The sequence below is a fragment of the Desulfovibrio gilichinskyi genome (genome assembly GCF_900177375.1).
In the GTDB taxonomy this organism is placed as follows: domain Bacteria; phylum Desulfobacterota; class Desulfovibrionia; order Desulfovibrionales; family Desulfovibrionaceae; genus Maridesulfovibrio; species Maridesulfovibrio gilichinskyi.
In genome coordinates this window covers 346,028-403,698 of sequence record NZ_FWZU01000003.1, presented here as the reverse complement: position 1 = coordinate 403,698, position 57,671 = coordinate 346,028, and the positions used below count along the sequence as shown (strand labels likewise).

At 42.3% G+C, this 57,671-nt stretch carries 45 protein-coding genes and 5 tRNA genes (2 of these 50 running past the window's edge); 20 read left to right on the top strand and 30 right to left on the bottom strand.

Annotated elements, in window-relative coordinates; genetic code table 11:
* A protein-coding gene (gene rnc, locus B9N78_RS10275) for a ribonuclease III (RefSeq protein ID WP_085101895.1) crosses the window boundary here: on the top strand, positions 1-90 show its 3' end. The gene continues 615 nt to the left of window position 1, outside the view; the window shows 90 of its 705 coding nt (coding positions 616-705); its start codon lies off the left edge, out of view; its stop codon occupies positions 88-90.
* A gap of 127 nt (positions 91-217) precedes the next feature.
* Here rnc and B9N78_RS10270 read toward each other — a convergent pair whose 3' ends face one another.
* The 8 genes from B9N78_RS10270 to B9N78_RS10235 form a co-directional block, all read right to left on the bottom strand.
* Positions 218-1,090 carry a flagellin N-terminal helical domain-containing protein gene (locus tag B9N78_RS10270; RefSeq protein WP_085101893.1) on the bottom strand — a complete coding sequence of 291 codons (873 nt, stop codon included), beginning with the start codon at positions 1,088-1,090 and terminating at the stop codon, positions 218-220.
* A 479-nt stretch (positions 1,091-1,569) separates the two neighbouring features.
* Entirely contained in the window at positions 1,570-3,210 is a 1,641-nt protein-coding gene (locus tag B9N78_RS10265; RefSeq protein ID WP_085101891.1) for a flagellar hook protein FlgE, read from the bottom strand.
* A 39-nt stretch (positions 3,211-3,249) separates the two neighbouring features.
* Complete coding sequence (locus tag B9N78_RS10260; RefSeq protein WP_085101889.1) at positions 3,250-4,002, bottom strand: flagellar hook assembly protein FlgD; 753 nt, start codon at positions 4,000-4,002, stop codon at positions 3,250-3,252.
* Positions 4,003-4,024: 22 nt separating this feature from the next.
* Complete coding sequence (locus B9N78_RS10255; protein ID WP_085101887.1) at positions 4,025-5,866, bottom strand: flagellar hook-length control protein FliK; 1,842 nt, start codon at positions 5,864-5,866, stop codon at positions 4,025-4,027.
* Between the two features lie 135 nt (positions 5,867-6,001).
* Positions 6,002-7,375 carry a glycosyltransferase family 9 protein gene (locus B9N78_RS10250; protein WP_245805520.1) on the bottom strand — a complete coding sequence of 458 codons (1,374 nt, stop codon included), beginning with the start codon at positions 7,373-7,375 and terminating at the stop codon, positions 6,002-6,004.
* A gap of 192 nt (positions 7,376-7,567) precedes the next feature.
* On the bottom strand, positions 7,568-10,762 hold the full coding sequence (locus B9N78_RS10245) for an efflux RND transporter permease subunit (RefSeq protein ID WP_085101883.1): 3,195 nt from the start codon (positions 10,760-10,762) through the stop codon (positions 7,568-7,570).
* 5 nt (positions 10,763-10,767) lie between these two features.
* Complete coding sequence (locus tag B9N78_RS10240) at positions 10,768-11,976, bottom strand: efflux RND transporter periplasmic adaptor subunit (protein WP_085101881.1); 1,209 nt, start codon at positions 11,974-11,976, stop codon at positions 10,768-10,770.
* Between the two features lie 12 nt (positions 11,977-11,988).
* Entirely contained in the window at positions 11,989-13,494 is a 1,506-nt protein-coding gene (locus B9N78_RS10235; protein WP_085101879.1) for an efflux transporter outer membrane subunit, read from the bottom strand.
* A gap of 148 nt (positions 13,495-13,642) precedes the next feature.
* Between B9N78_RS10235 and B9N78_RS10230 the strand changes: the two genes are divergently transcribed.
* From B9N78_RS10230 to B9N78_RS10210, 5 genes are all read left to right on the top strand, one after another.
* A complete protein-coding gene (locus tag B9N78_RS10230) occupies positions 13,643-14,353 on the top strand; it encodes a response regulator (protein ID WP_085101877.1) in 711 nt (236 codons plus the stop codon).
* On the top strand, positions 14,350-15,747 hold the full coding sequence (locus tag B9N78_RS10225) for a sensor histidine kinase (RefSeq protein ID WP_085101875.1): 1,398 nt from the start codon (positions 14,350-14,352) through the stop codon (positions 15,745-15,747). The genes B9N78_RS10230 and B9N78_RS10225 overlap by 4 nt, the downstream gene beginning before the upstream one ends.
* Before the next feature lie 119 nt (positions 15,748-15,866).
* Positions 15,867-16,685 carry a type 2 periplasmic-binding domain-containing protein gene (locus B9N78_RS10220; RefSeq protein ID WP_085101873.1) on the top strand — a complete coding sequence of 273 codons (819 nt, stop codon included), beginning with the start codon at positions 15,867-15,869 and terminating at the stop codon, positions 16,683-16,685.
* A 210-nt stretch (positions 16,686-16,895) separates the two neighbouring features.
* On the top strand, positions 16,896-18,185 hold the full coding sequence (locus B9N78_RS10215) for an AAA family ATPase (RefSeq protein WP_085101871.1): 1,290 nt from the start codon (positions 16,896-16,898) through the stop codon (positions 18,183-18,185).
* Complete coding sequence (locus tag B9N78_RS10210; protein ID WP_085101869.1) at positions 18,185-18,847, top strand: RloB family protein; 663 nt, start codon at positions 18,185-18,187, stop codon at positions 18,845-18,847. Before B9N78_RS10215 ends, B9N78_RS10210 begins: the two co-directional genes overlap by 1 nt.
* A 99-nt stretch (positions 18,848-18,946) precedes the next feature.
* On the opposite strand, the gene trpA is transcribed toward B9N78_RS10210, so the two are convergent.
* The 12 genes from trpA to B9N78_RS10150 all read right to left on the bottom strand — a co-directional run bounded on the left by trpA (position 18,947) and on the right by B9N78_RS10150 (position 30,496).
* Positions 18,947-19,714 (bottom strand): tryptophan synthase subunit alpha, encoded by a 768-nt coding sequence (gene trpA / locus B9N78_RS10205; protein WP_085101867.1) that lies wholly within the window; start codon positions 19,712-19,714, stop codon positions 18,947-18,949.
* A gap of 13 nt (positions 19,715-19,727) precedes the next feature.
* The gene (gene trpB, locus B9N78_RS10200) at positions 19,728-20,906 is read right to left on the bottom strand and encodes a tryptophan synthase subunit beta (RefSeq protein WP_085101865.1); all 1,179 of its coding nucleotides are present in this window, start codon (positions 20,904-20,906) and stop codon (positions 19,728-19,730) included.
* Positions 20,903-21,541 (bottom strand): phosphoribosylanthranilate isomerase, encoded by a 639-nt coding sequence (locus B9N78_RS10195; protein WP_085101863.1) that lies wholly within the window; start codon positions 21,539-21,541, stop codon positions 20,903-20,905. The genes trpB and B9N78_RS10195 overlap by 4 nt, the downstream gene beginning before the upstream one ends.
* Positions 21,538-22,329 carry an indole-3-glycerol-phosphate synthase gene (locus B9N78_RS10190; RefSeq protein ID WP_085101861.1) on the bottom strand — a complete coding sequence of 264 codons (792 nt, stop codon included), beginning with the start codon at positions 22,327-22,329 and terminating at the stop codon, positions 21,538-21,540. The genes B9N78_RS10195 and B9N78_RS10190 overlap by 4 nt, the downstream gene beginning before the upstream one ends.
* Before the next feature lie 3 nt (positions 22,330-22,332).
* A complete protein-coding gene (gene trpD, locus B9N78_RS10185) occupies positions 22,333-23,322 on the bottom strand; it encodes an anthranilate phosphoribosyltransferase (protein WP_085101859.1) in 990 nt (329 codons plus the stop codon).
* A gap of 36 nt (positions 23,323-23,358) precedes the next feature.
* Positions 23,359-23,931, bottom strand: a complete 573-nt coding sequence (locus B9N78_RS10180) for an anthranilate synthase component II (protein WP_085101857.1) — start codon at positions 23,929-23,931, stop codon at positions 23,359-23,361.
* Entirely contained in the window at positions 23,915-25,327 is a 1,413-nt protein-coding gene (locus B9N78_RS10175) for an anthranilate synthase component I family protein (RefSeq protein ID WP_085101855.1), read from the bottom strand. Before B9N78_RS10175 ends, B9N78_RS10180 begins: the two co-directional genes overlap by 17 nt.
* A gap of 114 nt (positions 25,328-25,441) precedes the next feature.
* Complete coding sequence (locus B9N78_RS10170) at positions 25,442-26,218, bottom strand: prephenate dehydrogenase (RefSeq protein WP_245805519.1); 777 nt, start codon at positions 26,216-26,218, stop codon at positions 25,442-25,444.
* Position 26,219: 1 nt separating this feature from the next.
* Positions 26,220-27,554 (bottom strand): 3-phosphoshikimate 1-carboxyvinyltransferase, encoded by a 1,335-nt coding sequence (aroA, locus tag B9N78_RS10165; protein WP_085101851.1) that lies wholly within the window; start codon positions 27,552-27,554, stop codon positions 26,220-26,222.
* Between the two features lie 35 nt (positions 27,555-27,589).
* The gene (gene pheA, locus B9N78_RS10160; protein ID WP_085101849.1) at positions 27,590-28,693 is read right to left on the bottom strand and encodes a prephenate dehydratase; all 1,104 of its coding nucleotides are present in this window, start codon (positions 28,691-28,693) and stop codon (positions 27,590-27,592) included.
* 4 nt (positions 28,694-28,697) lie between these two features.
* Positions 28,698-29,681 carry a 3-dehydroquinate synthase II family protein gene (locus B9N78_RS10155; protein WP_085101847.1) on the bottom strand — a complete coding sequence of 328 codons (984 nt, stop codon included), beginning with the start codon at positions 29,679-29,681 and terminating at the stop codon, positions 28,698-28,700.
* Positions 29,682-29,698: 17 nt separating this feature from the next.
* Complete coding sequence (locus B9N78_RS10150; RefSeq protein WP_085101845.1) at positions 29,699-30,496, bottom strand: 2-amino-3,7-dideoxy-D-threo-hept-6-ulosonate synthase; 798 nt, start codon at positions 30,494-30,496, stop codon at positions 29,699-29,701.
* A 594-nt stretch (positions 30,497-31,090) separates the two neighbouring features.
* Here B9N78_RS10150 and B9N78_RS10145 point away from each other — a divergent pair.
* The 6 genes from B9N78_RS10145 to aspA all read left to right on the top strand — a co-directional run bounded on the left by B9N78_RS10145 (position 31,091) and on the right by aspA (position 37,969).
* Complete coding sequence (locus B9N78_RS10145) at positions 31,091-32,404, top strand: ammonium transporter (protein WP_425429860.1); 1,314 nt, start codon at positions 31,091-31,093, stop codon at positions 32,402-32,404.
* 28 nt (positions 32,405-32,432) lie between these two features.
* Positions 32,433-32,762: a P-II family nitrogen regulator gene (locus B9N78_RS10140; RefSeq protein ID WP_085101841.1), complete on the top strand. Its 330-nt coding sequence runs from the start codon at positions 32,433-32,435 to the stop codon at positions 32,760-32,762.
* A 141-nt stretch (positions 32,763-32,903) separates the two neighbouring features.
* Positions 32,904-34,136, top strand: a complete 1,233-nt coding sequence (locus tag B9N78_RS10135; protein WP_085101839.1) for an EAL domain-containing protein — start codon at positions 32,904-32,906, stop codon at positions 34,134-34,136.
* 151 nt (positions 34,137-34,287) lie between these two features.
* Positions 34,288-35,313 (top strand): DUF481 domain-containing protein, encoded by a 1,026-nt coding sequence (locus tag B9N78_RS10130; protein WP_085101837.1) that lies wholly within the window; start codon positions 34,288-34,290, stop codon positions 35,311-35,313.
* A 115-nt stretch (positions 35,314-35,428) separates the two neighbouring features.
* Positions 35,429-36,325 carry an EamA family transporter RarD gene (gene rarD / locus B9N78_RS10125; protein ID WP_085101835.1) on the top strand — a complete coding sequence of 299 codons (897 nt, stop codon included), beginning with the start codon at positions 35,429-35,431 and terminating at the stop codon, positions 36,323-36,325.
* A 225-nt stretch (positions 36,326-36,550) separates the two neighbouring features.
* Complete coding sequence (gene aspA, locus B9N78_RS10120; RefSeq protein WP_085101833.1) at positions 36,551-37,969, top strand: aspartate ammonia-lyase; 1,419 nt, start codon at positions 36,551-36,553, stop codon at positions 37,967-37,969.
* Between the two features lie 60 nt (positions 37,970-38,029).
* On the opposite strand, the gene B9N78_RS10115 is transcribed toward aspA, so the two are convergent.
* The 5 genes from B9N78_RS10115 to B9N78_RS10095 form a co-directional block, all read right to left on the bottom strand.
* Positions 38,030-38,992 carry an NADase-type glycan-binding domain-containing protein gene (locus B9N78_RS10115; RefSeq protein WP_085101831.1) on the bottom strand — a complete coding sequence of 321 codons (963 nt, stop codon included), beginning with the start codon at positions 38,990-38,992 and terminating at the stop codon, positions 38,030-38,032.
* A gap of 150 nt (positions 38,993-39,142) precedes the next feature.
* Complete coding sequence (locus B9N78_RS10110; RefSeq protein WP_085101829.1) at positions 39,143-39,406, bottom strand: RNA recognition motif domain-containing protein; 264 nt, start codon at positions 39,404-39,406, stop codon at positions 39,143-39,145.
* 244 nt (positions 39,407-39,650) lie between these two features.
* Positions 39,651-40,955: a DEAD/DEAH box helicase gene (locus B9N78_RS10105; RefSeq protein WP_085101826.1), complete on the bottom strand. Its 1,305-nt coding sequence runs from the start codon at positions 40,953-40,955 to the stop codon at positions 39,651-39,653.
* 362 nt (positions 40,956-41,317) lie between these two features.
* Positions 41,318-42,736 (bottom strand): adenosylhomocysteinase, encoded by a 1,419-nt coding sequence (ahcY, locus tag B9N78_RS10100; protein WP_085102356.1) that lies wholly within the window; start codon positions 42,734-42,736, stop codon positions 41,318-41,320.
* A 35-nt stretch (positions 42,737-42,771) separates the two neighbouring features.
* A complete protein-coding gene (locus B9N78_RS10095; RefSeq protein ID WP_085101824.1) occupies positions 42,772-43,683 on the bottom strand; it encodes an ArsR/SmtB family transcription factor in 912 nt (303 codons plus the stop codon).
* Between the two features lie 248 nt (positions 43,684-43,931).
* Here B9N78_RS10095 and B9N78_RS10090 point away from each other — a divergent pair, with 248 nt between their 5' ends.
* The 7 genes from B9N78_RS10090 to B9N78_RS10060 all read left to right on the top strand — a co-directional run bounded on the left by B9N78_RS10090 (position 43,932) and on the right by B9N78_RS10060 (position 45,794).
* Positions 43,932-44,435 carry a DciA family protein gene (locus tag B9N78_RS10090; protein ID WP_085101822.1) on the top strand — a complete coding sequence of 168 codons (504 nt, stop codon included), beginning with the start codon at positions 43,932-43,934 and terminating at the stop codon, positions 44,433-44,435.
* Between the two features lie 36 nt (positions 44,436-44,471).
* Positions 44,472-44,819 (top strand): hypothetical protein, encoded by a 348-nt coding sequence (locus B9N78_RS10085; RefSeq protein WP_085101820.1) that lies wholly within the window; start codon positions 44,472-44,474, stop codon positions 44,817-44,819.
* Positions 44,820-44,891: 72 nt separating this feature from the next.
* Positions 44,892-44,966, top strand: a tRNA-Gln gene (locus tag B9N78_RS10080).
* 22 nt (positions 44,967-44,988) lie between these two features.
* Positions 44,989-45,066, top strand: a tRNA-Glu gene (locus B9N78_RS10075).
* 110 nt (positions 45,067-45,176) lie between these two features.
* Positions 45,177-45,254, top strand: a tRNA-Glu gene (locus B9N78_RS10070).
* A gap of 360 nt (positions 45,255-45,614) precedes the next feature.
* Positions 45,615-45,689, top strand: a tRNA-Gln gene (locus B9N78_RS10065).
* Positions 45,690-45,716: 27 nt separating this feature from the next.
* Positions 45,717-45,794: transfer RNA gene (locus B9N78_RS10060), tRNA-Glu, on the top strand.
* Positions 45,795-45,875: 81 nt separating this feature from the next.
* Here the strand turns inward: B9N78_RS10060 and B9N78_RS10055 are convergent.
* On the bottom strand, positions 45,876-46,289 hold the full coding sequence (locus B9N78_RS10055; RefSeq protein WP_085101818.1) for a hypothetical protein: 414 nt from the start codon (positions 46,287-46,289) through the stop codon (positions 45,876-45,878).
* 93 nt (positions 46,290-46,382) lie between these two features.
* On the opposite strand from B9N78_RS10055, the gene B9N78_RS10050 reads away from it, so the two are divergent.
* Positions 46,383-47,270, top strand: a complete 888-nt coding sequence (locus B9N78_RS10050) for a LysR family transcriptional regulator (protein WP_085101816.1) — start codon at positions 46,383-46,385, stop codon at positions 47,268-47,270.
* A 79-nt stretch (positions 47,271-47,349) separates the two neighbouring features.
* On the opposite strand, the gene B9N78_RS10045 is transcribed toward B9N78_RS10050, so the two are convergent.
* The 4 genes in view from B9N78_RS10045 to B9N78_RS10030 are tightly spaced (at most 55 nt apart) and all read right to left on the bottom strand, a layout consistent with a single transcriptional unit that may run on beyond the window.
* A complete protein-coding gene (locus tag B9N78_RS10045) occupies positions 47,350-51,117 on the bottom strand; it encodes a hypothetical protein (protein ID WP_085101814.1) in 3,768 nt (1,255 codons plus the stop codon).
* Positions 51,110-53,257, bottom strand: coding sequence for a hypothetical protein (locus tag B9N78_RS10040; RefSeq protein ID WP_137982521.1), 2,148 nt, complete (start codon positions 53,255-53,257; stop codon positions 51,110-51,112). Before B9N78_RS10040 ends, B9N78_RS10045 begins: the two co-directional genes overlap by 8 nt.
* Positions 53,258-53,312: 55 nt before the next feature.
* Positions 53,313-56,687: a tubulin-like doman-containing protein gene (locus tag B9N78_RS10035; protein ID WP_085101810.1), complete on the bottom strand. Its 3,375-nt coding sequence runs from the start codon at positions 56,685-56,687 to the stop codon at positions 53,313-53,315.
* Between the two features lie 23 nt (positions 56,688-56,710).
* Positions 56,711-57,671: the 3' portion of a hypothetical protein gene (locus tag B9N78_RS10030; protein WP_085101808.1), read on the bottom strand. 1,685 nt of this gene lie beyond the right edge of the window; only the last 961 of its 2,646 coding nucleotides appear in the window; its start codon lies beyond the right edge, outside the window; the stop codon is at positions 56,711-56,713.

The window sequence follows — 57,671 nt, the reverse complement described above, 5'->3', positions numbered from 1 at the left end:
GAAGCTGACGGGACAAGTCTGAAAAAAGCTGAACAGATAGCTGCTGCAACGGCAATTGTTTATTTAAATTCTAAGAAAAACGAAGATTGATCATTCCAGAATAAAGACAACTCTTTTTATAAAATTTTATTTTACTACCTGCCCCAAAAGGTTAAGGACCGGGAGGCGGTGATCAGCCACCTCCACAGTCCTTAATCGTCACCCAATATGTCATGCGTTATCCGCCAATGAGCTGCATTGCCATCTTCGGTAGCGAGTTGGCCTGTGACAACATTGCCACAGCTGACTGAGTGAGAATCTGGTTACGAACGAATTCAGTCATTTCGCTTGCAACGTCTACGTCAGAAATACGTGATTCTGAAGCCTGAATGTTTTCAGCCTGAATGGAAAGGTTGGTAATAGTGTTTTCCAACCTGTTCTGCATAGCACCGAGATTAGCACGAATCTTATCTTTGGATATGATCGCCTGATTCAACTTATCCAGAGCCTGCTGTGCCAAAGCCTGAGTTGAAATTGCTGTTTGTACTCCGAGAGCCGAGGCTGTAGCGGTGCCGACTGAAATGTAGTAATAGTCTTCGGAACTATCATTACCTGTTCCAAAGTGAACCTTCATAGGACCGGTTGAATGCAACCCGTTACCATTATGGGCTGAGGCTGCTCCGGAAAGGTTACCGTTTAACAGATGGATTCCGTTAAAGTCTGTAGCGTTGGCGATTCGGGTAATTTCCGAAGCCATTGCCTGAAATTCTGAGTCGATAATCAGACGCTGATCGGAGTTATAAGTACCGGTCGAGGCCTGGGTTGCAAGTTCTTTCATGCGGATGAGCTTTTCATCGATAACCTGTAATGCTCCGTCTGCAGTCTGAATCATGGAAATCGCGTCATTGGCGTTTCGCATACCCTGATTCAAAGATTTAACATCAGCACGCATAAGTTCGCGAATTGCTAACCCGGCAGCATCGTCTGCTGCGGTTCCTACTCTTAAGCCGGATGACAAGCGCCGGGTGGAGACGCCTAAGTTGCCGTACGCTGTATCTAAATTGCGTTGAGCGGTCATGGCCATAAGGTTGTGATTGATGATTAAGGACATATCTGAACCTCCGTGTTGTTCACAAAATTCCGTTTTGTTAACTTACCTTCAGCAACCATAATGCCAAAAACACTTTTATTAACAAATATAAACATTTATAACGATAGATAAAGTCTAGACTTTAAAACTTAAGCAATATCGGTCATTTTTTACCGACGGCTCTAAAGGTTACACGTCAATTTTTTCCCCTTCTGATAAAACCATTGTCGCTATACAACCATCTTAATTTATAAATCTTTTAACATTTCACTGAGTTAATTTCATTTAAGTGATAAAACGGTAGGTAAAGTAAAATCAGATTGAAGCAGTCATTATTTCGGCAGGCATAAAATAGAGAAATCCTTGCTCCCGATACGGCACGATCGGGAGCAAGGATTTCAGGTACCTGTGTAGTCAGGGGAGTCAATCCCGGCTACGGAGGTTGTAAGAAAGGAGCTTTCTTATATTTTCAGCATATTCTCAAAGTACATCAGTTTTTATTAACGTTTGAGCTGGATAAGTTCACCCATCATTGTATCAGTTGTTGTGATAACCTTGGAGTTTGCCTGGAAACCACGCTGAGTGGTAATCATATTTACAAACTCTACGGCAAGGTCAACGTTTGAAGCTTCCAGAGAGTTTGAAGCAATCGACCCCTTACCACCGGAATTAGGCAAACCTGTCAAGGCATCACCTGATTCTCTGGTTTGCGAGAAGAGGTTACCGCCTTCCCGCCTTAGCCCCCACTGGTTATTAAAGTCAGCAAGAGTCAAGACAAAAAGTTCCTGTATCTGTCCATTTGAATACCTACCTGTCAGAACACCGTCTCTACTTACTGATACACTCTGCAGGAATCCTGCTGTGTATCCATCCTGAGACATAAACAGGGTGGTTGAGCCGGTACTGTAACTAGTTGAGGACAGAGCACTTTTCTCGACTTTCCCAAAGTTAGGTACACGGGTAATATCGGTAATATCTGTTCCTATCTGCGAAGCATTTGTGATTGCAGCAGAGCCTGTATTCCATCCCTTGGTTACACCACTTCCCGATAGATCCTGATTTGTCAGCCCAAAATTCATTTCAATTGTCGTAGGCTGTACTGAATTAGTAAAACTGGCGTTGGAAGTTGACAAAAAGTTGGCTGTCAGGACAGGGAGACCATCCTGCGAGAAATTCGCAAGAGTCCAGTTGGATAGATTCTTAACGCCACCTGCGCCTACTCCGCTTTTAAGGGTAAAAGCTGAGATTCCGGTCATATCACCGGCTGCGTCAAAAGTCATGGTTCCGGTCATCAAAAGACCTGCGGCAGAAGTTGTAGAAAAATTGGAATTACTTAAAACTCGTCCATCTTCATTCGGCTGGCTGGTTACAATAAATTCCCAAACCTTCTTACCACCGGCATTACTAAGCGTAACCTGATCATAATAGACCGTGACATTATGAGACGAGCCGTTAGCATCATAAACCTTAATAGTTGACTGATAGCCGTAAAGCGAATCCCCGAGCGGCGGAGTTGCTGTCCCATTCCACGATTCAAAGAGTGAGAAATAAGGATTATTCTTACTGTCTGAATGGCTCTCCTCTCCGGAATCAAGGTTAGTGATCATATTGACACGGCTGGTAGCCTGCGGCGCAGATTGGAAATTCTCTAATCTGATATCTGTAGGAACACCCACAGTACGAACTTTGTTAGTGGTGGTCGTTGAATTTCCTGTAGCAATACCACCTGTGGAATGCTGAACCTGCCATCCTTGTAGAACGTAACCGTGAGGATCTGTCAGATACCCGTCTTTGTCAAAACGAAAGTTACCGGCTCTACTGTAATAAGTAGTTTCCTCTTCTTTCGGTTTAACTATGAAAAATCCCTTTCCACCGATTGCAAGGTCAGTTGATTCAGAAGTTGTCTCAAATGAGCCCTGTGCAAAGTCGGCATAAATTGCCCCTACCTGAACACCGCGACCGACCTGAGCAATACCTGTCGCAGTGGACATATCCTGACTGATAGCGTCTTCAAAATGCATCTTAGCACTTTTAAAACCGACCGTGTTGACGTTTGCAATGTTGTTACCGAGGACAGACATCTTGTCGCCGTGTGCCTGCAATCCTGTGATACCTGAGAATAATGATGCTGATAAACCCATGAGAAACCTCCTTTAAGTCCCGTTGACTCGTGGTTGCTTTTAACTTCCAGTTTTTGCTGAATCATCAGTTTTGCCTGAATCATCAGTTTTGCCAGAACTGTCCGCAACAACCGTGGGACTGACAACTTCACTAATATTAAGAAAGTTGATAAAACGACCGTCCTTAAGGTGCAGGAATTGTTGACCATTTTCTGAGACAATTCCTGTCACTTCTCCACTTACTTCTGTTTTAATCATTACCGGCTTGCCGTTGACATCTTCAGCAGCCATTGCGATGTTGTAAACACCGTCTTTAACGTCCTTGCCAGACCAATCTTTCCCATCCCACTCAAATTCGTAGGTGCCTTTGGCTTTTGAGCCGATCTTTTCTGTTCTGACAAGGTTCTTGTCGGCATCGTAAATATTGATAAATGCGCTTGCGACAGGTTCACCTAGTCCGTAAAAAATCTTACTGATTTTGCCTTCGGAGCGGCTAACGCTGTAACCTTCAGCCTTAACTTCTTTACCTATAAAGCTTACCGCGGAAACCATTTGTTCCTGAGAACTGTTAGTGAGCATACTTTCTAAAGAAGTATTTACTTTTGTAAGCTGCTCAAGGCTGGAAAATTGTGCGATTTGAGCCATGTACTCTTTATCATCCATAGGATTTGCAGGGTCTTGATTCTGCATCTGGGTCAAGAGAAGTTTTAAGAAATCATCGTTACCCAGTGAAGTTTTATGCTCCGTTTCGTTGCTTGCAGCCATATCGGCTTCAGCCCTGCCCAGTAAGTTACTGTACCCTACATATCCCATGACTCTTACCTCTTATTTTTCGTTAAGCGACTACGTGTAGACCGCTTTGGGAAATTGTTGCCGTATGCTCTATATTCTGCACATCCTGGGCCAAAGAGGTTCCGCCACTTCGTAAATCGTGCCAACGTTTCTTCATTCCAGCCATCATCTCCTGATAATGAGCAGTGTTATGATCCTGTGCGCCATTCCATGAAGATTGTGTCTGACTGTCAGCAAGCCCTGTTTGCACTTCAAGCTTATCGACCTTAAGTCCCTGTTGTTCCAGAGCATGCTTAACGGACTCAAGCTGGTCTGCAATCATTCTGGCAGTATCTGGATTATCTGCTCTGATAACAGCCTTAACGTCCTTATTATGGACCTGAATCATAACGTTAACAGTTCCGAGGTCGAGAGGATTAAGTTTAAGGGTAAGCTGTTTTGTGCCCTGCCCCAAATTCTTAAAAGCCCCCTGCTGGACCTGCTCAAGAACATTAGACCGGGCAGTTTGTTCCCACATTCCTGTGGCCTTGCCTGACTGGGCAGCATTTGCAGCATTCTTAAGCGTACCGAGCACTCCGCCACCGCCTAAAGCATCGCCGAGTATCGAAGATTCGCTTTTAGTTATAGAACTGTCTGTGAGCTTGCCGAAAAAGTTATTCCAGGTGCCAACATCTTTAGAATCAGAAAGAATATTTTCAAGCCAATGCTTGTTAGTGTACTTAGTATCACTTGCAGCAGAATTATTATGCTGTGGATTATTCTGAGGGTTGCCTTCAAAACCACCCTTGGCCTGATTATTCAACCCGTTATTGGATTTATTTTCAGAGCTGTGTGTAGTGTTGGCTGAATTTTTATCAGTCGAGTGGTCGGCAGAATTCTTATTGGTTATAGCAGAATCACCTGCTTCCCCCTGAGATGCAGCTGTATTGGATGCTGTCTTTTCACCGATTTCTTTCCCGACTCCAAGTGAATCGCTGATTACTTTAGCAGAAGCCATTCTAACGTTATCAGGACTTTGATCAGAAGCTTGATCCATAGCTTTCTGAAGTGAAGAGGCTACAGTTTTAACAAGATTAAGATCCTTTGCATCCTGTTTTGCACTTTGTTCAACAAGAGCATCCTTTAAAAGAGAGAAACCCTGCTTGATAACACCGGCAGTTGCCCCTTCCTTAGTAAAAAACTGAGCAACCTTAGAGCTGTTTTCGTCGGAAAGTTTGAACAGCAAACTTAAAGTCTTTGTTTCATCTTCCGAAAACTGGAGATCTTGCGAATCGGAAAGAGCTGTCAGCTTGTCCTGCATCTTCTTCAGAACATCCCCCATCTTTCCCTTAGAAATATCTGCAAGCATATTCTTGGATTCATCTGGATTAAAACCGAGCTTTGCAAAAATCGAATCCATATTCTGCTTTTGAACAGGAGTCAGTGTTACCCCTTTCTGAGACTGCATCATACTTGAAAGCTCGGTAACCAATACACCATAAGTGATACCGCCTTCACTCATGACCTTTTCTTCCAGATCAGCAATATCCTTCTTATCAACACCGTATTTTTTCAGCTCGTCCTTGATTTTATTCCAGTCTTCACGGCTTACCTGCAAATCTTGCGGTTCCTTTTTGACTGATTCAAGCGAAACATCACGTGCAGCTGATTCCAAATTTTCAGATGCGCTTCTGACGTCTTCACGACGGACCACTTCTTCAGGGGCAGAACGAATTTCAGCTATAGCTTGCTGTACAGGCTGGTAAACACTCTCCGCAGCTCCATCACTTGAATATAAGAAATTATCGAACATAGAAGAACGATATGAATTCTCAAGCAAGGGGGTTCTGTCTGTAGTTATACCTGTCGTCTGAGTACTTTGTTCAAGATATGGAAGTATTTTCATTTTCTAGCTCCTCGCGCTTCTTCTTTCATAAGGCGTGCCAAAATTGAAAATACATTATTTCAATATGTTATAAATGAGCATTTCGACAAAGAGCAGGTATTTTCTTCCATATAAGGAAAAATAGTTCAGGGAGAGTTACTTTTTACTGACTATGGCAGCCAGTTTTTCATAGAGGGATAAAACTTTAATCCATGAGGCACGGTCATAATCATTATTTTGCAGGAAAAGATGAATATAACCGGCGAATTGACGGAAGAGAAGAGGACATGAATTCCAGAAATTTTCAGAAAGAGGAGCACTTTTCGCAAGTCCTTTGCTGAACTCCTTACCAAATAGAGGTAAATACGAGCACATTTTACGAACAAGAAGAGGCTGGTTGTCACAGAGCTCAGCCCAAATTTTTTCTGCGCCGCTACAATCCCACAGCCCGAAGGACATGCCGAAAAATTCCTGCCAGAAACGGCCGAGAGTCTCTCCGGACTCTGTTGTACGCCCGCTTATATGAAGCAGATTATACAAGCCGCCGCCGCTTCTGGATGAAGAGTAAAGCCGCAACCCCGGCAATTTTGTCTTATACAAAGCCGCCCTGTCATTACGAATCATACTCTTTGCAACCGAGGCTATACGCGAAGGATTAAAAGGATCATGACAATGCAGCCTATCCCGCACGCAAGTCCAGCATCCAAGAGCACAACTCATAGTGGACCGCAACACATAATGATTATTCTGATACGGACCTGTTTCACAAGGGTTAACATTCCCCATGGAAAGATTAAGTACTTTTAACCCGGACCAAGCGGCAAGATGCATCGGACCTGTATCAGGCGTAATAAAAAGCTGTAGAGACTGCCCCACCGCAGCAAGTTCACCGAGGTTAAGCTTACCCGTCATATCAAGCACAGGACCGCCGAAGGTGCGTGCGACATCTGTTCCAAGCCCTTTATCGAGCGGACCGCCGAAAAGGACTGGTTTCAACCCCCGCCCAAGTATTTCAGAACAAAGCTTAGCCCAGAACTCTACACTTGGCCGCTTAGATTCCTCACTTGCTCCAAGAAACAACCCTATGCGTCCGCTGTCACTTTGCAGAGTTCGCGGGTCAGGCCATGAAGTTTTCGAAATCCGGCTTAACGGAATGCAGTCAAGCGCATTGAGGTCTGCCCAGTGAAATCTATTATGCCTATTATTCTGCACCACGCTTGCGCGGTAAAGCTGCCAGTCACCGAGAATACGAAAAGAGCCGTCCAAGCCGAGAACAGGCCCGAACTTCGCCTCCGCCCTAAGTTCCCCGGCAAGAGCGGCGGCCTGCTCACGAATACTCAGATTTATGATCAGCTCGTACTTTTCCTTACGAAGGAACTTTAATCCAGCCCAGGGAAAATAAGTAACCTTAGGACTTATAGACATGAGAGGACGGAAGAACTTCTCCTCCGCCACAACCCATATGGGATGGCCGGGGTAAGTTCGTTCAAGCCACAGAAAAAGAGGAAAAGAAAGAATTAAATCTCCCATCCGCTGCATCTGAAGTACAAGTATAGGGCGTTGTGACATGAGGGGAGCTTACAGTATTATTGCTTAAAATTCCACGGTCTAGGATTAGCTAACATTTTTTTATCCTGGCTATACTAATACATCACTCACCCGCATCAAAAAAACGTCCCGCTCAAATAATTTTGAGCGGGACGTTTAGTTAACTGAGCTGAATTAATCCGGCTTATGTTCACAATGCGTTACCGGAATATTTTCGATAATGTCCATATTTTCGCCGTGCGGAGCAAGTCCGAAAAGATTTCTTAATACACGCCGGATATCTTCAAATATCATATAAACTGACGGGACCAAGACCAGAGTAATGGCTGTGGCGAAAATTATTCCGAAACCTAATGATATCGCCATTGGAATGAGAAACCGTGCCTGCCTTGATGTTTCAAGAATCATCGGGGCAAGTCCGCCGAATGTGGTTAAAGTCGTCAGCATGATCGGCCGGAAGCGGGCCGTTCCGGCCTCAAGAACAGCATCATAAGCACAATGTCCTTTTTTACGCATCTCATTGGTATAGTCGATAAAGACAAGTGAATCGTTAACTACGACCCCGCTCAAGGCAACTATCCCGAAAAGACTCGTGAGGCTGAGACTGTAACCCAGCAAAATATGCCCGATAACAGCCCCGACAATGCCGAACGGAATACATATCATAATAATAAGCGGCTGAAAGTAACTCCTGAAAGGAATTGCCAGCAAAGCATAAATACCAAGCACAGCCATGAACAGTCCTGTAAACAGACTGTCCGTACTTTCCTGCATATCAGCCTGTTTTCCTTCAAACGAAAAATCCAGTCCAGGATAATCTGCCTTCAGTTGCGGAAGAACATCTTTTACTACAGAAGCTATAACCTGCGAAGTTTCCTTGCGAGGATTTACATCCGCAGTTACAGAGATAACCCTTCGTCCATCTCTGCGATTGATCGAAGTATATGCTCGTCCGTCTTTAATTCTCACGACTTCACGCAGCGGAACATCTGCTCCGCTCGGAGTTCTGATCAACATCTCTTCAAGACTATATTCCGAAACCCTTTCTGCTCTAGGGAAACGTACCATAACCTTTACTTCGTCTCTTCCGCGCTGCTGCCGCAGAACTTCAGCCCCGTAATAAGAGGCACGAACCTGAGAGGCAACGCTTTGAGAGGTCAGTCCAAGACTTCTCCCTGCTGGAAGCAGCTCAAAATCAAGCTGTCTTTTCCCCGGTGAATAACCATCATCAATATCTTTTACTTTGGGATAATGGCTTAACGCTTCTGCAAGGCTCTCAGCAGCTCTATCCAGAACATTTATATCAGTGTGGCTGAGTTCAATTTCAAGAGATCCGCCAGACCCCGGGCCTCCGCGGTCAGATTCAAATAATACGGATTCCGCCCCGACAATCGGTCCCAGTTGTTTGCGCCATTTTTTTACAAATAGATCCGTCGGGATCGGACGGGTATCTGCATCTGCCAGAAAGACCTGAACTTTAAGCACATGACTTCCACCTGTCCCGCTTCTGCCTGTGCCACCTATTTTGGCATAAATACCGCGAACGAGCTTGTCCCCGCCGTTCTCATCTTTAACAACTTCAGCGGCCTTAATAACTCTTTCCCGCACTTTCATTGTTATTTCTTTTGCTGTTCCATAAGGCAAATCAACAGTTAAGTAGGCAGAGTCAGATTCAATTTTAGGGAACATGGTAAAACCCAGTCTGCCGCTTTTGACATATGCAAAGGAAATCAAAAGACAGGCCAAACCAAGAGCAAAAGTCAAATATTTCCATGCGACAGCTCTATCAAGAAACGGGCGGTATACTTTTTCAATAAATACCAAAAGTCCGTTGGAAATTATCTTCTGTTTTTCCATTACAAAAGACATTATTTTGCCAGGTTTTCTCTCGCCGCCATGTGCAAGATGAGCAGGCAGGACAAAAAGACTTTCAATTAACGAAATAGCAAAAACGCTGCATACTACCAGCGGAATAATTTTAAAAATTTTCCCCATAATTCCGGGAATAAAAAACAACGGCATGAACGCAACGATGTTGGTGAGAACACTGAACGTTACAGGCATAGCAATACCTTTTGCCCCTTCAAAAGCTGCCTGCCGCCATGACATTCCATCTTGTCGCATGGTATAAACATTTTCACCGACAACAATGGCATCATCAACAACAATACCGAGAGAGATAATAAAGGCAAACATAGATATCATATTGATACTTGCATCTGCAGGACCGAGAATCAGCATTGAGCCTAGAAACGAAATAGGGATTCCCATGGAAACCCAGAAGGCGAGCCTTGGATCTAAAAACAAAGCCAGCACAACGAATACAAGAATCAATCCCATGAAACCATTTTTAAGAAGCAGATTCATACGTTGCTTGAAAACATCAGATGAATCAGAGCGCACATCAACATGCACACCGGCAGGCAGGCTGCGATTAAATCTTTCAAGAGTTGCATGAACGGCATCTGAAACAGTTATAGGAGTTTGCTTGCCTACCCTGAAAACATTTAGACGAACGGCAGGCAATCCGTTGTATGAGGTAATGTTGTCTTCATTCTGAAAATCTTCTTTTACATCTGCAATATCTTCCAGCCGGACCTGTGTTCCATCATTTCCAACTACAACCGGTATACGTGCAAATTCACGGGCATAATCCTTACGCTCTTTAAATCTTACAAGAATTTCGCCTGATGCAGTTTTAATACCTCCTCCGGGTAATTCAACAGAGGCATCATTAAGAGTTTTAGCAACATCTGTAAGAGTCAGATTATATTCACGCAGTTTATCCTGAGGAATTTCTATTGTAACCTGAAGGTCGCTTACTTCGGAAAGATCAACCTGAGTAATACCGGGATTGTTGATAAGCTCTTGTCGTAATTCCTCTGCAAGTTTGCGCAAAGTTAAAATATTGTCATTACCGTAAACCATCAGCGACAGTACCTGACGTTTATGAGTAACTTCCTTTACCTCCGGCTCTTCAGCTTCTTTCGGAAAAGAGGAAATGCGGTCAACTTCACTTTTTATATCTTGGGTTAACTGTTGAAGATTGTACCCTTCAACAGCTTCTATAACAACAGAGGCTCTTCCTTCAGATGCGGAGCTGGTAACTTCTTTAACCCCGTCTAGCCCTGAAACGGCCTCTTCTATAGCTAAAATGATGCCTTGCTCGACTTCCTCCGGGCTTGCTCCATTATAAGAAACGGAAACAGTTACGGTGTCTTCAGAAAATTCAGGAAAGACCTCCTGCTTTATGTGGAGCCCCATCAAAAGACCGCCGACAAGCAAAACAATCATTACCAAGTTTGCGGCAACAGAGTTTCCTGCCATCCATCCGATGGCTCCGGTATTTATTTTACTATTATCAGCCATTGCTGTTATTCCTTCCCTTTAACAGAAACATTTTCACGCAGATTCATTCCTTTCAAAGGAGTTGAAATATCAGTTGTGACTAATTTTTCACCGTCAGTGAGACCTGCTCCAAGATAAATAAAATTCTTATCGCGCCAGACAGCATCAACTTTCCTAATTTCAAGAGTCCCGGAGCTGCTCATTATCCACAGGGTATTATCGTCACGATACGCTGTACGGGGAATGGCAAAAACATTATTAAGGTGCCCACTGTCGATGGAAACATTTATATAGCTGCCAAGCAGCAATGGCTGGACACCTTCTTTACCTTTAAGATTCAAAGGATCTTCAACGGTGACAATGACGCGAGCCATTCGTCCCTGTGATTCTAGAGAAGGTAAGAGTCGAAGCAGATGCCCTTCTCTTTCAAATGAACTTTCTCCACTGCCGGAAATTACACGGGCTACAGACCCCTTAAAGCCGTTAGCGGCATTAGGAAAAACCAGCCTGTCCAACCTGTCAACCGGAACAGAAACCATCACCCAGAACTCCTCAGTTCCAACCAAAGTAGCAATTTCTTCCTGTTCGCCGAGGTTGGCACCAAGGTCTGCAACTTTACTTTCAATCATTGCGGAAAATGGAGCTCTTACAATTGTACGAGAAAGATTAACACGAGCCTGCTGCAGTTTTGCCTTGGCTGAGGAGTAATCAGCTTCAGCCTTCTCCAGATGTGGTTTTCTAAGAGCCAGAGTAGCTTCCTGCGCTGTTCCGCCTGAAGATTTTTTTAAAAGCTTCCACTCTCTGCCTGCCACTTTCTGGTGTCCCTGCTCAACCTTTAAGTTATAGTCAGCATCAACAACACTGGCTTCCTGCTGTTTAACTTCAAGCTCGTAATCAAGCGGATCAATCCGTAGTATTTCCTGCCCTTTTTCAAAATATCCACCGGGAATAAATTTATCGCTTACGGAAATAACCTTACCGGCAACTTGGGGTTCAAGGCTTATTTTACAAGCTGCCTGAACTGTTCCCATAACCGGGGTCCAAATGTTGTAATCTTTCGCTTTTACAACCATCACATTCACCAACGGAGCAGAAACGACAGGAGGCTTTTTTGTTGCAACAGGTTTAGTAGAAATCAAAAGACGCGCTCCGAATACGGCAATGACAATTATGAGAATAGGTACAATTCCTTTGAGACCTATGTTCTTGACATAATACATAATTTGCTTGGTCATATCTAAATTTCCTTATTTCGTAGAAACTGGTTTTATATCTGTAACAGTTTTGCCGGATACGTCAGAATTAATGCGGTTAGCAGATTTGCTCTCTTCGTCTGCCGGAAGTTCATCCGCTGAAGTAAGCGAATCTGTCCAACTTCCACCGAGAGCGCGATAAAGCTTAACTCTGTACAATAAAAGATCTGCCTCATCTCCGACAATATTTATTTCAAGATTTTGCACACTTACAAGAGCTGTAAGTACGGGTAGATAATCTTCAAGCCCCTGCAGATAACGCGAACCGGCTTCATCCAGATTTGTTTTTGCCGCCTCGAGCTGATTCTTACGAGCTGCAATATATTTCTGCTGCCATGTCTCTTGAATCAAAGCATCCTGAACTTCTTTGTAAGCGGTATAAACAGTGCTCTTATAGTTAAGAAGTTTTTCTTCGACCACAGCTCTGGTTCTATCAACTTCAGCAGATCTTAACCCGCCATCAAAAATTGGTCCGGCAATGGAAGCGGCAAGTCCGATCAACCATCCGCTATAAATATTAGCAATCTGAACACTGGTCAGGGCCGCATTTCCTGAAATATTAAAATTCGGAAGCCTGTCAGCCCTTGCAGCAGCAACAGCCCAGTCAGAAGATTTCAGAGCAAGTCCTGCCGCGCGGATATCAGGTCTGTTGGCAAGCAGATCAAAAGGTAAACCGACACCGGGTATAGGAGTAAGAACCGGATAATCAGCAGTTGCAACGTCAACTGTTCCGGCAGGGCGACCCAGAAGAAGAGCCAACTCATTAAGTAAAAGTCTTTCCTTTGATTCAACCGGCGGAATTAGAGCTTTAACACGGGCAACGGTCTCACGTTGCTGATAAACATCCAAGGCGGTTGCCAAAGAGTTTCTAAATCTTAGTTCAATAAGTTCCAAATAAACTTTGTTAGTTTCAAGCTGATTATAAAGAATCGCTTTTTTATGACGTTGCGTCTGAATTTCCAGCCAGCGGGATACAACTTCCGCGGCAACGCTCATTGCCGCAGTATTAACGGCTTCGCGGGAAGCCAGATAATCAAGATCACCGGACTTGGCGTTCGCTTCAATTTTTCCCCATACATCTATTTCGTATGCCGCTGCGAGCCCGAGCTTATGAGTATCTGTAGAGGTGGAGCCTTTTGTACCTTCAGTCCCGTCTGAACCGGTCTTCGTTCCGGTATACCCGGCAGAACCGTCAAGAGTGGGATATTTTGCGGCCCCTTCTTTTATAGCCGTAGCCCGTAGCTGACGAAGTTTCGCCCATGCTATCCGGACATTAAAATCATCTGTGAGAGCTTCTTCCACCAAGCTGTTAAGTTCCGCATTGCCGAGACTTTCCCACCACTTGCCGAGATTCTGAGGTTCAGCGGAGTAAAGCGTATAAGCAAGTGGTAAACCCATTGTCACGCCTTCTCGTGAGTCCGGCCTGAAAGGTGAGCATGCAGATAATCCGAAAACAGCAATCAAGCTGTATATAAACATTTTATACTGATATGAAGGCATAAATTTAAATCTCCGTTGCATTCCATTTTTCATTCTAATATATCAAGAGTGATAAAAGAGTATTACCGTGATGATAAAAATTGTTAATAATTGTAAAAAGAACAGTTTCGCCCTTCCATGGAATGAGCTGTAAGGGTACTCCCGTAATATGGTAAAACAACTGTCCATACTAATTATCGATGATGACTCTAAACTTAGAGACTTGCTCACCCAATATCTTGATGGATACGGCTTTAAAATTTTAACTCTTCCATCGGGCGAAAAAACAGTTGAAACGGTCAAAAGAGAATCACCGTCACTCGTAATTCTGGATATTATGATGCCCGGTAAAGACGGACTTGAAGTATTGCGAGAGCTGCGCCCGCATTCAAATGTCCCGGTAATTATGCTTACAGCAAAAGGTGAAGATACTGACCGTATTGTAGGTCTTGAACTTGGTGCTGATGATTACATACCCAAACCATTCAATCCCCGTGAACTGTTAGCCCGTATCAAAGCGGTACTTCGCCGTGCAAGAGATTCAGAACGAAACGGCGATACTAAAAACAACTCAGGAGTTATAAAAGTAGCCGGACTAACCCTGAGCATAGCCCATCAAAGACTTGAAATCGGAGAGGAACAGCTGGAACTGTCTTCAACAGAATTTAAACTGTTGCAGGCCTTGATGAGTAACCACGGAACTCCGCTTACCCGTGATGATCTGATGACTTTAGTCTGGGGAAAAGATTTTAATGCCTTTGACCGCAGCATTGATGTTCATATCAGCAAACTTAGAGCATTGCTTAAACCATACCCGGAACATGAATCACGCATAAGAACAGTATGGGGAACCGGATATATGTTCGTTGGTGAAAAATGAAAATAAGCAGGCTTTATCTTAAAATATTTCTAGCTTTTCTGCTGGTGCTCATGATTTCTGAGTTTACTGTCATATGGATACTCCACACCAGATGGGCTGACAGTCCCCACGTAAGGAGAACTGAAAGCCAATTAATGGCCATAAAAGACCTCACAGAAATGGAAATTTCGACAAAGAGTCTTTCACCTGAGCAGGAAAGAATAATTCTGACTCCAATACTTAAAACCCTCAGCAAATCTTTCAAAGCTGATATTTGGATTACCGGACCATATTCAGAAATTGTTGCATCATCAAAAGAAGAAATCCCTAACCTGACCCAACACTTGGCCGGCGAACCTGCAAAGACTCCGGCAGGCGTATACATATATAAAGAACGCCGTAAAGACACAAAATCCGTCTATGGAACTTACACTTCCGACATTCCTGAAGGATACCCTTTTACTTACCATTTATTTCATCCTTGGAGACAATTCGAAGAAGAAACATGGTTTCTGCGCGGGCAACTTTTTATCACAATACTGGCAGCAATTTTCCTTTTTCCGCTGGCCCTGCGCATAATCGGACCTATAAAAAAACTTACTATATCCGCGGCTAAACTTGGACAAGGAGATTTAACGCAGCGAGTAAAAGTTCGTGGTAAAGATGAAGTTGCAGATCTTGCCAAAACTTTCAATCACATGGCTGAAAGCCTTGAAAAAACAATTAAAAGTAACAGAGAACTTACTGCCAACGTATCTCATGAAATGAGAAGCCCGCTTGCACGGATGGGAATTTCATTGGAAATGCTAAGAGAAAGGATAAATGACGACAAAGCAGATCAATGCGAAGTGCTCATCAGCGGAATGCAGTCAGAAATCATCCATATGGACACACTTATCGGTAAAATCATAGAATTTTCAAAACTGGATATGCACACAGCTCCGCCGATGGATGAATCTGTTGACCTGAGTTTACTGATACAGGATCTGCTACGCCAATACCAGCCGACCGCCGATCATAAAAAATTTGAAATAATCAGCCACCTTGAAAGCGTTAGCATAAATGACTGCAACCAAAACTCTATCAAGATAATACTTGATAATATTATTGGAAACGCGTTTAAATATACTGAAAAAAATGGAATTATCAGAATAAATCTATGCGTTGAAAATAAGAATAACCGCTTAAATAAAGCAATAATAGAAATAACCAATACGCATGAACCGGTTCCGGAAGAAGAACTTGAAGAAATATTCAACCCGTTCCACAGATTAAAAGGTCACGACACCCCGGGATACGGTTTAGGTCTTGCTGCCGCCTTGAAAATTACCAACATGCACCAAGGGCACATTCAGGCAGAGAATTCTGAACATGGATTCACAATCAAAGTAACCCTGCCGACGACAAAAGCCTAAGGCTTTACTTTTACTCTAACAATATTGTAATGGTAAGCGTTCACTTTTTATAACTATAACTCCGTAATGATGTGAAAATATATTATTTCCTCCTTTGCCTGACCATATTACTATTCCCGATGCAAACAATAGCAAAGGAACGTATTTCCATTGCTGGGAATACAAGCACTGAATATAATTATCAAAAACTGATAGAATACAGAGGTGGAGATCCCCTTTCTATTTCTGATTACAGTTCACCGTACTCTTCCCGCCCGGCTATATCCCTTCTTCTCTTACGCCAGGCTCTGCATTTAGGCGGCATAGACGCTGATTTTGTATATATTTCCTGCCCTAATCCGGGACGAAGTCTGGCAGAAGTAAAAAAAGGCCATGCTATAGTTTATTCCTCAGACATGTGGGAGCAGGATTTTGATGACTCTGTATACAAAACATCTCCGATTATACGTCGGGGAGAATTTCAAAAAGGGATTTACGTAAAAAAAGGTTCGCCACTCTTAACATCCACAAATGTAGAAGATGATCTTAAAAACAAAATTCCTTTGGTGGAACACACATGGACTATAGATATAGCTTTATTAAAAAGTTTCGGATTCAAAGACATGCAAACTGCGCCGAAATATGATCTGCTATTTAAAATGATCAACAGAAACCGGGCAGATTTTACTATTTTAGAATTCCCGAGAACCAATGACCTGACGCTACAAGATAAAACCGGTGACTTGTACCCCATACCAAACGCTAAAATAGTATTACCCTACAGCAGACATTTCATGGTTTCTAAAATAAACCCGCAAGGGAAAAGAGTTTACGAAGCTCTGGAAAAAGGGCTTGAAATTCTAAGAAAAAACGGAACCATTGAACGAGCTCTTAGGCAGTCAGGCGTGATCAATGATAAGGTTAAAAACTGGAAGATTGCTTTTAAACAGGGAAAGTAATGACTGACACTTTAAAGCAATGTTCCTAGCACTTAAACTGGCGCAAACTTCCCTAAGCTAAATTTAATTACATCTTCATAAAATTCATCCAAACACGACATTTTTTACTTCATTAGAACTTTTCCTTCCATTTTCTGGAAAATTTCCATATGTTCATATACATCTTGAACATTAAATAATTATCAAAACAAACTCTGAGAGAGTGTTCACATGTTATTAGAATTCAGTGTCGCTAATTTTCGTTCTATCGGAGAAGAGCAGACTTTATATATGCAGCCGGCTATTAAGAGCAAAAAAGATGATAACTATAACATCTTGCAGACAGGTATTAAACGTGAGCCGGAAGCTTTGCCTTGTGTTGCAATTTTGGGAGCTAATGCTTCTGGGAAGAGTAATATTTTGAAGGCATTGTCTTCCTTGAAAGAAATTATTCAAACTTCTGCCCTTAGACAAAAAGATGACTTATTTGAAGACAACCGCTTCCGCTTAAATCCGATCTACACCAACAAGCCAACTTGTTTCAGGACAAAATTCACCGCTATAAATGGGCATATGTATCAATATTGGCTTGAACTTGTTCCAGAAAAAATTATCCGTGAAAAATTGACTGTAATTCCCAACACAAAAGGAGCAAGGGAAGTAATCCTTATTAACAGGAAACAAAACAAGATAGATCTTCACCGTTCAATCCACCCACAAAAAAAATTTCTAGATATGTGGAAAGCGGAGATTAATAACCAACAAACAGCTCTTGCATATTTAGATAACAAAGGTGAAATATCGACATTTAAGGATATTACTACATGGTTTAACAGGTTGCTAATATCTCACACTGCTAACTTCCCTAGTTTAATTACAGCTAATGTTGTTAACTCTAAAGTCATTGAAAAAGAGCAAATCATTTCTCTTCTAAAATCTGCTGATATTAATATCCATGACATTTCATTTAAAAAAAAGAATAATTCTAAGAAAAATACTCCCATCGAGGAATATGTTTTGAATTCTCCTGATAAATGGTTCAATTCACTGTTAACAACAAATTTTATACATCTAGACATTCACGGTAATAAAACCTCATTAGATTTGCAGAATGAGGAATCAAATGGAACCCAAACAATTTTCAATATATCAAGTTCAATCATTATGTCACTTAAAATGGGAACACAGCTGATTCTTGACGAATTTAACAGTGCCTTGCACCCCTACCTAGTCCGAAAGATAATCCAACTATTCACGAATAAAGAAACAAACCCCAATGGCGCACAATTAATTTTTGCAACCCACGACGTAACCGTCATGGACAAAACCCTACTCCGCCCAGACGAAATTTATTTTACTGAAAAGGATAAAGAAACCTTTGAAACAAGGCTTTTCAGCCTGTCTGAATTTAAGGGCGTTGGGTCAGTCGCTAAAAATGATCGCGGACAAAAACTTTATAAAGATTACCTTGATGGGCGATTCGGCGCAGTTCCAGAGGTCGACTGGGACGGTGGCTTATAATGGCACGTCCAAAGATCACACCAAAAAATCAGCGCCGCCAAAATATAAATATTTTATTAATTTGTGATGGAAAGACGGAAATAAACTACGCGAAATATGTTTTGAACAGCTGTGTTTCATCTAAATCGAACACCATAAAAATAGATGCAAGAAAACTAAATTCAATTGAAGCTGCGCAAAAACATATTCAAATATGTCCTACGAGTTTTGACGCTGTATTTTTTTTAACAGATCTTGAAAATACACAATTATCAGAAACCAAGATTAACAGTCTCATTACACTGCAAAATTCAGCCAAAAAACTTTCAAACAAAAAAACAAAATGGGCTGTATTCTTTAATTATCCCTCAATTGAATATTGGTATATTTTGCATTTTGCTGAAAGAGCAAAGTCATTCATGAATGCGACAGAAGCAGAAAATTTTCTAAAACAGAAATATAGTATCTATGAAAAGCCAATGCCCAGAAATAGGCAAGAAGCAGAAATATTCTGTGCTAATTTAGAATCAGCAATAAATAACTGCAATAATTTAGATACAACTGGGCACCTTTTACCTTACGCAAGCAGAATAACTTCGCATGTTCCTTTGACAAATCCCATGACTGAAATGCCAAAACTAATTGACATGATTAAAAAGACAAAACCTACCAACAAAAATTAAAAAACTCCCCCAAATAAAAATTTTTGAAGACGAGTCCAGAGAGGAAACTTTCCTAAAAAAGTTCCCCCTCTGTTAGTTACAGACTTATTTCAATCTTTCCTACTTCCAAACCTTCATAAATTCAGCACAACTTTTCCCATCATCAAGATGACGTATAAGAGCAGAACCGAACACTGCCGCGTCAACCAGCCCTTCAAGCTGCGTTAGCTGTGACGGATGTTTCAGCCCGAACCCAAGAGCGACAGGAATATTAAATATTTCTTTTGCGTGCTTAAGGCCGACCTTAATTTCTTCAGGCAATGAATCACGATCACCGGTTGTTCCAAGCACCGAAACAAAATAACAGAAACCGTTCCCACCATCTGCGTAAAGTTTCATACGTTCAGGGGATGTGTTAAGCCCTACCAGCGGGACTAGAGCTACTTCGTTTTTGACAAGTAAATCACGGAATTCAACACCTTCTTCGTAAGGCAAATCGGCAATAATCAAACCGTTTACACCCGCAGCGTTGGCATCCTTTGCAAACTTTTCAAGGCCGTATTGAAGTACCGGGTTGTAATATCCCATGAGCACGATTCCTGCATTTATCTGCGAGCGGACCTTTGCCAAACCTTCAAGAATCCACTTCAGATTAACTCCGGCATCAAGGCATTTAAGGGAAGCAGCTTCAACAACAGGACCGTCAGCAACAGGATCGGAAAAAGGCATTCCTATTTCGATTATGTCCGCGCCGTTGGCATCCAGTTCAAGAATTTCTTTCCAGAATTTTTCTTTGTCAGGATATCCACCGGGAAGAAAAGGAATAAGAGCTGTGCGCCCCTTTGCATTAGCTTCATTTATTTTATCGGCAAGTGTTGTAATACTCATTTTATTTGCTCCGCTATTTTCCGTGCTGCTTGAGGTAATCTTCAAAAATATCCATATCTTTATCGCCGCGACCGGAAAGGTTAACTATTACGTTTGCACCTTTAGGAATAGAATCTTTGTTCTCGATTGCCCATGCGACAGCGTGAGAACTTTCAAGAGCAGGAAGAATACCTTCATTATGGCAAAGCATCTTAAAAGCATTTATAGCCTGACTGTCGTTAGCCATTCCATACTGGACTCTTCCGGATGCATGAAGATGAACATGCTCAGGCCCTACTCCAGGGTAATCAAGTCCGGCGGAAATGGAATGGGATGGAAGTATCTGTCCGTCCTCTGACTGCAACAACAGAGAGTGCGCTCCATGCAGAACGCCGGGAGTTCCAAGGTTAATCGGAGCGGAATTAAAACATCCGGGTTCACCTGTTCCGGCAGCTTCTACTCCCACAATTTTAACGGATTTTTCATTCACAAATTCATGGAACATACCGATTGCATTAGAGCCTCCGCCTACGCAGGCAACTACCATGTACGGCATCTCACCTGTACGCTCTTTAAACTGCTGTTTTGCTTCGCGACCGATTACAGACTGGAATTCTCTTACGAGAAGCGGGAACGGATGCGGTCCGGCAGCTGTTCCGAAGCAATAATGAGTAGTGCGCTGATTTGCGATCCACATGCGAAGTGCTGCGTTTATTGCGTCTTTTAAAGTTCGTGTGCCGGATTCAACCGGAATGCACTTCGCTCCGAAAAGCTCCATGCGGCGAACATTGTGAGACTGACGTTTAACGTCAACTGCGCCCATATAAATTTCACACTCAAGATCAAGAAGTGCTGCGGCTGTCGCGGTTGCAACCCCATGCTGACCTGCTCCTGTTTCAGCTATCATCCGTGGTTTACCCATCATCTTTGTCAACAACGCCTGCCCTACTGTGTTGTTGATTTTATGAGCACCTGTATGAGCTAGATCTTCACGTTTCAGCCAGAGGTTGAAACCGAGATCACGTGAAAGATTAGCACAATGAGTAAGAGCTGTAGGACGACCGACAAAGTTTGTAAGCAAACTGGTAAATTCCTGTTGGAATTCAGCCGACTTTAAAATTTTGCCCATGTCCTCTTCAAGCTCAAGCAGCGGAGGCATAAGCAGCTCCGGTACAAACTGTCCGCCGAAATCTCCAAAGTATCCTCTTTTCATGACTGGTTCCTCTTATTTGCTAAGTGCACTGAAACAAAAGCTGCACTCAATTTATTTATATCTTTAATGCCGGGGCTGACTTCCACACCGGAATTCAAATCAACACCACTAGGCTTTGCACTGCTTATGGCTTCAAGCAGATTTTTTGCTGAAAGCCCCCCGGCTAAAAGCCACGGGTTCGGAATTTTAACTTCTGAAAAAACTGAAAAATCGAGCGGTTTGCCATGCCCGCCGCCGGAACTTCCGGCATCAAAAAGCATATAGCGGCAAAAAGGTGTATACCGATCAATATCATCCTGAAACTCCTTTACCGAATCATACCGCTGAGGCCAGAGCACTTTTATCACTCGCTCCCTGCCGACAGCTTTACAAAACTCTTCATTCTGTCCGCCGTGAAGCTGTGCGAAATTAAGTTTTCCATTCTTCATAGTTTCAAGCACTTCAGTTGCGCTCTGCTTTACAAACACACCAACTTTTTCAGCTGTGGAAAGCTCAACAGAACGGGCAAATTCCGCATCCACACACCGCGGGCTGGAAGGATGAAAAATGAACCCCAGAAAATCAGCGCCAAGCTCTTCGCAACTTGCCACATCTTCCTTTCTGGTCATGCCGCAAACTTTAATAAGCATATTCATCGCAAAGCTCCACACTTAGCTCCCGCGACTAACGAACTCAGTTTATCCTGCGGGCTTGGGCTCGACATTATGGATGTACCGACTAACACGCTGTCATAACCGAGTTCTGCCATTTTTACGCAATCATCCGGTTCATTAATGCCGCTGGCACAAATCCAGATTTCGCTGTCATCACGTTCCTTGATAAAATCTACCGACCTGCTCATGTCGATTCCCAGAGTATCAAGGTCGCGGTTGTTAATCTGAATTACTCGCGCTCCGGCTTTTTTAGCCCGCATAAGGTCAGCCATATCAAAAGCCTCAACAACGCCGTCAAGTCCGGCTTCATGAGTTTTATCAATCATTTCCTTCAGCAGCCCGTCGTCAGTAAACATGCGTACTATAATTAATAGTGCTGAAGCAGGAGTTGACGCGGTCTGCACAATCTGGAGCGGATCAACCAGAAAATCTTTGCGAAGCATCGGCAGTCCGCAAGATTTTATTTCGTCTAAATAAGCGATATTACCTTTAAAATACTGCTCTTCTGTTAAAACTGAAATTGCAGAAGCTCCGCCTCCGGCATACATATTTGCCACCTCGGCAGCAGTCAGTCCGAGATTGATATCACCTTTGGAAGGTGAAGCCCGTTTATATTCGGCAATAACTTTCATACCTGAACCATCACGCCTGATCGCGTCGGCAAATGAAGGGCGAACTCCGGCATAAGGATCGGGCAGAATCCCCTTCGATTCAGCATTACGTAGCATATCCACTTCGCTTTGTTTGGCTATACGAAACTTCTCAAGCATCTCCTAATACTCCTTGCTGACGCCGACTGCGACTTTTGATTTTGCTTTTGCAATACCGTCAGCAAGGCTGATTCCATCAAGCAGTGAAAGTGCGGCCCCGAGATTTAGTGCAACCATATCAAGCATAGGTTGAGGAGCTTTTCCGGTTAGAATCTTACGGATAGTTTCTCCTGCATTTTTACGGTCTGTAACTGCTACATCCGCAGGAGTTGAAAGAGTGAAGCCATAATCAGCAGGATCAATTTCAAGTTCAGTGAGTTTTCCGTTTTCTACAAGAACAGCTTTATTAATACCGAAAGGAGTCAGCTCATCAAAATTACCTGCTCCATGCACAACGTAAGCCCTGCCAACATCCGTCAAAGTCAGAACTTCCGCCATAAGGCGCATTATTTCAGGTCTGCCGACACCAAGGATCTGGTGCGTCGGACGGGCAGGATTTAAAAGCGGCCCCATGAGGTTGAAAAGAGTCGGAATACCGAGTTCTTTTCTGATCGGTGCGACTTTCCCGAAAGCAGGATGGTAATTAGGAGCAAAGAGGAAGACAAAATTGTCACGTCCTAGAACGTCAGGAACATCTTCGGCCACAGTCGTTATAGGAATTTCAAGCTCTTCAAGAATATCCGCGCTACCGCAGGAAGAAGATACCGCTCTATTCCCGTGTTTAACTACCTTATAGCCCATATCTGCCAGATACAGAGCCACGGCGGTTGAACAGTTAAAGCTGTTACTGCCGTCACCGCCTGTTCCGCATGTATCTATAAGCTGCCCGCTCAACCCTTTAACAAGTTTAGATTCTTTAAGTGCTGCTTTTACGCCTGAAGCTACTTCCGTTGCAGTCTCTCCTTTTACCCTAAGCCCCATGAGCAGAGCTCCGGCCTGTACTGGAGATATTTCCCCTGCAAAAAGGGAGGTAAAGACACAATCCGCCAGCTCTGTTGAAAGGTCTCTGCCGAAAGTAAGCTCTGTCAGAGCCGAGGTTACACAGTCCGCCATTTTACTAACCCTATCCCTTAGATTAATGATGGTTGATTAAATATTTCCCTCAAGGAAGTTCTTCAAAAGTTTCGGTCCGTCAGGAGTTAAAATAGACTCCGGATGAAACTGAACTCCAGCCCAAGGGCGATCTTTATAGCGAAGCCCCATGACTTCCTGCTGATCAGTCCATGCGGTCAGTTCCAGAAGATCAGGAGCTTCATCAACATTCACTACTAAAGAGTGGTAACGGCAGACTTCAAAAGGATTATCTAGTCCGCTGAACAGTCCATCATTATTGTGATAAATCATTGAAGTTTTACCATGCATAATGCGGCCCGCACGCACAACGGAAGCTCCTGCAAAATGGCCGATAGTCTGATGCCCTAAACAAACTCCCAGAACAGGAATTTCTTTAGGAAGTCTGGCCAGAAACTCAAGACTGAGTCCTGCGTTTTCAGGATTGCTCGGCCCCGGGGAAAGGCAGACCATTTTAAGCTTTCCGGATTCAGCAAGCTCCAGAATTTCCTCGCGATCATTTCTCAGTACAAGCGGATCAGCTCCGAGCTGCTGAAAAGCCTGAACCAGATTGAATGTGAACGAATCAAAATTATCAACAAGCAAAAACATCGCCGCCCTCCGATTGCAAAATTTCTCTTAAAACTCTTGCCTTATTGTTACATTCTTTCCATTCCATTTCAGGATCGGAATCGTAAACCAGTCCGGCTCCGGCCTGCCAATGACACTTACCGTCTCTGATCCACATTGAACGGATAGTGATTCCTGTATCAAGATTGATTGAATCCTTATCCAGACCTATAAAACCGATTGCTCCGCCGTAAGGACCGCGAGGCACTTCTTCAAGCTCAGAAATTATTTCCATTGCTCTAATTTTTGGAGCACCGGAAAGAGTTCCTGCCGGAAAAGTTGCCTGCAGAACATCAATTGCATCATACTCGTCACGCAGATCAGCTTCTACATATGAAGTCATGTGCATAACGTGGCTGAAATATTCAACCTGCATAAACTTCTCAACGGTGACAGAACCGGGCTTGGCAATACGTCCAAGATCATTACGTCCAAGGTCGACAAGCATTACGTGTTCAGCCCTTTCTTTAGGATCTGCAAGAAGCTCTGCAGTATATTTTCTGTCTTCAGCAGCATTTTTACCCCTTGGACGGGTTCCGGCGATGGGGCGTACTTCAAGCCTGCCCCGTTCACAGCGGGCCATCATTTCAGGTGATGAACCGAGCAGGATTTCTTCACGGCTGAATTTCATGTAAAACATAAAAGGAGATGGATTTGCCTGCCTGAGACGGCGATAAAGATCGAAAGAATTACCGCTGAAAGGAGCTGAGAAACGGGTGGAAAGAACCACCTGAATACACTCTCCTTCCGCAATCAATTCCCGCACTTTTTGAACATTTTCCATGTACTTTTCACGTCCGGGGACAGCTACAGGCTCACCTACGACAGTAGGCTCACATTTGCTGTTAAAGTCCTGCGGAGTGAATTCCGGCTTTGCTCCTTCATCAAGAGAAAGAAAACAGCAACGGTGTTTTAAGTGATCAAACAAAACAACCCGCCCAGGTAGAGCCAAGCGGACCTCGGCATCTTTCGCCGGGATTTTATCAGCCAGCTTCGGTTCAAGCATTCCCGCAAGACCATAGCCGAATGTTCCGTAAAGCCCTCTTGTCAAAGCAGGCAGTGGACCTACTTCCTCCTGAGGATTCAAATGCAGAGCTTTCATCACAGCCCTAAGACCTTCCAGAAAATCCATGCCTGAATACTGAGCAAGCCCCGCAAGACGAGAATCCGCACATTCTACAGATAATTTACCGCGAACTGGAGACAGAACAAGTCTGAAATCCCAGGCGATAAGACTGTATCGTCCAAGTCTTCCGTCAACTTCGGCACTTTCTAAAAGTATTCCCGGTGCATTTCCAACCAGCCCGAGGTAAAGACTGATCGGCGTTTGCACGTCAGCTGGCAACCATTTGCCGTACTGAGTCAATTCAATTTTCATATCTCCTGCTCCCTTTTAAATTTTTTAAATTATCACTTACAAAAAACGCTAAATATAAAAAAAGCCGCATCCTCTGGGGAGAATGCGGCTTTACTTTTTTAAATACAGTTCTCCCTAGGTATTGTTTTCACGCCACCACCAAGAAGCACGTTCGGAAAGAAGGTCCATATCACCGGATGCAGCAAGGCTGAGGAAAGAACGGAAAAGACGAATAGCTTCAAGGCTATACTGATTTGCATCAGAAATAGTTACAAAAAGGTCACTATCCTGTGTCACCATTTTACGCGCGGACTCAAGCCTGCGTCTAAATGACGGAGTCACAAATTTTTCAATGTTAGGCAGTTCTCTCGCACATGCTAAAAAAGCTATGGTGGAACTAAAATTTAAACTTTGAATCATTGCCATTGCCCGGTCATGTTCTTCTTCAGTTGATGCGAATGCGCCGAATCCTAACCGTTTATAAAAATCTTTAACAGACTCAAGCGCGCCTTTGTCTTCTTCCCTTCCTGCAACAAGAGCAACAGTCGGCTCAAAATCAACAGGAATAGTGGCACCGAATAAAGGGTGAGTTCCTACAACAGGACCGTCATAAGCTCTGACCATCTGCTGCAACGGACGCCCTTTTACAGATCCTACGTCTGATAAAACAGATCCTTTTTTCATGTGAGGAACAATTTTATCAAGCACCTCATCCATAACCGTTACCGGAATACATAAAAGAACGAGATCGCTCACGGGAAGGAGGCGTGCCATTTCTTTCTCATCAAGAGGCTGATCAAACCGATGGACAAGCAATCCTGCCCGCTCGGCTTTAAGGGCCAGAAACCCTCCCATCTGCCCTCTTGAACCGACTACGGCAATACTATGAATTTTGCTAAAGTCAGATTCCATGTTAGCAACCATTCCCCTTTTTAACTTTATCCCATTCCTTCCAGAACTCAGGGAACGACTTTGCAACACATTCCGGTTCCTTAGCAACAGCGTCAATTCCGGCTAAGCTGAAAATAGCTGTACTCATTGCCAGTCTATGATCGTCATATGTCGAAAAAATTATTTTTTCACCTTTTTTCAGCGGTGCAGGAAAAATTTTAATAAAATCATCCCCGATCTCGGCTTTGCCGCCTGCTCTTATTATTTCAGTAGCACTGGCATCGAGCCTATCACATTCTTTAATCCGCAAATGGGCTACATTAGTTATAGTTGTGGGACTGTCAGCAAAAGCGGCTGCAACTGCTACGGTCGGAACAAGATCCGGACACAGCCCCATATCGACTTCAACTCCATGTAACTTTGAAGGATAAACTGTCACTCCGAAAGAGTCGCTTTCTATCTTCGCGCCCATAGCTTTCAAAATATCAATAATTGCCCGGTCCCCCTGCAAGGAGTCAATCGCAAGCCCTTTAACCCTGACTGGTTTAGTTCCAACCGCTCCGGCAGCTAAAAAATAAGATCCGTTACTCCAGTCACCTTCAACTTCATAATTGTCTTTTTTGTAATCAGAAGGATTCACGCGAAATCGTATTTCACCGGGGACAACTTTAGAGACTTTTCTCCAGTTTGTCTTTTTCCACTCTCCGTTCTTAAGAGCTTCTACCGAAAATGAAATTTTAAAATCTTCCATAACCTTAAGAGTCAATGCAACATACGGCCATGAAACAGCTTTTTTACCTACAACTTTAATCACAGTTGTTTTATGTGCATACGGGGCAGCCAGCAGTAGGCCTGAAAGATACTGGCTGCTTTCTTCAAGAGATATTTCAATATTACCGCCGATAAAGCCGTTAGATTCAAGTGTTACAGGCGGATATCCGTTTTTATCGGCAAAAGTAACTTTTACGCCCTGCGACTCAAGAGCTTTGGTAAGTTCTCCGATAGGACGATCATGCATTCTGGGCGTTCCCTGAATGCGGAAAACTCCTTTTCCAGCTCCTGCAATTGCTGTGATAAGCCTGCATGTAGTTCCTGAATCTCTCATTTCAAGGACAGCCGGTTCTTTTACGCCGCCGTGCGGACCATCATGCATACCTGTAACGGTAGTAGAATTCTGCTCAACATCAAACTGTGCGCCCATGGTGGAAAGGCAGTCCATAGTCCTATTGATATCGTTACTGTCCAAAGGATCAAGCACCACAGTCTGTCCGTCTGAAAAAGCCCCCGCAATAAGAGCTCTATGAGACATGGACTTTGATGAAGGAGCCTTGATTTTTATTACATTATCGGAAGTCATCCGTTTATTCCTTTTTTTAAAAATAGTTGTAAGAACTAAAGTCTACTTCCGTTCTGTGATCCGCTTGGATAACTTCCCAGAATTTTAAAAGTAAGACAGCGTGACCTGAGTTCATCAATGATGCTTTCATATTCCTCAGTGCTGAGATCGCCCTGAAGATCTACAAAAAACATATACTTCCATTTTTCACCGAGAAAAGGACGGGATTCCAGTTTAGTCATATTAATATCTTTGCCGGAGAGAACATTAAGAACACCGACTAATGCTCCCGGCTGATCAGGAGTGGTGAAAAGAATAGTTGTTTTATCCCTTTTACCTTCGATTCCCGGTTTAGGGCCGATTATTAAAAATCTTGTCCAGTTATCCGGAAAATCTTCTACAGCTTCGGACACAACATGAAGTCCGAAAATATTAGCCAGTTTGATGTTGCCCAAAGCTGCGCAGGTATCATCACCCTCTGCGACCATTGAAGCCGCCTTTGCAGTGGAATCAACCGCTTCCAGCTTCACATCAGGAAGATTGCTTCGCAACCATCCGGCGCACTGTTCCAAAACTTTTATATGTGAATATACTGTATTAATCTGATCCAGGCCTGCCCCTTTGGTAATGAGCGCATGGCTGATACGGCTATACAATTCATCCTGAATATACACGGGGTATCGCATGAACAAATCAACATTCTGCCCGACTGTTCCTGCTAGAGAATTTTCAAGGGGAATTATACCTAAATCGGCTTCACCTTTGGAAACGGCTACAAAAATGTCTTCAAAATTATTTTTCGGGACAAGGTCAGCCTGACGTCCCATGTGCTCTAATCCTGCAAAGTATGAAAATGTCCCTTCAGGTCCCAGATAGACTACTCTTTCAGGACGCTGCAACCTGCGTGATGAAGAAATAATCTCGCGATAAATGCCCTCAAGATGTTCACTTGGAAGCGGACCGGGATTACGCTCTGTCAAACCTCTGAGAACTTCCTGCTCTCTAAAAGGTTTAAAAATCTGATCTGCGGAACCTGCTTTGAGCTTACCTACCGAAAGAGATGCGGCAGCTCGCTTATTGAGAAGCTCAAGTATCTCAACATCGAGTGTATCAATTTCTTCTCTTAAGTGATTCAAATTCTTTTTGCTGGATTCTGACATTCTATTATTCCTCAACAATCTCTTCAGTAATACGCATTCCGAAATGGCGTCCAGCATCATCAAGACGGCACATAATTTCATCGCCGGGCTTGATTGTGACTACGCTTACAGGCTCGCCTTCACCGCTTACAACTCTTATTGTTTCTGCATTCTGCAAAAACACTTTACCGACAACCGGTCCCTGCGGAGTCTCAACTTCAGCTGTTATGAGCAGCATCGGCCTTACTTCAACTTTGCACCTACCGACTGTTGCAATAGAAGTCTTTCCGGTCGCATCAACGATAAGGACTTCGGTTCCGGCAGTAAGTTCCTGCAAATAAGTTGTTCTGTCTCCTGGCATTTGTGCATAAGCATGCACAGCTCCGGCATTTACTCTGAACGGACGGGCCGCGACATAAGGGTTTGATTCTGTTTCACCGTGAACAAGAAAAGTAAAACCGCTTGAATTACCAACCAGCATACCCTGACCTTTTTTTAGCATGGAGATCGTATCTACGCAGACGCGATGGCCGAGACCCGCAGATTCAATTTTGGTAATCTTAGCTTTTTGTAATTCCATATGGCCCTGACTGAGTTTAAGTTCTGCAACAATTGTCTTAAGATCATGTGCCGCTTCCGGCAAAACAACAATTGTGTCAGCTCCGCGCTCAAGAACTCCTGCGGCAAGTCTGGCACGGTCCAAAGATTCAGCCTCAAGAGCCAGACTTTTAACCTGTGCAAGAATATTTTCTACAGGAATAATTTCCCACCCTTTTGTAAGGCAGACTTCACGTCCTTCCGTCGCAAGATTTATCGCAATATCTTCATCACTTTTCTGATCAATTGAAACAAGCGGCATATCTTCCGGTGTAATTACAGTAACTCTGCCGAGTTCCGTAATAGCTTTGACATGCTGAGCATCAGCAAGAACAGCGTCGACACCGGACTCAAGAGCTAATGTCAGAAGTTCTTTATCAAAAGGAATCGCTTTAAAAATTATCTTTTTCATCATTATTTCCAATTATGTTATTCGCCGAGAAATTCGAGAGCGGCTTCAACAGTTTCGTCCTGATGAACAACTTTACTGAGAGCTTTTACCAGTTTAACGCGATTCTTATGCTGAAAAACGTTACGCCCGACAGAAAGACCGGAACCGCCTGCGCTGATTGAATCTGAAACCATCTGGAGAAATGCCCTTGTTGTATCAAGCTTCGGCCCGCCTGCAATAACAACCGGAATACAACAACCATCAGTAACACGTCTAAAAGATTCAGGATCACCGGTGTAACAGACTTTAACTATATCTGCGCCAAGCTCTTCACCGGCACGGGCGCAATGAGCAACAACTTCAGGATCGTATTCATTTTTAATTTTAGGACCGCGGGCGTAAACCATAGCGAGAACAGGCATTCCCCAACTGGTAGCCTTGGCGGAAACTTCACCGAGATCGCGGAGCATCTGTGTTTCACTTTCATCTCCGAGATTGACATGAACACTTACGGCATCAGCACCGCGGCGCAGAGCGTCTTCAACAGAACCGACCAGAACTTTAGCATTGGGAGTGGGAGAAAGAGATGTACTTGCAGAAAGGTGAACAATAAGACCTACATCCTGTCCTTCACTGCGGTGTCCGCAACGGACAAGCCCTCTGTGACCTAGAACAGCATTGGCTCCGCCGGAGACCATATCATCCACAGCCTGACGCAGATTCTCAAGTCCTGCGATCGGTCCGACGCTGATACCATGATCCATAGGAACAATTATTGTTCTTTCGGTTTCTCTATTGAAAATTCTTTCAAGTCTGATTTTTTTCCCGATATCCATTTTAGTTCTCCGGTTGTTTAACCTTACTTCAGAACCGCTTTCCTTTGGCGACCTCAGTTAAAAAAAAAGGGCCGCCGGCGAGTTATCGCCTGCGGCCCTTTAGTAGAGGTAGTTTGCTAAGACTTTTTATTACTTACGAGCAAACCTCCACCCGACCACAAGCGTGGGTGCACCAAAAGTAAAAGTAATAAAAAAATGAATGGCTAGCGCCCAGGGTGTTGAAAGTTTGCATAGGAAACACGTAACCATTCTCACCAAAAAGAGTCAACAACTTTATTTATTTTTTTCCTATCATATATAATACTCGATTATTGTTAATTTCGAGCGTCTGGCAAAACGCATACAACAAAATAATTACTTTTTTGTTAATTAGTAGGACATAAAAGTACACAAAAAAGTATATTAATACAGATTTGTAATAGAAAAAAACACCCTCTTTTAAATAAACTCAATTATATTAATAAGTTGAATACTTGGCACGGTAGATGCTTAGATAGCTGCATCCTTAAAGCAATTTACACCCTGGAGGAGGACTTTATGATTTCCAAATTTCCATCAATAGGCCGGAAAATTTCGACCATTCTCGCTGTGCTGATGCTGGCCGCGCCAACCGCGGCTTTTGCTGGGGAAGAATATCTTACTCAGACCCACGCTAACATTTTATGGACCCTTGTTGCCGCCATACTCGTTATGTTTATGCAGGCAGGCTTTGCATGTGTTGAAGCAGGATTCACCAGAGCTAAAAGCGCCGGTAACATCCTAATGAAAAACTTTCTCGACTTTGCTGCAGGTTCAATTATCTTTTTCCTTTTCGGTTTCGGACTCATGTTCGGAATTGATGCTGCAGGTTTTATAGGAACCTCAGGATTCAGTCTGGCAGGAGTAGGTCTGACCAGCCCTGACGCACAGTGGACACTGACCTTCTGGTTCTTCCAGTCTGTTTTTGCCGCAACAGCAGCTACAATTGTTTCCGGTGGTATTGCCGAACGCACAAAATTCAGCAGCTACTTCTTTGTTACTATGATAGTAACAGGGATTATCTACCCTATTTCAGGTCACTGGGCATGGGGCAGCCTCTGGCTCGGAGACTCCGGCGCAGGATGGCTTGAAGGCCTCGGATTCATGGACTTTGCAGGCTCAACAGTTGTTCACTCCGTAGGTGGATGGGTTGCTCTTGCAGGAGCTATCGTAGTAGGACCACGCATTGGGAAATACACTGCTGACGGAAAAGCAAAAGCTATTCCGGGCCACAACATTCCATTAGCATCTCTTGGTGTATTCATTCTCTGGTTCGGTTGGTTCGGATTCAACCCCGGTTCAACAACAACCGCTGACGGTTCAATCGGCCTCATCGCAGTAGTAACAAGCCTCTCCGGTTGTGCAGGTCTGCTCGGTGCAATGATAACATCTTGGATCAAATACGGTAAACCTGATATTTCGATGACTTGTAACGGAGCACTTGCTGGTCTCGTAGGTATTACCGCAGGCTGTGCAACAGTTTCCCCTGCCGGTTCAATCATAATCGGCCTGATCGCAGGTGTTCTTGTAGTACTCTCAATCGAACTAATTGATAAAATATTAAGAATTGATGATCCAGTCGGTGCTGTTTCCGTACACGGTGTCTGCGGAGCATGGGGAACATTAGCTTGTGGATTGTTCACAGTTCCTGAACTTCACGACGGTGTAGGCGGATTATTCTACGGCGGAGGTTTCTCGATCCTGACTACTCAGATCATAGGTGTTGCAACAGTCTTCGTATGGGCATTCGGCGCAGGTCTTATTACCTTCCTGCTCGCTAAAGCATTCATCGGAATCAGAGTAACAAAAGAAGAAGAAATGAAAGGCCTTGATATATCCGAACACGGAATGGAGTCTTACAGCGGCTTCCAGGTCTTCTCTAACGAATAGTCACACAATAGAAAGAGGAATGAAACAAATGAAACTTATTATTGCATATATTCGTCCAGAGTGTCTGACTCCGATTAAACAGGCTCTCTATGCCAAAGGAATCTATACCATGTCCGTAACCAACATTCTTGGTTCAGGTAGACAGGCTGGATTCACTGAGACTTACCGCGGTGTTATTATGGAAGTAAATCTTCTTAAAAAAGTACGCATTGAACTTGGACTTGCCGAAGAAAAAGTTGAGAGTGCCATTGAAGCCATTAAAGCCGGTGCCCAGACAGGTAAAGAAGGCGACGGAGTTATCTTCGTTCAAGACCTTCCAAGAACTATCAGAATCAGAACCGGTGAAGAAACTCTTTAAAATTATGTAAACGCTGACCGGGCTTTCCAGCAATGGAAAGCCCGTTATAAACAGCCCCGATGACCACCCACATCGGGTCCACCCAACCGGTCGAATGGTCTTCCACTCCCTTTCGACCGGTTTTTAATTTTATTTTAAAAAATGCTTAATACACCAACACTATCAATTCATGAAATCATCGAGAGAAATTGCTTGGCAACGATGTTTCAGCCAATCATTTCCATGAGCAGAAAATCCGTGCTGGGGTATGAAGCTTTGACGCGAGGGATCAACCCTTATACTGAGCATGTAATCTCACCGTTAGATCTGTTTGCAATGTGTGAGGATGTCGCGACGCTTACAAAGCTCGATAGAGCCTGCAGATGGAATGCCTTCAAGACCTTCGCCCCCATTTCAAAAAAAAATCGTTCACTCATTCTTTCTGTAAATATTGATGCTGCTGTGCTTGCTAAAAACACTCAGTCTTTGGGCACTACCGGGGAAATGATTAAAAAATTCGATATCCCGGCAAGCAATGTAGTTATAGAAATAATTGAATCAAAAGCAGGCAGTGAAGATGTTCTCTACAAATTCACTGAAAATTGCCGCAAAATCGGCTTTCTTATTGCTCTTGATGATATCGGCACCGGGCATTCAAATCTTGACAGAATACCTGCACTCAAACCGGATATCATCAAAATTGACCGTTCGCTGATTAAAGATATCGATTCAAAATTTCACAATCTTGAAGTCACCAGATCTCTTATAAATCTTGCAGAAAGGACAGGAACTCTTCCGCTTGCGGAAGGGGTTGAGACTACCCAGGAAGCACTGACACTTATGCAAATGGGTATTGATGTTTTTCAGGGATATTACTTCGGTAAGCCGATGTGCGCTGAAAATGTGCAAAATGACCACACTGCTCCGATTAAAGCACTGTCCTCAAGATTTAAAATTCACACTATGGAAAGACTTGCCGTAAAAAAAAGGCTTGAAAATTCTTATAAAAAATTAGCAAAAGGACTGAAGACACTCATTTCGTTAGCCCCTGACGATAATCCAGATACAGTTTTATCTTCGTTTATTGATGAGAACAGCTCAATCGAATGTGCCTATATTTTAGACGAAAACGGGAAACAGCTTTCACAGACAGTTTGCAATCCATTCAGATTAAAGGAAAACCGCAGACTCATTTATCAGCCAGCCCCCAAAGGAGCGGACCACTCTCTTAAAGAGTACTATCTGACCATCAAATCCGGTGAGAAATGGCATACCACAACCCCGTATATTTCTCTTGCCTCCGGAAACACCTGTATAACAATTTCAACAAAGCTGAATTGCAGTGTTAACAGCCCGGTACTCTGCATTGATATCAGCACCAATTTAAACGAATAATTCAGTTTATATTCTAAAAACCATCTGTTACCTTTTTTTAAGCCAACATAAATTTGGTGAAAATAGCTATAAAAGTTGCTGCCTACCTCACGCTGGCCCCCTCAACAATTCCCCAGCAGGCAGATTGCCCTTGTATTTATTAGGAGAGCTGATGTTTTTTAGAATTAAAATTATTACATTTATTTTTTTTATGATCATTGCGTCAACACCATCAGCACGTGCTGATACAATTCACCTCTTAAACGGGGACAAGTTAACTGGAAAAATTGATGTGATGACTAACGGCAAACTTAAACTCACTACGACTTATGCCGGAGAAATTGTGATAGATTGGGGCCAAGTACTGGCTCTTGATTCTGATCATAAAATGAAAATCTATATTAAGCCTGATCAAAAAATAGAAACAGCTTCATCAACAAAAGCTGAATTATCTCGAACAATTGGACACAATAAAGATATAAAAACCAGTGAAGTAGCAGCTATTAATTCCATCCCCAAAGATTATACTTTTAAAGGTGGTATAAGAGCAGGCGTGAACAAAGCTTCAGGAAATACGCGTAAGGAAAGCATTGGAGCATCGTTTGATCTGGCATATACAACAGGGAACAATCGCTGGAAGACAAGAGGTAACCATTACTGGGCATCATCAAAGGGGCAACGATCAGACTACAATTGGCTTCTGTCTGCCGATTACAATCGTTTTTTAGATAAAAAAATATTTGTCACCGGTTCTGGACAAATACAACAAGATCAATTTCAAGATCTTAAACTGCGTTCACTGGTTGGCACAGGACTTGGGTATCAATTTTTTGATAGCAAGGAGCTTGCTCTGTCAGTTGAAGCAGGCCCCGCGTATGTATGGGAAGATTACTCCACCAATGACAGTAAAGACTATTTAGCCGGGAAATGGGGCATTAATTTCAACTGGTGGGTATTCACCGACCACCTTAATTTATTCCATAATCAAATGGGATTTATCAGTTTGGAGAATTCTAAACACTGGATCTGGCAGTCTCAGTCTGGAATAATGTTTCCAATTGTAAAACGCTTTTTCGGAGCATTTCAATATAACTATGACTGGACCAACGATCCAGTTCCGGGAAAAAAACAGGATGACTCTCGCCTAATGTTTAATCTCGGCTATTCTTTTGCTGATTTTCCTTCACTTTTTGATTAATGATAACCAAAGCGACATAGCACTGAAATGAAATACCTCTGAATCCAATTTATACATATATTTCATAAATTTACATTCCACCTTAACACTCCGCGATAATTACGGATTAAACACAATGATCAACAACACCCGTAAGGGGCTGATTTATGCAGCATCCGCATTTATTATGTGGGGGATGCTGCCTATCTACTGGAAAACTTTAACGGGAATTCCTCCCCTTGAAATTCTTTGCCACCGGATAGTCTGGTCTTTTTTATTTTTAACAGTTGTTATTTCCGCAAAAAAGAAATGGATGGAAGTAATTACAGCCGTGCGGGACAAAAAAGGTAAATACCTCCTTATTGCCAGCAGCTCTTTAATCGGAATCAATTGGTATGTTTTCATATGGTCTATCAACAACAACCATGTTGTTGAGGCCAGTCTGGGGTATTACATAAACCCTCTTGTGAATGTACTGCTCGGCTTCATATTCATGAATGACAAATTGAATAAAATGCAAGGAGCTGCAATCGCCTGTGCTTTTGCCGGAGTTATGTACTCAGTCATAGATCTTGGTAAATTCCCCTATATAGCAATCACCCTGGCCATAAGTTTCGGACTTTACGGTCTTGTCAGAAAAGTTATGAAGGTTGAATCACTGCCGGGATTATTTGTTGAAACGGCCGTACTGACTCCAATTGCCGGAGGCTATTTATTATGGCGGGTATTCCAAGGCACTATAGGCATAGGCAAATTCGGTATGGAGGCAGACATCCTCCTCTTGGGAGCCGGAGTGGTGACATCACTTCCGCTTATCTGCTTTGCTATCGGGGCAAGAAACTTAAAATTGATGACACTCGGAATGTTTCAATATATTTCTCCGACTTTAATGCTTTTGCTCGGAATATTTATGTATGATGAGCCCTTCAACCAGACTCGTCTGGTAACTTTTTGTTTTATCTGGATCGGAATTGCAATCTACATTTTTGACAGCGTATATAAACATAGAAAACAAACCAAAGGTATCTCTTAAAAAACAATCTACAATAAACTCTTACAATAATTTATCGAAGAATAGGCTGAAACTGTTGCTCTAAAAATTACAGACTGTTTGAAGTCTCAACTTTAACCTAACGTTGAAAAGTTATATTGCCCCTTGATCCTTTTATGCTAAAAAGAAAAAAGGGATTAATATGGAGTCACTGAACTTGATGATTTTTTGTATATATTTTTATTTACTATTTTCAGGAGAAAAAAAATGAACTCGCGTATAGAACATGACTGCATAGGCTCAATGGATGTTCCTGATGATGCCTTCTATGGAATACAGACATTAAGAGCCGCTGAAAACTTTAGAATAACCGGCATTCCTATTTCACATTACCCTCATATTGTTAACTCTCTTGCACACATTAAAAAAGCAGCAGCGATAACAAATAATGAACTCGGCAAACTGGACGATGACAAAACAAAAGCCATAGTCTTTGCATGTGATGAATTGCTCAACGGCAAATACCATGAGCAGTTCATCGTTGATATTATTCAAGGCGGAGCCGGAACTTCCACAAATATGAACGCCAATGAAGTTATTGCAAATATCGGCTTAGAATTTTTGGGATATAAAAGAGGAGAATACGATAACCTCCACCCGAATATTCATGTAAATATGGCACAGTCCACAAATGATGTTTACCCGACATGTCTACGCATTGCTCTGCTTGGTAAAATGGAACTCCTTATGGAATCCATGGAATATCTGAGGGCAAGTTTTGCTGCTAAAGGTGAAGAATTCTCCCATGTGTTAAAAATGGGCAGAACTCAGCTTCAAGACGCAGTGCCTATGACACTCGGTCAAGAATTTACCTCATATGCTGTAATGATCGGTGAGGACATTGAAAGAGTTCACGAAGCAATGAGCCTGATCTGCGAGATCAATATGGGCGGAACCGCTATCGGAACAGGTCTTAATGCACCGCCGAAATACGCCCAGAAAGTTACAGCTAAGCTTAAAGAACTTACCGGTTTTAAACTTGTGCTAGCCCACGATCTTATTGAGGCAACTCAGGATACCGGCGCATATGTACAGCTGTCCGGTGTTCTTAAACGTGTTGCTGTTAAAGTTTCCAAGATATGTAACGACCTACGCCTTCTTTCTTCCGGACCGCGTTGCGGATTAAATGAAATCAATCTTCCACGCATGGCTCCGGGGTCTTCCATCATGCCCGGTAAGGTTAACCCTATTATTCCTGAGGTTGTTAACCAGATTGCATTCACTGTAATCGGCGGCGACGTAACCATTACTATGGCGGCTGAAGCCGGACAATTAGAGCTTAATGTTATGGAACCTGTCATTACAGCCAGCCTGCTTAACTCGCTGACTATCATGAGACGCGGATTCAGAACTCTTGCAGACCGCTGTGTTTCAGGAATTACCGCCAATGAAGATATTTGCAGAGGATATGTTGAAAACAGCATAGGACTGGTTACTGCGCTTAATCCTTACATCGGCTATGAAAAATCTACCGAAGTTGCGAATGAAGCCCTTAATACCAATCGAGCAGTTTACGATATTGTTATTGAAAAAGGGTACATGTCAAAAGAAGAACTGGAGAAAGCTCTTTCGCCGGAAAGCATGATTTATGCTCATCCGCAAACTTTAGACCCGACAGAAATCTAAAATTATAAAAAAATCCTCCGCAGAAATTTCTGCGGAGGATTTTTTTATAGATAGAAAATTTTAATATTCAATCTTGCTCTTAACTTTCCACTCTCCGTATTCTTTTTTAAGAATATAAAGTGAGTTTTCAGTAACTTGATTATCCTTAAGATCAATGATTACGGAATAAGAACCTTTAACCCACAACTCAACTTCATCAGCAGTATGCGTTCTGATATTGAATCTGAGTCCGGAAGTTGAAACTATAGCTTTCTGATATTTTTCAAGCACGCCACGCTTTTCGAGCATTGATCGGAAACTTTCAAAGTACGAACTTTCACGAATAAACTCTTCCTCTACAAACATGCGAGGATATTCTTCGCTTATGGTTACAAACGCTGAATAAAACTTATCAAAGAAATTTTTCATTTCTCTAAGAAGTAATCTTTCCTGATTTAATTTTTCTATTTTTTCCGCTAAAATTTTTTCCTGCTCGGCTGTCAGCTTAGGCTCTTTTACAAGTTCTTTTCTACTTATAATTAAACTGGATTTCTCTTTTGCATTCGGAATGTGATATTTAATTTGTATTTCGGAAATCCCTGCCTGATCGCTTTTACCATCAGAGTAAACAGATTTGGCCTCAATCTCTAAGCTCTCGGTTATGCATTCAACAGCTTTAATAACCTGTCTTTTAGAAATATTTTTTAAGGTTGCAGACTGCCTGTGAACCCCTCCAAAAGAAACCTGTATATCCTTTACCTTGCTCACCTTAATATTTTTTAAATTCACTCCATTAATAAAAGCAATTGTATCTACCACAACTCCTTGCGGAAAAGAGAATTGCAATATTTGTGTGGCCTTTTTACCATCAGTGTTAAAAATCCACCCTGTAGCAGTATCATTATCCATGAGAATGCTGACATTAAATGCAGTTTCATCGATTTGGGCAGTAAAAGGTAAAGCTTTAATATTTACTGGGTTAGCACTGCATATTACAGGAAAAGCAAAAATAATCAGAAGGATAAAAAATAATTTGCGAAACATTATAAGCTCCAGATAATTACAGGCATTACTAATTTCAGGTCAGGTTTAAACACACCTAATATAAAACGGCAAGGTATTAAAAAAAGAAACGCCCGCTTCCCTTTCGGGGAGCGGGCGCAAAGAGCAGAAATACTGCCTATATACTGATGACTACCAGCGTGGGCGTTCTGCGCGAGGTTTAGCTTCGTTAACCTTAAGGTTACGACCATCGAAATCCTTGCCATCAAGGTTGTCGATAGCTTCAAGAGCACCGGCATCGTCCATTTCGACGAAACCGAAACCGCGTGGGCGGCCTGTTTCTCTATCTTCAATAAGTTTAACGGAAATGACTTCACCGAAAGCTTCAAATGCTGCACGGACGTCGTCTTCACTAGCTGACCAAGGCAAGTTGCCTACATAGATGTTCTTAGACATTCAATATTCTCCATAAAAAGTGATGATGCATGGCACCCATGTGCCATTTAATATATAAAAAGGACAGCGCTCAAGATGCTACGCTGCTCCTTGATATCTCTGTCTTTCCACCGATGCCTTCATAGAGGTCACCGATTCAATAGAGACGAGTTTGGACTAACCTAAAGAGGAAGTCAAGAGAAATTATTATAAAAGTAAACAAAAAACTCTAATAACTATTTCGATCCTAACATTGCATCTCTTATTAACGTTTTACACGACCTGAAGGCTTTCCGGAAGCCTTGCCGGCAAATTTACCTGCAGGTCTGCCTGAAGGTCTTCCTGATCTACCACGGCTCTCTTTTTTGTCAGCTCCGTAAGCACGTTTAGGAGCTGCCGGAGCACGCCCCGCTCTATCAAGACCCGGCTGGCTTTTACAAGGCTGATCGTAATCAAATTCAGCAATCTTGCGATGCTCAATTGATTTCCCGACAATCTTTTCAATTTCCCGCATCAGACGTTCATCTTCGTTTGTAACCAGACTTAAAGCCATTCCGGCGCGACCGGCGCGACCGGTACGACCGATACGGTGAGTATATGTTTCAGCAGTGTCAGGCACATCAAAGTTGATAACATGGGTAATGCGTTCACAATCGATTCCGCGGGCAGCGATATCGGTCGCGACCATTACTTTAAAAGTTCCGTCTTTAAATCCGTCAAGTGCTCGTTGACGCTGATTCTGACTCATGTTTCCCTGCAAAAATGTAGACTCATGCCCTCTGAAACTTAGCTTTCTGGCCAGATTTTTTGCGCGATGTTTAGTACGCGTAAAAATAAGGACGCTTTCATATTTAGTTACATCAAGAAGAGTTTCCAAAAGGGGTGCTTTAAGCCCCGGATGAACAGGATAAAATTCATGCCCTACACGTATTGCCGGAGCTGTATTGTCAACCTGAACAGTGGCAGGATTAACAAGGATTTTACCAGCAAGGTCACGAATATCGTGAGGCATGGTCGCTGAGAAAAGTAAATTCTGGCGATTTACAGGCAGACGGGCAAGAATCTTCTTAATATCCGGCATAAAGCCCATATCAAGCATACGGTCTGCTTCATCAAGAACCAGAACTTCTACTTTATCAAGTTTGAGCATGCCCTGATTAAGAAGATCAATAAGTCTGCCGGGGCATGCGACTATAACAGTAGCTTTGTTGGCTGCTTTAATCTGAGGATTAGCACCGACGCCACCGAAGACGGCAGCACTGCGAATGCCAGTCTGTTTGCCAAGAGAAATAAAATTCTCATGAATCTGCAGAGCAAGTTCTCGCGTTGGAGCAAGCACTAAAGCGCGGACAGGGCCTTGAGTAGGGGCGTTGCTGTCAAGCAGACGCTGTAGAATTGGTAAAGCAAAAGCAGCAGTTTTGCCGGTTCCGGTCTGGGCAAGTCCCATAACGTCCTTACCTTTAAGAACTTCCGGTATTGCACGAACCTGAATTGGGGTTGGCGTAGTATAGCCGCAAGTGTTGATTCCGGAGACTAAGCGCCGGTCAAATGAAAATGAATCAAAATTCACAAGTATTCCTGGTGTGAAAGGAGAATATATAACGACGGCGCGTGACGGCGGTCGTATTCCGATTATTTCGGAGGGTATTTATCTGAAGCTCTGGAACATGAATTTGATCTTAATCCGGTTCAATACGGAATAGATTTACCAATGAATGGCAAAGAGGATTTCTGTGAGTCCAGTCACGCTGAGGTGAGGTCTATTTACTCATTATATACTAAATGTAAAGGTTAATTTTGATAAAAAAATAATAGTCCATCCATTTTAATAGCCTTTTCGTCTTAAACAACAGGCTATTAAAACAGATGGACTATATAAATAATTATCTACTAAAAGCGGATTTCAAAGAAGTTTGAAATCCGCTTTTCTAATTAATAACGGTAGTGATTTGGCTTGAATGGACCTTCAACATCAACGCTGATATAATCAGCCTGTTCTTTTGAAAGCACTTCAAGCTCAACGCCGAGACGGGCAAGATGCAACCGTGCAACTTCTTCATCAAGTTTTTTGGAAAGAATCATGACGCATGGTTCGTAAGTATTTTGCGCAAGGTCAATCTGCGCAAGCACCTGGTTGGTGAAGCTGTTGCTCATTACAAAGCTTGGGTGACCCGTAGCACAACCGAGGTTGACCAGACGTCCTTCAGCCAGAACGATTATTGATTTACCGGATTCGAGAACCCATTTATCAACCTGAGGTTTAATTTCAATCTTCTGAATTTTAGGATTATCTTCAAGATAAGCCATTTCGATTTCGTTATCAAAATGACCGATGTTACAAACGATTGCTTCATCTTTCATCTGAGCGATGTGCTCACCTGTGATAACATGATAGTTACCTGTACAAGTTACGAAAATATCACCGCGTTCAACAGCTTTAGCCATTGTTGTTACTTCAAAGCCTTCCATTGCAGCCTGAAGAGCACAAATCGGGTCAATTTCAGTAACGATAACGCGAGCACCGAAGCCGCGCATGGACTGAGCGCACCCCTTACCAACATCACCGTAACCGACAACAACAACAATCTTACCGGCAATCATGATATCAGTTGCACGTTTGATTCCGTCAGCCAAAGATTCACGGCAGCCGTAAAGGTTGTCGAATTTTGATTTGGTAACAGAGTCGTTAACGTTGATTGCAGGGAAAAGAAGTTCTCCGGCAGTCTGCATCTGATACAAGCGGTGAACACCTGTGGTTGTTTCTTCAGAAACACCTCTGATCTTCTTAGCTATATTGGTCCATTTAGTTGGATTTTCAGCAACAGAAGCTTTCAAACGATCGATAACAAGCTGAAATTCTTTGTTGTCATACTTCTTTTCAAGCATGGAAGGATCTTTTTCAGCCTGAACACCTTTATGAACCATAAGTGTAGCATCGCCGCCGTCATCTACAATGAGGTCAGGGCCGGAACCGTCAGGCCAAGTCAAAGCCTGCTCAGTGCACCACCAGAATTCTTCAAGGCTTTCGCCTTTCCAAGCAAAAACTTTAGAAGTTCCGTTTGCTGCGATTGCTGCGGCTGCGTGGTCCTGAGTGGAAAAAATATTACAAGAAGCCCAGCGCAGATCAGCACCGAGTTCAGCAAGGGTTTCGATGAGCATTGCAGTCTGAATTGTCATGTGCAGGCTGCCCATGATTTTAAGACCTTTCAACGGTTTTTCTTTACCGTACTTTTCACGCAGAGCCATAAGGCCCGGCACTTCACGTTCGGAAAGCTGCATTTCTTTGTTGCCCCATTCGGCAAGAGACATGTCAGCGACTTTGTTATCCATTTTAGGATCTAGTTTAATCATTATATCCTCCAAGTTTTTTACGGGCTGTCCGCCCATTATTGTTTTTCTGCAACGTAAACCAGCACAGTAAGACCTGCCTGCACAGAGAAACGATGAGTTGTAACAGTGCCGAGTCCGGCCTCATCCATCCATCCGCGAAGCTCGGATTCTGTAAAGCCCAGTCTACGATCACCATATTCGGTGCGCATCTTTTCATTTGAATGCATTTCAAAATCTGCAACAACCAGTCTTCCGCCAAGAGTCAGAACCCTTGCGGCTTCTAAAACAGCTCTGTCAGGATTTGGTAAATGATGCAAAACCATTGAAATAACGGCAAAATCAGTTTCCAAATCACGAAGAGGCAAATGTGTAAGCTCACCTATGCGAAGACTCACATCAAGATTTTCGCCGATACGTCTGGATGCCAGCTCAAGCATTTTGCGTGAACTATCAACACCTATAACAGATTTACACTTTTTCAGCATATGACTGAGAAAAGCCCCGTTACCACATCCAAGATCAACACCGACCGAGCTGTCTTTCATAAAACCAAGCAGCTTAGCATTAAGATCGAAATCGCCGAAAACATTTCGCTGAAGATGTTCCCAGTCTTCAGCAATCTCATCAAAAAATCTGCGTGTTTCCATATTGCGTTCAGCCAAAACCTCAACAACACGACGCTTGTCAGCTAACACTTCTGCTTCATTCTCAATCAGCCAACTGATTGAATCAGAAAAACGCTGCCCGGTTCCGGACTGAGCAAGGCGATAAAAGTTCCAAAGCCCTTCTCTTCGTGATTCAAGCAGACCGCTTTCATGCAGAATCTTGAGATGACGAGAAACACGGGGTTGAGACATCCCTAAAACCTGGACGACCTCCCCTACATTCAGCTCGTTATCTCTAAGCATAGCCAGCAATCTAATTCTGCTTTCATCTGATAAAGCTTTGCTGAATTTTAATATTTCCATCCATAACCTCGTCACAAGACGACAAAAGATAACAACATAACAACATCTTTATATAACAATATTCACAAGAAGTATCTGCAGAATCCGGCGGAGTCAAGCATAATTAAAAAGAAATACTATACTCCGATAAACAGTATCTTATATAGTTATAAATTTGCTATACTCAGCTGCACGGAATATATTGCGCTCTGACCATTTAATGTATAGACAATCATTATTGTATCAACATAGATTTTAAGATTAGACTTATGATTAGAAAGACTAAATATTCAGGACCTCCAAAAAGATTATTTCACCCAAGGCAACGCAATATGCGCACCATGGGGGAAGCAATGGGACAGTTCGTTTCCGTTATTGACGGCGACAAAAAGCTCATGATTCCGAAGCTGTGGAAAGCATGGCCGGAGCTTATGGGAGAACTTGCTGAATTTGCGAAACCGCTTGGTCACCGCAAAACAACTTTAATCCTTGCAGCGGAGGATTCTGTCGCCGCGCAAGAGCTTTCTTACTTCGCCCCGGAAATTCTTCTCAGAATTAATTCCTTTTTTGGCGAAGAAGTCTTTGACAAAGTACTATTCGAGCTGTTAAACGGCAGGGTTCCATTGGACGGGTACGAATTAGCGCGAATCCCTGTCAAAATGCCTAAGATCAAGAAGCCCGGCAAAATTGGCGGGATGAAAGACAAATTTGATCCAGAATCGGCGGTCGGCAGATGTTATCTGAAGTACGTCCGTCTGTTTGAAAATTCATAAGATTTCATAGCCGGAGACGGCACTAAGGAGAATATCATGAGCGAAGAAAAAATTACACTTGAAAGCCTTGCACTTAAGAAACCACTTGACAAAATGACCACCAAAGAACTCCGCGAACTCTGCATCAACAAGATGCCTTTGATTGCCGGCGTTTCTGGAATGGACAAAGCGGCTATTATTGCCAATGTTAAAGAATTTCTCGGAATCGTTGAAGAAGAAGGTTCTGTATCCCCTTATAAAGATCAGATCATTACCATCAAAGGTCAGATCAAAACCATGCGTGAAGATAAAGTTAAAATTGAAGCACGCAAGGATCGCTCTTTGTTACGCCGCAAAATCAATAAGCTGAAAAAACGCACTCGCGCTATGGCAAGAGCCGTTTAAGTTTATTTTGAAAATATTTGAAGATTGTTATTGACAGCGAGAGCTAATCCAAATAAACACTCTTCTCGTTGCAGGGACATCGTTCAATTGGCAGGACAGCGGATTCTGGTTCCGTCAATCAAGGTTCGAGTCCTTGTGTCCCTGCCAGCAACACTATTTTGATTAATGCGTTCCCATCGTCTAGCCTGGCCTAGGACACCTGCCTTTCACGCAGGCGACAGGGGTTCAAATCCCCTTGGGAACGCCAATCAAAAAAAGTGATGACTCGTTAACGCCAATAGAGTCTCGCTGGCTGCAACTTAACCGGCTTCATAAACGCGATCAGGCTCGCAGAAGCAGGTACGATATTTTAGATGCGTCCCCATCGTCTAGCCTGGCCCAGGACACCTGCCTTTCACGCAGGCGACAGGGGTTCAAATCCCCTTGGGGACGCCACGAATTTGAAAAAGGACTGAATCGTAAGATTCAGTCCTTTCTTCGTTTGTAAAAGCAAAAATCTCACTTCTTTTCACAGACCCCATATACCTGCGGCACAACTTATCTTAAGCTATATTCACAGATGCACCCTTACCATTACGTGCCGACTTTAGCCCGGCAGAGACCATTTAAGGCTTCTAAGCTGCATACAGCAGAACCTTGACCCCATATTGGTATAAAATACCTTTAGAATCGAAATTTAAAGTACGACCAACCAGCTAATATTACTAAAATTAACAAGTTTATATATTCTTCCAAAAACAGTGTGATAAGTTGTTGACAGAATGAAACAATCCACATAGAAAAACTTCTCGTTGCAGGGACATCGTTCAATTGGCAGGACAGCGGATTCTGGTTCCGTCAATCAAGGTTCGAGTCCTTGTGTCCCTGCCACAACGTAAATTAGCATATTTTAGATGCGTTCCCATCGTCTAGCCTGGCCTAGGACACCTGCCTTTCACGCAGGCGACAGGGGTTCAAATCCCCTTGGGAACGCCACTAAAAAAGAAAGCTTCTTACATTATAATGTAAGAAGCTTTCTTTTTATCTTCTCTGCAAAATAACTATTCATACAATTAATCAATCCTCTACGAGCTTGATTCCATCTTCAGTTATAAATTTCACTGCGCCATCTCGGTCCACAATAATTGCCTGTGGAACATCATCTATTTTTCTCACCATTTGAACCTTACCGCCACTATCTATCCTGAAAAGCCTTTTTTTACTCTTTGAAACTAAATAAACAGAGTTATCATGCGAAGCTGCCAACCCTGAAATTATTCCAAATCCTTCTGCAAGCAGCTGTCGTTCACCATCCGGATAGACAATATAGACTTTACCTTCTGACTGTTCTGCTAAGTAATGGCATGTTCTTCCAGCAGCTACAAGCAATCCTGATTTTTCTTCACCTGCAAAGACTGAACATGATGTGCCGATAAGAATCACACTGAAAATTAAACACATAATAACAACACTCAAAAATTTAAAACTCATTTGATGCCTCCTTGTTGTTTAATCTTTTGTATGGCACGCTATGATACAAATCCAATACCATTTTAACTCTTATTAATACCTAAAAGACATCATATGAGAATGCGTCAATTACGTTATTTTGAAGCAGTGGCGGAAGAACTGCACTTCGGAAAAGCTGCTGAACGGCTACATATTCAGCAACCACCACTAAGCAGGCAAATTCAAAGTTTGGAAGAAGAGCTTGGTACACAGCTGTTTAAGCGCACAAACCGCAAGGTGGAGTTAACCGATGCTGGAAAGTATTTTTTAGATGAAGCCAAGGAAATGCTGCGAAATGATTCCCGGGCCAGAACTACCCTGCAAGCCATGGGCGATGGGACAGCCGGAAAACTTCATGTCAGCTTTGTCTATCTGACTCTATCCTCTGCCTTCCCTGATATTGTAGGAGACTTTATGAAAAAGTTTCCACAAGTAGAGATGGTTCTACATGATGAGACAAGCCTGCAACAAATTACTAACGTAATTGAAGGAAATCGCCATGTTGGCTTTATCACTTTAAATATAACCGAAATACAAAATTTATCACATATAGTTGTGCAACGAGCATCTTCATGTGCGGCAATTCCAGCCAGTCATGATCTTGCGAATAAAAAAATCCTGACTCTGCAGGATTTGGCGACTATTCCATATATTTGCAGCAGAGAAGCTTACTGCCAACTGCGTGTTAAAGAAGTACAAAAGCAGTTTAAAAAGGCTGGATTGGAACTGAAACTTGGAATGAAATATCAACGTAAACACACAGGCACTATTTTTGTAGCGGCAGGTATGGGATGGACTTTTGTTGACTGTGGATCAGAACACATCATGCCGAAGGGAGTTGTTCTAAAGCCTATTGAGGCTGAGTCGGATCCTATGGAAGTGGCAATGATATGGAGTCCGGACAGAGTGACACCACTGATTGAAAATTTTCTAGATTTTTATAAAGAGCATATACAAATATAAGTATACTAATATATTTCGCTAAATAATAGAAAGGGCCAAATCACAAGATTTGGCCCTTTCTGCAATAAAAACAGCACCGTTAAACCTTAGGAACTAAATTACTTATATATTTGAACGGATCGCCACCCGTACCTCTTATCGCTTGCTTTATCAGCCGATACCCTTCGCCATATTTATCAGTTGCTTCAGCAAGTCGTTTTACATAAGAAGCTCCCATACCTTTTTCAGTGAGGTAAGCAATCTCAACCCACGTTGCATGCCCTTCAAGTTCCGACAACGAAATATCACTTAATGAGTGATCAAGATCACCAAATTGCCAAACATGCGTCAGTTCATGCACAATCGTGGACACAGCTATATATTCCGGCATCATATTTTCAATATAAATTCTAATGATGCCGCTCTTTTCTTTAACAGCAACACCAAGATTTCGCGGAGCTGAACCTAAACACGGGTGTAATGTTCCTACAGATTTTGCCAAAGTCTCCGGACTGACAATGTGAACATGACACGAGTCAATTATACCATTCAAGTTGAACCTGCGGCACATCCAACTTGAAATCTCGACTATAAGCTGTTCGTAAGTTTCTTCATCTTTAACCCATTTAGATTGTTCGCACACACTGCAATACTTTCTGCCATTCTTTTCTCCCCACACAAGTTCATTCGAAACAGGACAACCACAGAAAGAGCATTTAAACTCACTATTTTCAGTTATAATCGGCCGTTGCGCAAAAGCCTCTCTACGCTTACGAATTGTTTGATGGCGAGTATCAATCAGCGATGAAATAATTTCACGTAACTCCTTAAGCCTAAACACTTCAGGTTCTGACTTCTGCCCATACCACAAGAAACAACTAGGTTTATCATCCAGCTTCTCATACCATAACAGATAATCTTCGATTAGCTCAAAAAGATATGATTTACCGGCTTCAATAGCTCTGCAAAGTCCCATGTCCACAATAGAATCTTCAAAAATTTCAATTCCTATCCCTAAATTACCACCGATTTTATTAATGTCTTCTACTTCTGGCAAAGCGGACACGCGAGTTGCCAACTGTAAATTCTCAGCAACAGGATCACCTGCAATTTCGGGCTGGCGGACTGGAATAACATGCAAATACTGATGCAGATCAGGAAACATACTCTGCAGCATCTCTTTAACCAAAATTGCAAATGTAAAAGATATTTTTGAATCTACATCAAGAGGCAGTGATTCAAGCGATGAAATTTCCCAACGCAAACGTCTGCCATGAATCATGGTGCGGGTTAATGGATCATTTATCGGGATATATTTATATTTATTCTCCCCGAGATTAACGCCATCACTAAATTCAAAATATCCTTCCGTTTTAATTGAATAAAAACAATCTTCAATAGTACTGTCCAGATAATAACTGCCAGCATTTTTACCGTCATTTTCGCGGGCAAGCACTTCGTTACACCCGTGGCATTCAATTTTAACCTTATGTCTGTAGCTTCTTTCGTCATCCGGCAGGACATATTCAACATTTACAAATTTACCGGCTATATTGATTGACGAGATTCTGTATGCCTCACCGTTATAACAATGCACCTGACCTGGCAGACAATTTTGCACAATCTGATGCCCGAAAGCTTTTTTAATAGTTTTCCCTGAGGGATCTTTAAATTTAAAAGTAAGCCTATGAGCCATAGCCCAGTCTTCTGACATTTGCCGAGAAATTTTATATTTTGCAACCGGAACAAAATCATTTGCATCATCATCAAAAACCATTTCATCCCTGATTGTAAAATATGAAGAAATATCAGACTTCTTATTATACGCATAATCAAACACTGCTCGAAGATTATCATCAACAGTAGCTCCAGACAGCTCATCCGCATAAAAAAAAGAATCCACAAACTGACGGATACTTTTTTCATCCATTTCTTCCACTAAGAGTCGTTCATACACAAGCAGAGCCACTCCTGTCTTGTCTCGGCTAAGTAAAGGAGCAAATTTTTGCAGAGGGTTCTCCAAATAAAAATCCAGATATTCAAGAAAATAATCACGCAGCAAATAACGCGGACTGAAGATGTTCGCCATCAAATGATCATTTGAACTCTCCAGAGTCTTACTGAGAGTTAAAGGCAGATTATACGAATCATCGCGGGAGATAATGATAGCGGCATCACTTATTTTCCCAAGCATGGGTCTAGTCCTGATTTCAACATTGCTGCTGTAAGCCCCTCTGTTTAAACTTCCCAGTTCAACATCATCCATCCGACTGACAAACTCGTTCCATGCAGTTTTATTAAACCCTTGCAGCTGAACTGAATATACGCCTGAAGACAGCATAAATGCGGCAAGGCTGTTTTCAGGCGCAACGTAAGCACTTATCCCGCCCAGAGCTGTAAGATAATTACTGGAGTCGTTCAGATCAAAAAATCTATAACAATATGATTCAGGTTTTTTACCCCTGAATGTATATTTTTCAGGATGTCCGCCAAGGTAAGCTCTTGCAACAACTTTTACTGAAGCGTCATAATCGTCTGTAAGGTAAATCATCTGCAGATCTTCTCCGCAAATATCACGAAGAATTCTAAGAATTGATGCGGCAGGCAGAATGTTTGAAAAAACACTTTCATCAATGTTAAGCACTATAATTTTACTAACCTGTTCAACCCATTCCCTTACAGTTTCAGAATCTAAACGTTTTAATAGGAGCTCATGCGGACTGGTAATGAGAACATCTTCCTGACCAGTAAAGTTTTCAAATCCGACCATTGCAATTGCATTCTTGGAATAAATGGAACCATCTTCAAGCCAACGGCTCAGCCATGCCTCTTCTTCCTTCCGTTGTCTGGAGCCCTGCAAGGAACTGGTAAAAACAACAATCCTATTAAGTCGTTGTATATCATACTGGATACCTGAAAAAAGGATCGGCGAAATTTCATCATACATTCCGGCCACAACAAGCAGATCCTTTCCACGCCATAAAGCTTCAAGCAACTTTCGATGCATTTCACTAAACCCGCGTGGAAAATAGCCACTTGTAGCCCTTATGATTGCAACTAAACGCTGATCAGTTATCAGCGAGGACTGGTCTGCAAAGTATTTGGCCTTATTGCTATTTAAGCCGCTGGCAAATAGAATACTGCACCTGAAAACCTTACCGATTGAGTCGTATAGATCCCCGCACTTGCCGGAGAGTCCGCCTGAACCATCCTCGCTGGTAAGTTTAGTGCGGCTTTCTCTGCAGAGCCCTGAAAAATAAAGCCCTGTAACCATAAAAGTTAAAGTCAACAATACAGGATATTTAAGAACTGTAGAATCAAGCAGACCCTGCGGAGCAACTACATGTGCAACAAGCGATGCAATAATAAAAAAGAGGGCCAGAATGTTAAGAAATATTCCCCATATTTTAAATTCAGGATTCATCAGAATTTTGTTTTGTAATCCTTTCCTGTATCCAAAAGGAATCTTCTTATCTTTTGACCGCGAATAGTCGCCATTAACCGCTTCGTTTGAACATATTTTTTTTAACGCTGCAAAAAATTTAGTTTTCTTCTGGGAGCGCACAACTATCCTGCAAGCCCATCCACCTGCTCTGAAAAAAGCCATAAACACTGCAAAAGTTACGATAAAACCGGCGTTAAAATATAAAATAAAAAATTGCTTATTTTGAGGATTATCCCCGAACAATCCTTCTAAGCTGCTTAGAACTTCAGGAAAGACTCTAAGAAAAGAATAAAAAAATACTGTTATTCCGAAAATGAGATAAACTAATGGGAGCATTCTGTAACGGCTATTGCGCGGTAAAGAAAAAGCCCACACGGCTATAAGCCCGGCAAAACCTATAATAAACGGCAAAGAACTATACATCTTTTCTTCCTCCTTCAAACATCCCGTCTTCTTCCAGGGCAACCAGTTTGAACGGGAAATAAGTTACAGAAGGATTCGTAAGCCCGTGTTTAACCTCCAGACTATATGAAGCCGCATCAGGAATAAATGTGGACGGTGAATATATTAAGTTATCAACAACAGGACGATCATAAAAAATTTCATCTGCGAATTCATTTGAATTAAGAATAGGCTCATCTGCTTTCCATAAATCAGCCAGAGGACGCATCAATTCAATATGGTCGGCAACTTTATTGGCATGATACAAAATTAAACTTTTCCGGCGGAGTTCGTGATTTACTTCTTTAAAAAGTTTACGATAATTATTTGCAACAGCTGAAAACTCACACTGTTTTTTCAAATGCTCTTTGTTACCCTTTAAAATATCACTTAAGTATTTTTTATGAGAACTTGCTATTTTTTTTAACTCATTTTGCACACGCTTTAATTTCAATTTCGCGCCTAAAGAACAAATCCCCATGATCAAAAGTGAGAGCATTCCCCAGCCAAGCATGTAATACAGGTACCCCCCTCCACCTCCCAAAAAAAGCATCAACAAGACAAAAACCGTAAGAATAGTTCCGTAAGAAAAAAGCAGCCTGACTCCAGAAAAGATTTCTGTTCTGTATTTCAACTTATCTATCAAGTCCTGTGTATCTCTCTTCCATGTAATATTAAAATCTAGATAATCCTTATTAGCTACCACCTTTTTCATAGTTTCACGGTCTTCTTTAAATTGATCCAAAGCGGCTTCAATATTATCAATATCCACAATTTCAATACTTTTATTAGCTCTTTTAAGTAGAAAAACATTTTCCCTATCTAATTTTTTATATTGATCCCGTTCATGGCTTAACGAAGAATTTACATCTTCCCACCAATTATTCCAATCTTTGAAATAAATAGTTGCAGGAGGAGCTGGCAGTTCTACTGGTTTAGGTTCTTCAAAATGAACCTCAGGAGTCCGTTGCAGAGTAAAGCTGCCTTGTATAGCACGAGTACTGTCAATTTTAACTGAGTCTTTAGCGGCTTCAAGAGCATGCAAATAATGATCAATCATATTGCCGGCCAGTTCAATATTAACATCAATATTGTTCCCTAAAGAAAGAAAACTCTTTGGACCAAGCATATTGTCGTCTTCACCTATCTCAAGAAGAAGAAGGATTACAATTCCAACTCTGAATTGTATTGAATCATGCCGCGGAGCACTGAAATCAGCCTGCCGTACCCTGACACAGCAACTTCGTTCATTGATAATTCCACTAACGCTGTAATAATCATATAAAAGTTCTTTAAATATTATTTCCGGCCTTATGCTGTTCACGGATTCAGGATCAAGTTGTATTCTGGACCAGAGTGTTTCTTCAAAATTACTACTGAGAGTTAACGCTTTTTTAACTGATAAATACTCTTTATCGCGTGAATACATGTTCACCCTATTTCCTGCCGGCTGGTCTTCCCATTCAAGGGCGACTCTGCAGACGGCAGAAGAAACACACTCAATATATCTTTCACAGCAAGCAGTTAACTTATTTTGCAACTCACTGCTAAGACCGCCAAACCCTTCACTTGTTGTCTCTTTACTGAAATCTATCTCGGTTTTTAACTCTTCAAGATCATCAATGTCCTGCTTGCGAAAAGTACACGGAATATTATTTAATGAAGTGTAACCGCAAGTATCCATCTCCCAATGCAGATATGACTTATCTAGCTTATCAATAGGGGCATTAGTATGCCCCTGCCGACGGATAGGATCGACGACAATATAACTGACACGCATAGGTGCAAGTTTACCACTGAGACGCGCAAGCAAATAGTTTTGAATTTTTGTAATTTGGTCAGCAAGTGAGCCCGTACATAAATTTTCATTCTCATCATAGCAGCTCGTATCTTCCGAAACACCAAGCATAATTATCAAATGCCAATTACTTGCAGAAAGCCTGCGCAAATGTTGCAAAAGTTTTCTATAACTGAGTTCGTAATTAACAGGTTTTTCAGAGTTACGCTCTTCCCAAAACATTTTTAGTTCTCCGGAAGACAGAAGCGGATACAAAAATGGTTTGAATTCAGCCATAGACGGAATTTCACCATACAAATCAAGCACAACAGTATGCACAGACATTCCCCTTTATTATAGAATAAGATGTCTTGTATGTAAGCCAGAACAAAGATCAGATCTAAAATATGTCTTCTAGACTTTTCTGATAACTTTTCACCTTTACATTCCAGTTTCGAGCGAGCCGAGTTCCTTCAGAAACAAACTGTGAATAAATTGATGAATTTACTAAAAGGTCATTAATTTCCTGCAGTGTTTCATCCATATTTTTGACTTCATTCGTTTTGCCGTTCTTGGCTTGTTTTGCCCTTAGGATCAAATCGAACAAGACATCCATAAGATGTACGGTTGTCTTTTCGAGTTCAGCTTCAGCCGTGGCAGGTCTTTCACTTACAAAGCTTGCTATAGCATCCAGAATAGTTAATTTACCTTTGACAATTTGAACACTTCTTTCACTGAAAGACATTTTCCCGTCATCGCTTGAACGCCAGGAAGGGAGCTTGCCGATTTCAGCATTGGCCCAGTCGGATATTGAATTAACAAGAGCAGGATTATGAGGGAGCGCTTCATACAAATCATACAAACCGCCGGATACTGGAGCTCCTCCCTTGTAAACCAATTTAATAGTCTCACTCCCGGCACTGTCTTTTGTATGGCATTCCCATAATGATCTACGACCTTCAGTTCGGTTTACAAAATGTCCGAAGACCAGCCCGAGTACGAAGGCTTCATCACTCATTTTAAGGTCGCCTTCTCCTCTAATACTGTTAAGATCAGTCATATATGCAGGAAGGTGCCAGCGTTTATCCAAATGCGGGGTAACGGTCTCTCCGCCGGCAACAAGTTTTTTGATTCTGCGCATATAGGCAGTATGGTAAGAACCGTCTCCCATACTTGACCCTGGTTCTGAAGCTTTAAATTTGGTAAAATCAGAGGCAAGGTATCCATATCTTGCCGTGTATCTTATCAGTTCAGTTTCTGGAAAAGAATCATCCCGTACAAGCCTGCTGACTCCTCCGAAATTATCTTTGATCCAATCTTCTGAATATCTATCAAGAGTACCGGAATTAATCCCCCAATACTCCTGATTTTGAACTTGTCCTTTTGATATTTCAGGGACAAAAGGAGAAGCAAGGCGACCTAAAGTTGCAATCCGTTCTTTTAAATGTTCATCATTATCAATATTTCTGGACCGTGCTTCTTCAGTAATCGCTTCGAGAATATTATAGCTTAACCGGCCTGATTTTTTAATTTCTGTTTCACACCATGAAACAATTTCTTCGCCGAAATTTTGGCCTCTGGAATATCTGTCCCGGTTAGTACCGAAATGATTTTCACAAAATCTTTTGTATCTATCGTCATAAATCTTTTCCAGAAAATCAGGCGGCAACTCACTGCTTCTTGCAACTGAAGTACGCAATTCATTCCACATACTCTCTTTATCTTCTGCAGAGGCGAGTATATAAACATTCATTGAATCCTGATTACGTTCATTATCGTTCGTGCAATCTCTAAGTTCTTTTTGCAAACCGTTTCTAATCGAACGTAACTGGTCAAAATAATCTTTCCAGTCTCTTAAAAGATCACGCACACAGCTTAACAACTCTTCATAAACCAGTTCCTTAAGCTTGAGTAATCTATATACATTAAGTGCATTAAGCTGCCTGGAAGACTTTTCTTTGTATTCATTAATTAAAACTTTTAACTTGCCGCCCAATAATTTTGAAAACCATGATCCGTTTTCAATATCCCTGAACCGGTCTTCAATTGTTTCAACAACATCTCTTTTGGAACTCACATTATAAGCTTGTTTATAGTTATCGATACTTTTTTCAACGGCAGTGATTCCTTCACGAATTTTTTTCAAACGGGAATCAAGCAGATCCTCCAAACTGTACAAAACATAACGCACTGCAACCGGATGAAGAGGTGTCGGACGTTTAAGCATCCAATAACTCAGATTATATTCTGAAGTACTTACCTTATCATTCCCATTTCTTATAGTTTGATTGATAATAAAACTTTTATGACTGCGTACTGAAACAAACACCTGACGCTGATATGTTAGAAGATGACCCTCCATATCCTCAACTTCACTGGCAGCTTCATCACTTCTTTTAAGCCGACCATCATCAAGAACACATACCTGCTCCATATCATTAAGATCTCTATCATCCTTTACGATCTGCTCAATCAACTTATCTACATTCTCAAGGAATAATTGAGAACGGGGTCTTGTATCGATTGCTCTCTCACCGGGAATATGAACTGCATCATGTATGCTTAAAAAGAAGGGATCAGGGTTGTTGTCATTTGCATAATTATCAACAAGAGAAATATATCTCTTTCCAATTTTAGGACGCTCCCCGTTTACACCGGCCTGTCTGTCCCTTTCGTATTGCTTAAGCTCTTCCTCGTAATCTTTGTCCAGCCGCAGCCATTCACTTGAAAAGCTTTCATCAGCCCAGCGAAGAGCGCAATACCTGACAAGCTTATCGTAAGGGAACACAAGCGAGGCAACACCGGCTCCGCAGTAACGGTTGAGCCCGTTTTCGCTGACCAGCCCAAGAATAAAGTTATCCTCTTCGGAAAAGGAAGGACCGCTGAGAGGAGAAAAAAGCTGAAGATGAATAGTTTTAACCATCTGGTTGATATAGTTATCCAGATATTTGAGGTTTTCCCCTCTTTCATTCTCAAAATCATATAAAAAGCAAAAATCAAAAGGAAGATTCATATCGGTGACAACATGTGACTGCCTGCCGTTGATATCGACTTGGCGCGGCTTATATTCCAACTCTATCGTTGCTCCGCTATGTTTATCACTGTCAGCTCCGGCATTAATAGTTATCGCATTAAGTTCCTTAAGGCTGGCGTAGGCGTTCGCACGAACATTTTCATGGTGGTTCTTATCAAGAACGCCGCTCTGTATCAAAGGATCTGGAAGCAAAAAAGCACCGCGGACCAGCACAGCATTTTTATGAAATTCATGGGTCAGAATATCGCGGACATACATTGCGGTCTGCAAAAAAATACCTGACCCTGTTCCGCCTCCTAAAGAAGTTACAATCATAACCCTGACGCTCGGCATAGCCCGGTCGCCACGCGCCTGAAAAATATCCCGGATTTGAGAGCGAAGCTTCTCAAGTTTCCCGTCATCAATTGAAGCACGATACGCCAGCCTTGACACACATCGGACCTGTCCTGCTCCATCAGTCAGAAGTTTGCGTTTAAGTTCTCTGACCTCGCTCGGAAACCATTCGTTTACGGAGTTGTCAGCAATTTCTAAATAATTACCAACAGTCCAGTTAGTGCTGGTCTGTGTAATTAAATTTCGCAAATTTGAACATTTATCAATATCATTAATATTGGTATCAAAAGCATGAACAGCAATTCTATCGTGCATACTCGAAGGAATTTTTCCATAGATCATATCGACGACCTGTGAACCGATTCCGCCTAAACCGATAAGAAGAGTAGGAACTGTATTGAACTCCACATCAACCTCCGTAGTTGTCTTGTCTATTCATAATAGTATTCTTTAATTACATAGTCCCCGCGATCTTCAAGAGCTGATCCGCGCGGCAGGCCTTGGTCTTTGTGACCTGGAGAATCCAGAGGCACTCCATGCATGTACATAGTTCGCTTTTGACTGTGTCTAGCTATAACAATGCTTGCAGAATTATCTCCTGCTTTAAAATTCACACCCCTGACATTAATTTTCTCCGCGGTTGACGGCCAAAGCCATCTGCTTAAAAAAACACTGACCCCTTTCTTCCTTAAAAATATTGTTTGAACCCTGGGAGGAACGTCACTGCGAGTTGTTTTAAACTTAATCTTGGCATCTCGTGTAAATCTTCTCTTAGTAAGCAACCTCCAGATGAACCAAACCATGCAAAAAAAGAATAAAATCAAACCAGCCAACCACCTGTATTTTGTCAGCAAATCTGAATCCATCATTGACAGCACAATAGTTGATGAAAAGGTTTCACCGGGGAATGGACCCTGCCAGTTAATCTGGACAGGAAATTCTCCAGCTGATGCAGGTAAAGGAGGAACAAGCGAACCGAAATCAGGGGTAACAGCATAATCTCCGTTAAGTTCCGGGTTATGACTTAATTGAAATCCAGCTTCACAATCAGAGTGAGTACTAACATCCCAATTTTCCTTATTTAAATCGATGAATTTACCATTTTCACTGAGCCGCAAAATAAATGGAGGAACATTTTGTGTGGCGACAACACTGCCATTCCAAATTGCTCTATCAGGGACAAACTCTATATTTCTTTTTTGCGGGAGAATCTTAACTTTTGTATTTACGTTAGAAATTCTCAAAGCGGGGTCATCGGGAAACTGAATCTCTAAATAAAATTCAGCAGGGGCTGGAAGATTGAAATGCTTATCGCGATACAGATAAACTGTAACAGGAGAGCCTATTGAATACGCTGTCTCAGCGGAATAGCCTGTCGAATCTGAATCTTCT

Coding starts and splice junctions, on each gene's coding strand:
- trpD (WP_085101859.1), bottom strand. CDS start 23,322: ATGGCGGACTGTGTAACCTCGGCTCTGACAGAGCTTACTTTCGGCAGA.
- trpA (WP_085101867.1), bottom strand. CDS start 19,714: ATGAGTATTACAACACTTGCCGATAAAATAAATGAAGCTAATGCAAAG.
- B9N78_RS10050 (WP_085101816.1), top strand. CDS start 46,383: ATGAGAATGCGTCAATTACGTTATTTTGAAGCAGTGGCGGAAGAACTG.
- B9N78_RS10255 (WP_085101887.1), bottom strand. CDS start 5,866: ATGAAAATACTTCCATATCTTGAACAAAGTACTCAGACGACAGGTATA.
- B9N78_RS10135 (WP_085101839.1), top strand. CDS start 32,904: ATGCTTAATACACCAACACTATCAATTCATGAAATCATCGAGAGAAAT.
- B9N78_RS10240 (WP_085101881.1), bottom strand. CDS start 11,976: ATGACCAAGCAAATTATGTATTATGTCAAGAACATAGGTCTCAAAGGA.
- B9N78_RS10210 (WP_085101869.1), top strand. CDS start 18,185: ATGGCACGTCCAAAGATCACACCAAAAAATCAGCGCCGCCAAAATATA.
- B9N78_RS10045 (WP_085101814.1), bottom strand. CDS start 51,117: ATGTATAGTTCTTTGCCGTTTATTATAGGTTTTGCCGGGCTTATAGCC.
- B9N78_RS10040 (WP_137982521.1), bottom strand. CDS start 53,257: ATGTCTGTGCATACTGTTGTGCTTGATTTGTATGGTGAAATTCCGTCT.
- B9N78_RS10115 (WP_085101831.1), bottom strand. CDS start 38,992: ATGTTTCGCAAATTATTTTTTATCCTTCTGATTATTTTTGCTTTTCCT.
- B9N78_RS10090 (WP_085101822.1), top strand. CDS start 43,932: ATGATTAGAAAGACTAAATATTCAGGACCTCCAAAAAGATTATTTCAC.
- B9N78_RS10225 (WP_085101875.1), top strand. CDS start 14,350: ATGAAAATAAGCAGGCTTTATCTTAAAATATTTCTAGCTTTTCTGCTG.
- B9N78_RS10130 (WP_085101837.1), top strand. CDS start 34,288: ATGTTTTTTAGAATTAAAATTATTACATTTATTTTTTTTATGATCATT.
- B9N78_RS10250 (WP_245805520.1), bottom strand. CDS start 7,375: ATGGGAGATTTAATTCTTTCTTTTCCTCTTTTTCTGTGGCTTGAACGA.
- B9N78_RS10145 (WP_425429860.1), top strand. CDS start 31,091: ATGCTGGCCGCGCCAACCGCGGCTTTTGCTGGGGAAGAATATCTTACT.
- B9N78_RS10235 (WP_085101879.1), bottom strand. CDS start 13,494: ATGCCTTCATATCAGTATAAAATGTTTATATACAGCTTGATTGCTGTT.
- B9N78_RS10260 (WP_085101889.1), bottom strand. CDS start 4,002: ATGGGATATGTAGGGTACAGTAACTTACTGGGCAGGGCTGAAGCCGAT.
- B9N78_RS10270 (WP_085101893.1), bottom strand. CDS start 1,090: ATGTCCTTAATCATCAATCACAACCTTATGGCCATGACCGCTCAACGC.
- B9N78_RS10230 (WP_085101877.1), top strand. CDS start 13,643: ATGGTAAAACAACTGTCCATACTAATTATCGATGATGACTCTAAACTT.
- B9N78_RS10175 (WP_085101855.1), bottom strand. CDS start 25,327: ATGAAAATTGAATTGACTCAGTACGGCAAATGGTTGCCAGCTGACGTG.
- pheA (WP_085101849.1), bottom strand. CDS start 28,693: ATGTCAGAATCCAGCAAAAAGAATTTGAATCACTTAAGAGAAGAAATT.
- B9N78_RS10085 (WP_085101820.1), top strand. CDS start 44,472: ATGAGCGAAGAAAAAATTACACTTGAAAGCCTTGCACTTAAGAAACCA.
- B9N78_RS10150 (WP_085101845.1), bottom strand. CDS start 30,496: ATGGATATCGGGAAAAAAATCAGACTTGAAAGAATTTTCAATAGAGAA.
- B9N78_RS10155 (WP_085101847.1), bottom strand. CDS start 29,681: ATGAAAAAGATAATTTTTAAAGCGATTCCTTTTGATAAAGAACTTCTG.
- B9N78_RS10170 (WP_245805519.1), bottom strand. CDS start 26,218: ATGGAATCTGACTTTAGCAAAATTCATAGTATTGCCGTAGTCGGTTCA.
- trpB (WP_085101865.1), bottom strand. CDS start 20,906: ATGAAAAGAGGATACTTTGGAGATTTCGGCGGACAGTTTGTACCGGAG.
- ahcY (WP_085102356.1), bottom strand. CDS start 42,736: ATGATTAAACTAGATCCTAAAATGGATAACAAAGTCGCTGACATGTCT.
- B9N78_RS10095 (WP_085101824.1), bottom strand. CDS start 43,683: ATGGAAATATTAAAATTCAGCAAAGCTTTATCAGATGAAAGCAGAATT.
- B9N78_RS10195 (WP_085101863.1), bottom strand. CDS start 21,541: ATGAATATGCTTATTAAAGTTTGCGGCATGACCAGAAAGGAAGATGTG.
- B9N78_RS10245 (WP_085101883.1), bottom strand. CDS start 10,762: ATGGCTGATAATAGTAAAATAAATACCGGAGCCATCGGATGGATGGCA.
- B9N78_RS10220 (WP_085101873.1), top strand. CDS start 15,867: ATGCAAACAATAGCAAAGGAACGTATTTCCATTGCTGGGAATACAAGC.
- aspA (WP_085101833.1), top strand. CDS start 36,551: ATGAACTCGCGTATAGAACATGACTGCATAGGCTCAATGGATGTTCCT.
- rarD (WP_085101835.1), top strand. CDS start 35,429: ATGATCAACAACACCCGTAAGGGGCTGATTTATGCAGCATCCGCATTT.
- B9N78_RS10215 (WP_085101871.1), top strand. CDS start 16,896: ATGTTATTAGAATTCAGTGTCGCTAATTTTCGTTCTATCGGAGAAGAG.
- B9N78_RS10265 (WP_085101891.1), bottom strand. CDS start 3,210: ATGGGTTTATCAGCATCATTATTCTCAGGTATCACAGGATTGCAGGCA.
- B9N78_RS10140 (WP_085101841.1), top strand. CDS start 32,433: ATGAAACTTATTATTGCATATATTCGTCCAGAGTGTCTGACTCCGATT.
- B9N78_RS10180 (WP_085101857.1), bottom strand. CDS start 23,931: ATGTTTTTGCTTGTTGATAATTTTGATTCGTTCACATTCAATCTGGTT.
- B9N78_RS10055 (WP_085101818.1), bottom strand. CDS start 46,289: ATGAGTTTTAAATTTTTGAGTGTTGTTATTATGTGTTTAATTTTCAGT.
- B9N78_RS10110 (WP_085101829.1), bottom strand. CDS start 39,406: ATGTCTAAGAACATCTATGTAGGCAACTTGCCTTGGTCAGCTAGTGAA.
- B9N78_RS10190 (WP_085101861.1), bottom strand. CDS start 22,329: ATGCTTGAGAAGTTTCGTATAGCCAAACAAAGCGAAGTGGATATGCTA.
- aroA (WP_085101851.1), bottom strand. CDS start 27,554: ATGACTTCCGATAATGTAATAAAAATCAAGGCTCCTTCATCAAAGTCC.